Origin of the sequence: Bacillus sp. BPN334 (genome assembly GCF_008368885.1) — a bacterium.
GTDB classification, from domain to species: domain Bacteria; phylum Bacillota; class Bacilli; order Bacillales; family Bacillaceae_G; genus Bacillus_A; species Bacillus_A wiedmannii.
Window position 1 is genome coordinate 173,015 of sequence record NZ_QOZW01000020.1, and the last position, 57,671, is coordinate 230,685.

Here is a 57,671-nt window from a genome sequence, read left to right on the forward strand (position 1 = left end):
TTCATCATCATCTACGATATAATAAAACAAACCTATTCCCCTTCCCGCTTTAAACTGCACTCCGGTAAACAAACGATAAACTTACACCCTTTTTCAGTTTCATTGTCTTCTAACCTTACTTCTCCGCCGAGCTCTGTAACCATTTCGTGTATGTAAGAAAGTCCAATACCTGTTGACGGTGTTCCTGTTTGATCATACTTGGAAGTAAACCCTGGCTTAAATACTAATTTCTTATACTTTTGTGCAATACCAGGGCCATCGTCAATTACTTCAAAGATTACATGTTGATCTCGTTTATATAACTTAATACGAATGAGACCTCTATCTTCAATTGCTTCCACTGCATTTGCAACTAAGTTATTAAAGATTGATAGCACTGTATACACGTGATATGCAGCGTGTTCACCTTCTATATGTTTAGAAAAACGTATATCTTTCCCTAGCATTTCAGCATATTTCTCATTTATTCTTACGATCATTTCTGTAAGCTCATGACCTTCTACATACTCAGCCACATTTTTATCTAATAACAGTTTAGATAACCCTGCAAAAATTCTTTGATTATCCTTTTTTATTTCATGTACTTCTCCCGCTATTTTCAATGCTATTTTACTGCTAGAATCATCGCTTGTCTGTAAATTCCGATATAGTTGATATGCTTCTTGTGTAATCAACTCTGCATTTTGTAACGTTTTTTTCAAGTGAACAGATTCTACATATAAATTTGAAAGGTGCATTAACATTTTTTCATTTTCTTTTCGGACTTGTGACTCTTTTAATTTCGTTTCATATAAAATCATCATATTTAAAAAGCCAAGTGCAAAGAAACTACGGAAAATAGCAATAATAATTAATTTATTCACTTCAGAAACTGTTATTGTTGTACCGAGCACTACCATATGATAAATCGCAAGTTCTGACATACTTGCGATAATTTCAATTGTAATTCCAAGGCACCCAATAACAATTGGTTTCTGATGAAACTTATTCACCCTAAAAAGTGAAAAAAGACTTCCATAAATAAAATAATAAAAGAACACAGCATAGCGCAAATAAAATGATTCTGTCATATGAAATGAACCTTGCATGATCCAATCAAGGCATACACGGAATAAAACGACACATATACCGACAAGAATACCTGCAGCCGCTGCTGGTATTCTTCTTAAAAATAGTAATAAAAAGAAGAAAAGCGGTGTCCCAAAGCTAACGCGAAACGTATCGTTAAAAGGATGAAAATTAAGCTCTCCAGCAATCGGAACAACAACCATTAATATAATTAAAAGGGATATATCTTTCTTCCATAATTGATTCCAATTCAAAGGTGCCACTTCCTATACTTTTTTCGACAATAAAAAAGTGAAAGCCCGCTTATTATAATAAACGGGCTTTATTTCTATATTCTAACCTTTTCTACCGCTTTTATTTGGCGGTACTCCGGCTCCCATATTGCTTCTTTCACTGCAATCTTGATATCGTTATCACTTAAGTTCTCTCTAGCAACACCTTCTGCAACGGCAACTTTCGCTACTTCAATTGCAACCATTTCCGAGATATTACGTAACTCTTCAACTTCTGGTAAGATAGGTGCTCCTGGCTGACTTGTATCTACCATGCTTGCAACTGCTTCAGCAGCTGCTGCAAACATTCCATCCGTCATGACGCTTGCACGTACGACAATTGTTCCAAGACCAAGTCCCGGGAAAATAAGTGCATTATTTGATTGTCCAATCACATACGTTACACCGTTGTATGTAACTGGTTCAAATGGACTTCCTGTTGCAACTAATGCTCTTCCTTCTGTCCACTCGATTAAATCAGCTGGTTTTGCTTCAGCAAGTGGCGTCGGATTCGACATTGGTAAAATGATTGGTCTTTCTACGTGAGAAGCCATTTCTTTAATAATCTCTTCTTTAAATGCACCTGCAACAGTTGATGTACCGATTAAAATTGTCGGTTTTACATGTTTCACAACTTCAGCAAGTCCGATCATATCATTTTTCTTCCACTCACTTACTTCCGCTTCTTTTCTTGCATATGGAATTTGGAAATCAAGAAGATCTTCCATATTATCTGTAACTAACCCGTTACGATCAATGCACCAGAAACGCTTATATGATTCTTCTTCTGATACGCCAACGCGGACCATTGCATCTCTAACTTGATCTGCGATACCGATTCCAGCCGTACCAGCACCAAACACAACAACGCGGTGTTCACTTAGTGGTACACCCGAAACTTTCACTGCCGATAACACAGCAGCAAGTGAAACTGCACCTGTACCTTGAATATCATCATTAAATGTACAAATATCATGACGATATTTATCTAAAATTTTTCGTGCATTTCGAGAGCTAAAGTCTTCCCAATGTAAAAGTGCTTTCGGGAATTGTTTATTCACTGCTTGTACAAATGTATCAATAAATTCATCGTAAGCTTCACCAGTTATACGAGGGTGACGATTTCCAATATAAAATGGATTGTTTAATAGTTCCTCACGATTTGTACCCACATCTAAAATTACCGGTAATACACGGCTAGGATCGATACCAACTGCGGCCGTATAAACAGCTAATTTCCCGATTGCGATGTTTATACCACCAACACCCCAGTCACCAATTCCAAGTATGCCTTCTCCATCTGTTACAACGACTAAATCAATGTTTTCAGCTGTTGCACCGATATTGGCGAATGCTTCTTCGATACCCGACGGATCGTTAATTGATAAATACACACCACGCGGTTTACGGTATTCATGACTATACCTTTGAATTGCTACACCGACTGTTGGTGTATATACAATTGGTAACATTTCACGTAAGTGATTTGTTAATATACGATAAAATAATACTTCATTTCGATCATGTAACGCTGTTAAATATACGTTCTTTAATAAATCATCCGGCTGAGAACAAAATTGTTCATACGCTCGGCGTGCTTGTTCTTCTAATGTTAAAACTGCTGGCGGTAATAACCCTTTTAAACCTAATTCTTCTCTCTCTTCTTGCGTGAAAGCGACCCCTTTATTTAAAAGTGGTGTCGATAATACTTCTACTCCTCTTAATGTCGTTTCTAATGAACCATTAGAAGCTACTGTAAACTTACTCATAACATCCCTACCTCTATTCATATATAGCATTTCTATATTGTAAACAAAAAAGAGGGGATTGTCCCCCCTCTTCTTTTAATTTTTCTTTAAAAGAGTTGCTCCTGCAATCCCTGGGTGCGTCATTTCGAATGGATCTAGAATTAACTCTAAGTCTTCTTGTGACAGTACACCGTTTTTCACACAAAGTTCTCGAACGGATTGACCTGTTGCAATTGCTTCTTTCGCAACGCGAGCTGCTGCTTCATAACCGATATGAGGGTTCACGGCTGTAATAATTCCTACACTCTTCTCAACATACTCTTTTAAGCGATCTTCATTCGCTTCAATTCCTTTTAAGCAATTATCTGTAAAGGCACGGAAACCGTTATTCATAATGCTAATAGATTGAAGTAAGTTGAAAACAAGTACTGGTTCCATAACGTTTAATTCTAATTGTCCTGCTTCTGAAGCAAGGCAAATTGTATGGTCGTTACCAATTACTTGGAACGCAATTTGATTAATTACTTCTGGCATAACAGGGTTTACTTTCCCTGGCATAATAGATGAACCTGGTTGACGAGCAGGCAACATAATTTCCGCTAAGCCAACACGTGGACCTGATGCCATTAAGCGAAGGTCATTCGCAATTTTAGACATATTCATCATACATACTTTTAGTGCTGCTGATACTTCTGTGTATGCATCCGTATTTTGCGTTGCATCTACTAAGTCTTCTGCACCAACAAGTGGCAGTTCACTAATTGTAGCTAAATGTTTTACAACTGCTTCAATATATTCTGGATCTGCATTTAAGCCTGTACCAACTGCAGTTGCTCCCATATTTACTTCATATAGATGTTGACGTGATTGCTTGATACGTTTCATATCACGTTCAAGTACGCGAGAATACGCTTTAAATTCTTGTCCAAGACGAATTGGCACAGCGTCTTGTAAATGTGTACGACCCATTTTAATAACATGATCGAACTGCTCTGCTTTTAATTCAAATACATCGTGCATATAACCCATCGTTTGTAATAAGCCTTCTAATGCATTTAATGTTGCAATATGAATCGCCGTTGGGAATGCATCGTTTGTTGATTGCGCCATGTTTACATGACTATTTGGACTAATATAATGATAGTCTCCCTTTTCCATTCCTAATAATTCAAGAGCACGATTGGCCATGACTTCATTTGCATTCATATTCATTGAAGTACCTGCTCCGCCTTGGATTGGATCTACGATGAAATGATCATGCCATTTTCCATCAAGAATTTCTTGAGCGGCTTCTGCGATCGCGCCGCCCTTGTTCAATTCCAATCTTCCTACATCTGTATTAGCAAGCGCTGCAGCCTTTTTTACAATTGCGAATGCTTTAATTAAGCCTTCATGGATTTTGTATCCTGTAATTGGGAAGTTTTCTACTGCACGCATTGTTTGTACGCCGTAGTACGCATAGTTTGGCACTTCTTTTTCACCTAAAAAATCTTTTTCAATTCGAACACCATTTTTAACTTCAGTTAATGTTGCCATGATTATTCACTCCTTAACGATTTCTTATGCTGCTTTTGTTTCTTTGACTGTTTCTACATATTGTTTTGCTTTCTCATTATCGAATTCGCCTTCCCACTTCGACATAACAATGGCCGCTAATGCATTTCCTAATACATTGACAGATGAGCGAATCATATCTAAAATGCGGTCAATTCCCGCAATTAACGCGATACCTTCTAGTGGTAATCCCATTGAACCTAACGTTGCTAATACAACAACGAACGATGCACCTGGAACTCCCGCCATACCCTTGGATGTTAACATGAGAACGAATAATAACGTAATTTGCTCTGTCAGTGACATGTGCACACCGTACATTTGTGCAACAAACAATGCCGCTAACGCTTGATAAATAGCCGATCCAGTCAAGTTGAATGTATAACCTGTCGGAATAACGAAAGAGGCAACTGCCTTTGGACAACCGAACTCTTCCATTTTTCTCATTATATTAGGTAAAACAGCTTCTGAACTTGCTGTCGTAAATGAAAGAATAAGTTCTTCTTTTAAAATTTTCATTAATGTAAAAATGTTTACGCCAACCATTCGTGCATTAATACCTAATACAATCACAACGAATAGTATAACAGTTACGTATACAGCTAGCACTAGTTTTCCTAAAGGAAGTAGTGTTGCTACACCAAATTTTGCAACCGTAACTGCAATTAATGCGAATACACCAAATGGTGCAAATTTCATAACTTGATTTGTAACCCAAAACATCGCTTCGAGTACACCTTCAAAGAAGTTAAAGACGGGCTTTCCTTTGTCTCCAATTGCCGCAACTCCTAAACCGAATAATACTGAGAAGAAAATAATCGGTAATAAGTCACCTTGTGCAATCGATTCAAATACGTTTTTCGGTACAATATGAACAATTGTCTCAGCAAAACCTTTCTTCTCTGTAGCATCTGCTGTTTGTTTATAAGAAGAAATATCACTTTGCTGTAAGTTACTCATATCAACGCCAGTACCTGGTTGGAATATATTCGCCGCAAGTAATCCCATTAAAATAGCAATCGTCGTAATAATTTCGAAATAAAGAATTGTCTTACCGCCCAGTTTCCCAAGCTTCTTCATATCTCCTACACCAGCTACCGCAACAATTAATGCTGAAATAACAATTGGTACTACAATCATTTTAATTAAGTGAATAAATATATCCCCAATTGGTGTGATATAAGAAATCGCCGTTTTATTGCCATAAAAGATTGCCCCTACTACAATCCCTAAAACAAGCGCGACAAAAATTTGTGTTGCCAATCCGAATTTTTTCATTTATGTTCATCCCCTTCATGCGAACGCTTTCATTTCGTATTTATAAAAGCTTACTCACACATCTTATAGGCGAACCTACAAAATCATACAAAAACCTACAAGTTCGTCACAAAAAATTCGAAAATTTTTCTTTTCTTTTTCATTGACACCTTTTCATTAAAAAGAAATAAAATATACTTGATAAGTAATCAGATTGTTTCGTATAATCAAAAAGATATATACTTACAACAAATCGAAATGAAAAGGAGTGGATGATATGAAAAATTATGTACAAAAATTCGTCTTATCTTCTTCTTTTCTTTTTCATTTTCTAAAAAAGGAACAAAGGCATTTGCCTTTGTTCCTTTTTTATTGCGATCTATATAGGGGGAATTGTTATGAGGCCATATAAACGTGTCTTAATTAAATTAAGCGGCGGTGCACTTGCCGATCAAACCGGAAATAGCTTTAACTCCAAAAGATTAGAACATATCGCAAACGAGATTTTATCCATTGTTGATTTAGGTATCGAGGTATCTATTGTCATCGGAGGCGGTAACATTTTCAGAGGCCATTTAGCTGAAGAATGGGGAATTGATCGTGTAGAAGCGGATAATATCGGTACGTTAGGTACAATTATCAACAGTCTAATGCTACGCGGCGTTTTAACAAGTAAAACAAATAAAGAAGTACGCGTTATGACTTCCATCCCGTTTAATGCTGTAGCTGAACCATATATCCGCCTACGCGCAGTACATCATTTAGATAACGGTTATATCATTATCTTTGGAGGTGGTAACGGGCAACCATTTGTTACGACAGATTATCCAAGTGTCCAAAGAGCCATTGAAATGAATAGTGACGCTATATTAGTCGCAAAACAAGGAGTAGATGGCGTCTTTACTAGTGATCCAAAACATAATAAATCAGCAAAAATGTACAGAAAACTAAACTATAACGACATCGTTAGGCAAAACATACAAGTAATGGATCAAGCCGCTTTATTACTTGCCCGTGATTATAATTTGCCAGCACACGTCTTTAACTTTGATGAGCCTGGAGTTATGAAAAGAATTTGCTTAGGTGAGCATGTGGGGACATTGATTAATGATGATGCTTCATTGCTTATGCATGAAAACTAATGATTTCTCATTAAAAAGGGTGTCTATAAAAGACACCCTTTTCCATTAACCTTTATAAATAAAAATCCACCAATCCTGCTAATTTCTCCTTACACCGCTCCCAAAACGATAACGTCTCAAAAAACTCTTTCGTCATCTCTTTTGAATCACGAAAATCTTTTGTTAACGCCTCATTCACTTCTGATACGATAGTCCCACCGTGAATATACAAGTTCATCTCATCATTAATATAAAAGCTACGTGCCGTTATGTTCGTTGTACCGATAACAGTTAGTTCATTATCAATCAGCATTAACTTTCCATGAAACATTCCTTTTTTATAACCATATACTTTAATCCCATTATTAACAGCTTGACGAATATAAGGATACGCTGCCTCTTTAATGAGTGGAATATCTGGTTTATATGACCAAAGTATTTTCACTGTGACACCACGTTTTTGCGCTTCCATTAAAGCATTCATAAATTCTTTATTTTTCGCTATAAAATAAGGTGTTGTAATGACAATTGAATGCTTCGCTTGTTTTATTAATTCGATATACTTTTCAGCGACGTAATGTCCATTATAGTTAGTCATCGTATGTAATGTGTTCCCTTTACTAGCTTTATTCGTACTTCTTTTTATATGTTCTTTCGTATCTCGTTTCCAATCTAAAGCGAATTGCTCTTCTAAATCTTTCGCTCCTTCTCCTCTAAGCCGCACATGATAATCACGCCAATATCCAAATCGTTTATCTTTTCCTAAGTACTCATCTCCCATATTAAAACCACCCGTATAGCCAATCTCGCCATCAATGGTCGTAATACGGCGATGATTACGATGGTGAAGTGAATAAAATCCGAATGGCAATTCAGGTTTTCTACTATATGTAAAATGCACACCACTTTCCCGCAATTCATTTTTCATCTTTCTTTCAAATGATAAATCATTAATGCGATCAACTGATAAATAGACGTTTACTCCTTCTTTTGCCTTCTCTTTTAATAAGTTTAAAAAAGTATGGCTACTTTTATCATCCGACAAAATAAAAAAGTACGTGTAAATAGATTGCTTCGCCTCTCTTATATCAGTAAATAACTGTTTATAAAATGACTTTCCTTCTACATATAATTGAAAATCACTATAATGAGGAGCGTACTCTGTCGGCATATTTTTCCCGACTTCCATTTTTCTTCCGAGCGTAACGTCAATATGCATCCAAATTAAAACAAAAACGAAAATAGTAATTACAATAGAAGTAACTCGCAATATTTTTTTAATCATTTTGATTTCCTTCCGCTCATTTTCTTTCCACCTTTCTATTTTGTCATTCAAATTTAGATTTCATGCTTCATACAAAAAAGGATGCGACTTAACGTCACACCCTTTTCATATTAAACAAAGTTTCTCGCATCATTATTTCTTCCAAACTTATAAATAGCAATTAAGAAGAATGCTACCGCAAAGGCAAATAAGATTAAAATATTTAAATACAAATCTGAAATCGGAATTCCTTGTTGTAGTTTTGATACTGTGTCTAATAGCCATCTCTGTGGAAGAAAATCAGCTACTTTTTGCACCGCTTTCGGCATAATGTCATATGGAAAATAACATCCAGCCAGTAAACATGTCGGTACAATGATCATATTTTGCAGTGCATTTGCTGATGCTGAGTTTTTCGAAAAAGCGACAAGGACTAACGATATTCCAATCGCTATTAAAGCAAATAGCATGAGTACACCAATCATCACTATGAAAGGCATATTGATATTTATATGAAAAATATTCGTTAGGAATAAGATTGTAATCAGAATTTGTACTGTTAATAGCAGCATATTTACCCCGACATTAGATAATATGAATTTCTTCCCATCTATCGGCGTTGATAAGAGTCTAAAATACGTTCTATTTTCTTTTTCTTTTAAAATATAACCTGATAAGTTCGCTGCTGAAAATAGCATAAACATAATAAGGTAACCCATCGTTTGGTTTGTCATATCTTTATTTTTCGAAGTATCTTCTAGCGTCTCAGTTTTCATTTTAAATGAACCTTTTTGATATCCTGCGTACATAGTATCAAATGCACTTTGATCTGTTCCTGCTACTTTACTAATAGCTGCTACATTATCAATATAATTGTATAAATATGATTTTATAAATCCTGTTACTTGATCACCTTTAATCGATGAAATTTCAATATGATTTGGTTTCCCTTCTCGAACACTTTTTGAAAAACCAGAATCTAATGTAATAACTCCATCAAGTTTTTTGGAAGTGAGTTTATCTTCTACTTCAGATTCTTTAATTTTACTTACCTTTACATGATTTAATCCTTCTAAAAATTTCACCGTATCATTTGCTATAGATTGATTTTCTTTATTAATAACCCCGATATTTAACGTCCCTTGCCCCATATTCCCATACATCGAGAAGGAGATTAGTGTTCCGATTATCGGCAAACTAATAATAATGAATAACCCTTTTTTATTTTTCAAAAGGACAGATAACGTTTTTTGTATGAGCCATAAAATATCTTTCATACTATAGCCCCTCCCGTCTACGTAATGCAATAATTGCAATTAATAAAAAGAGTGCTGAAATGCCAAGGTTTAAACATATTACCGGTAGTGCTGCTCCTACATCATTTGCATAAATAATTTTCATAACAGCTGTGTTTGCCCACGTTAATGGTGATAAATTCGTAACGAAATTTTCTTCTATTACGAAATATGCACCACCAAAAATAGAGGCTAATTGCACAATAACCATAATAATTGCTCTAGATGATTCCGGTGTTTTTGTAATATATCCAATTCCTAAACCGAAGCTAATTGCTAGAAAAATTTGTGTTAATAAAATAAGAAATATGATTCCAAGATGGTCGCCCCAATTCGCTTGAAAAACAAATTTACTAAATAACATGACGAGTAATATGCACAGAGCATTTGCTACTAGGCTACCAAGTACTTTTCCAATGAATATTTCAGCCTTACTTATAGGTGCAGCAATGAGACGATCTCCTGTTTTACGTATTCGTTCTCCTCGAATTAAAGAACTCGCTCCCATCGCAGCATATAGTGCAATCATCGTTGTCATTACAACCGCGTAGTAATCCATAGAACCTGGCTTTTGTGCAGCTTGTAAAGATGTTTCTTTTATATAATCATTATGATTTCCGCTTGAAATAACCGTGCCCACCTTACTAGGATCAACTTTTGCAACTTCGGCCGCTACATTGTACTTATCAATAAATGTTGTAAGCATGCCTTCCACAATACTTCCCTCAATACTACTTTTGTCACTTCCGTAAAATTTCGCACCATCTTTATTTAATTCTACATAAGCAGCATATTTATTTTGCTTCACTTCTTCTTTCCCATCTATACTGCCGGAAGCTTTTTTAAAATGAATACCCGATTTATCGACTTCTTTCGTAAATGCTTCGAACGTTTGAGAAAATGTGCTACTCGTTTCATCTTTGTAGAGCACTTGTATATCTTTAATCGCTTGACTATCGCTATCAAATGCATTCGTTAACGCTGTTCCTAACACAAGCATTAGTACAATCGGAAATGCTAACATAAAAACTAAAGTTCTTACGTCCCTGAAATCTCTTTTAATATGCATAACTGCAATATTGAAGATGTTCAATTGATGAACCTCCCTTTACCTTTTCTTCATTTACCTTTTATTTATCTCGTAAGTTTCTTCCAGTCAACGTAAGGAATACTGTTTCTAAGTTCGGGGCCTGCTCCTCTAACGAACGAATTTCAATGTCATGATTAATGAAATGCTGAATAATTTTATTTAAATTATTTACTCCTGCATCCGAGTTTACCTTGATTACGTTCTCTTCAACTTGAACAGCTTTCACACCGTTTATCTCTTTTAACTTTTCTACATCTAAATTTTCTACTGACTTCACTTCAACCCAAATGTCTTTCGTATCAGTAATAATCGCTTTTAACTGTTCTTTCGTTCCTTCTGCAATCACTTTACCGTGATCTACAATTGCTATTTTAGAACAAATCTCTTCTACTTCTTCCATGTAGTGACTCGTATAAATAATAGTACTTCCCATTTCATTTAATTTCCGAACAGACTGAAGGATATAGTTTCTTGACTGTGGATCAATTCCAACTGTCGGCTCATCCATAATAATTAACTTCGGTCTATGAGCGATCGCACAAGCGATATTCAGTCTTCGTTTCATCCCGCCAGAAAAGTTTTTCGGGTAACTTTTATGTTTATCACTAAGCCCCACAAACTGAAGCGCTTCCTCTACTCTCGCTTTTAGCTCTGCTCCTCTTAAACCGTACAATCCAGCAAAGAATTTCACATTTTCATAGGCAGTTAACTCTTCATAAATCGCAATATCTTGCGGAACGATACCGATATTCATCTTCGCAAATCGATTATGTTTCTTTATATTTTTTCCTAATATGCTAATTTCACCTTCATTACTCCTTAACAACCCAGCAATCATATTTATCGTTGTACTCTTACCAGCACCATTTGACCCTAAAAAGCCAAATATTTCTCCTTCTTTAATAGATAAAGACATATTATCTACCGCGATGAAATCACCAAATTTTTTCGTTAAATTTTTAATTTCTAATGTATTCATCATTTCACCCCTATTTCGATTTCTCTGCTTTTAGTATAAACAAAAAAAATGAACCTGCTCAGTGCAGAAGTTCATTCTTTTCACATGAGATTATTCACTTTTTTCATATGAGATGATTCATCTCCGTCCCATTCTCTTATATCGGCAACAGCATTGTTACTGAAAAGCCACTTGTTCCATCTACAATAATTTTTCCGTTTACTGATGCTGTTCGCTCCTCCATCCCCATAATCCCTAGACCTTTCTTAACGAGAGTTGCACCTTTTCCGTTATCCTTCACTTGTACTTTCACCATCTTGTTAAGTACATGAATATCGATTGAAATGACTGTCGCATCAGCATATTTCATCGCGTTCGTTAGTGCCTCCGTAACATTTTCACCGATAATCTTCCACTGAATCGGTGAAATCATATCTAAATTCCCTTTATATACGAAAGGAATATTTATTTCATGCTTACCGGCAAATTCCTCTATGAATAATTTCATACGATGAATACCAATTTGCTCAGTTGGCGGCTTCATATTTTTTAATGTAACCCGAATACTTTCAATTCCATCTTTTGAAATATGAATTGCATTTTGTAATAGCTCGGCAGATTTTTCTTTATCTATCCCCATTAACCTCTTTGCAGCTTCCATTTGAATTAGCGCCCCTGTCATCGAATGGCCAATTTTATCATGAATTTCTTGTGACAACCGATTTCTCTCTTCTAACTTAAATGTGTACTCCGATTGCTTTATGTATTCTTTATTTTCATGTAAGCTTTTCGTCAGCCGCTGCATATCTTTTCGCATCTTATCATTTTGTGATTCAAGCTTTAATACACGCGATATATACCGTTCTGCCATAGTTAATACAATAAAAGAAAATGTAACAATTAATCCATATGTCATTCGAATACTTTCTTCTGTAAAGATAATAGGAATCATCATAATGATAAAGAGCTGCCATTTCTTCTCTATATAACGAAATATAACTTCATATAAGTTCAATGGTAAAAATAATATAAAAAACGGATGAACCTTCCATGTAAATAATATAACTATGCCAATTGACAGACTAGATAATATGTTTTTGTACGTATCTTGTTTAAATATAGAGATCAGCACATTTACAGAAAGATATAAAAGCAAAGTAAGTATAATCCATGGTAAGTTCACAACATTTAAATAAATGTAACTAAACACAATATATATAAAGACAATTAATTTACTTACAATTAACCAAAATTCCATATCTTTAATCTACTTTCCCTGTTAAATAATAAATTGCAATTTGTGTGCGATGTTCAAGTCCAGTTTTCCCTAAAACTGATGTAATATAATTTGCAATCGTTCCTTCTGATATGAAAAGTTGCTTTGAAATTTCTTTATTCGAAAAACCTTTCGCAATTAATGCGATAATACTAAGTTCTCTTTCTGTAAAAAGACTTGTATCTATTTTGCATTCGTCCTCTTTGCTCTCCATTAAATTGCTCTTAATTTTATCAAGCACTACATCTTGCATAACAGTTTGACCGTTATATACTCCTTTTATTGCATCACGAATACGCTCTGGATCATTATTTTTTAATAAATAACCTTTCGCCCCGTTCTTCACTGCGTCCAAAATATATTCATCATCATCGAACGTCGTTAAAATTAGTGGTTTCGTTTCCGTTTCTTCACAAATAAATTTCGTTGCCTCTACCCCGTTCATATTTGGCATACGGACATCTAAAAGAGCGATATCAACGTCGTTCTTTTTGCAATATTCCACCGCTTCCTTCCCATCATTCACAGTATCTACTACTTCGAACTCTTCATATGTATTTAAAATAATTTTCATGCCTTCTCTAATAAAAGAATTATCATCCGCTATTAATATTTTAATTTTCATGTTTGTTAGTATGGACCTTCCCCTACTAACATTCACATCCTTTCTTCACGTAACATTTCCCACTTGCTCATTATATACTTCTTTTTACCATTTTTTCACACCTTTTTCATATAGCTTCCTTCCTAAAAATATATTATTCTTTTTTTACAACATGTGTAGGGTGTCCAATCGTTTCTTACGTCTATATAATAGAATGCGTCAAAAAGGAGGGAGAGACCCATTGAGGAAAAACAATTAATTGAAAAAGCACAGCAAGGAAGCGAACATGCTTTTCGTATCCTTGTGCAAACATATCGTCATTATATTTTTCAAGTTATCTTTTCTATTTTAAGACATGAAGAAGATGCGAAAGATGTTACACAAGAAGTATTCTTAAAAATTCACGCCTCTCTCCCAAATTATCAATTTCGCGGATTAAAAACGTGGATGGCACGTATTGCCACCAATCACGCTATTGATTATAAAAGGAAGAAAGCTAGAGAAAACGAAGAACTCTCCTTATGTAAAGAAACTGGGGAAAATATAAAATCCTCTCATAATATTGAGGCTTTATTATTGACGAAAGAGCAAAAATTACTCATTGCTCAAAAACTGAGAGAACTTCCCGAAAATTACCGTGACGTCGTTCTCGCACATTACTTAGAAGAAAAAAGTTATCAAGAAATTTCTTTACAGGAAAACATCGAAGTGAAAACAGTCGAAATGAAACTGTACCGGGCAAGAAAATGGATTAAAAAACATTGGAAGGAGGAAGAGTTTCTATGATGCATTATTCAAAAGAGGATTGGCGCAATTATACTTTAGATTTTATAGAAAGCAATGGACGTGAATCTATGGAAGAACACCTTTATGAATGTGATCATTGTTTAGCACTTTATATGGAAAGTATCGATGAACAACATGAAAACCTTCCAATGATAAATGATGATTCATTTACGAACGAAGTTATGACGCAAATTAATTTTGAAACGCTACAACCTAATGAAAATATAAAAACAAACTCACTAAAGCGCACCATTATTCACTACATAATTGCGACTGCGGCTACAATTATTTTTATGGTAAGTGGTTTATTCCAATATATTTTCACAGCGACATCAAATTTCGAGAAATCTTCAAAACATAACGAGTCTTCTATCTCACAACAAATTGTAAACAAATCGGTAGACACATCAAAAAAGGACGGAGGTTCAAAGCATGAATAAAAATCCCTTTTTAGCACTTGTATTAGGGCTAATTCCCGGGCTTGGACATTTATATTTAAAGAAATTTGGACGGTTTATTTTATATAGCGGAGGGGCTGTATTTCTATTTATCTTTGCAGCATTTTGTACAATAGCATTAGGTGCGCGTGATATTGCTTTTCTTTCTCTATTTTTACTAGTTGTCTTATGGGCGATCAATTTATTAGATTTAGTTATCACTATTATTAACCAATCGAAAAAACAAGCTGCAGGAGAATTTACAGAGTCCTCTAAAGAAAGCGAACGATTTTATATCATTCTCCTATCCATCATCCCTGGACTTGGACATTTTCAATTAGGACTTATGCAACGTGGACTTACATTTTTAGTAGCTTGCACAGGAATCGGAAGTATGATTATTTTCGTTGCACTTTTAACATCGCAAGAAAGTTTCCTTATCTTCCTTATTACATTACCTGTTTTATGGATTTACAATTTCTTTGATGTTGTTCAGCAACTCCAGAAAAAAGAACGTGGCGAGCAACTAGATGATCGTACTATTTTCGAAGAGTTTGAAGAGCATCGTGAACAAGGAAAGAAGAATAAAACATTCGCTTCTATTTTAGCGATGTTCCCCGGAGCAGGACATATGTATTTAGGCTTACAACGCCGGGGCCTTCAGCTTATGGCAGCCTTTTTACTTTCTATATATTTACTCGACTTATTAAGACTTTCAGCGTTTTTATTTTTAGTTCCAATCATTTGGTTCTATAGCTTTTTTGACGCTTTACAACAAACTGCAAAGTATGGAAAAGAACGTGTACATGACGAACCTATCATTGATTATTTTATCAATCATCAAAGATGGATCGGTATTGGGTTAATTACACTTGGTGGTTATTATTTATTAGATCAAACAGTCCTTCCTATTTTGAATGATTACTTTGCAACTATATTTAACATTCATCTTAGCGAACTGTATTATCGCTATTTCCAAACATCTATCGTTGCACTCCTCTTAATTGGTGGCGGCTTTAAATTGTTAGTTGGAAATAAAGAAAACAAAGGTGGTACACAAGAATGAGAACATGGCGCGTTGGAACATTTTCAATGGGGCTTTCTATTATTTCATTAGGTTGCTTCTTACTATTTTCAGTTATAAAAGGTACTGAGGTATTAGATTCCTTAACAGCTTGGTGGCCTGTTTTACTTGTCATACTTGGCGTGGAAATTTTACTATACCTTCTATTTTCTAAGAAGGAACAATCCTTTATTAAATATGATATTTTTAGTATTTTCTTTATCGGCGTTTTAGGAAGCGTCGGAATTGCTTTTTACTGTTTATTATCCACTGGATTACTAGATGAAGTTCGTCATTCTATTCATACAACTCGCCAAACGAGTAATATTCCAAGTGAACAACTTGATATACCTGAATCTATCAAAAAAATCGTAGTGGATGCAGGGCATTATCCTCTAACAATAGAGGGAAATAATACAAATCAAATTCACCTTCTTGGAACATATGAAATGTCGACGAAAGCTAATGAAAAACTCAATTTAAAACAAGAAGATTTTCTTTCAGTTCAAACAGCTGGGGAAACGATGTATATCACTTTAAAATCATTACCAGTTCAACATACGTTATGGAATTCAGCACCACAGGTCAAACCGACACTCGTTCTTCCGCAAAATAAAAATGTAGAAGTTCGTGCTTCAAATAACGAGCTATCCCTTTATCCAGGTCAATTACAAAATAATTGGTTTGTACAAGAAAGTTCAAATGTATCTGTTCATTTAACGAAAGAAAGCGATGTATCTTTAATCGCCGTAACAAACAAAAAAGAAGCACATGGAAACACACCTTGGGAACAAGTTGAAGATTTAACGAAAAAAGAAAATAATTCTTCAGAAGAAAATCCAGAATTCAACGAGCAAGAACATTGGTATAAAAATTCGATTAAAACAGGAAATGGGACGTACAAATTAAATATTGAGAAAGCTTATAATATAAATATGAGTATTATTGAAAAATAAAAAACCTTCCACAATTGTGGAAGGTTTTTCTCATATAATCGCTTTAATTCCTTCTAATACTAATCCAATCATAAATCCGCAAACCGCTCCGTTTACTCGGATCCATTGCAAATCTTTACCGACGTTATTTTCAATCATTTCAATTAACATTTTATCATCTAACTTATCAAGATTTTCTTGTACAAGTTTTCCGATTTTCGAATGATTCTTTTCAACCAGTGTGACAACTTGTTTTTGTAACCACTCTTCTATTTTTTGAACAATCTGTTCATCTTCTTTTATTTTATTCATTTGTTTTTGTAAAAATGGCATAACATATTTATCCGTAAATTCTTCATTTTTCACAAAAGTAATTGCCCTTTGTTGTACTTGCTCCAGCATCTCTTTAATTTTGTCAGTAGCATCCCAATTGGCAATCCATTTTTCTTTCCAATTTTCTAATTCTTGTAGTAACGCTTCATTTTCTTTTACATTTATAATTTCTTGACGAATTTTCGCTAATATAAGTTGTCTTGTGCTATTATCTGCATCTTGTAAGCTGTTAATATTGCTAATAATAAACTTCTGCAAAATGCCACCAATTTTATCTTCATCTACAATATTCATAAATGATTTCAAAGTAAACTGTAAAAATCCATCTACTTTTATGTTTTCCATCGCCTTCATACCTAAGCTTCCGAGCTGATAACGCGCTTCATCTTGCGCTGTCCAATCTTTCACTTTTACTAAAATGTAATCAAGTGTCTTTTCATCATATTCTTGCACAACTAATTGATCAACAAGCACTTGTAATATGTTACTTGTATTAATGGTATGCAAATATGTTTTTAATTCTTTTTCAATAATAACCGCTAATTTTTCCGTATCTATCGTAACAATCGCTTTCTCCGCAATCGTTACAATTCCTTTTTTCACAGCGTCAGACTGCATTTCTCTTTCAGCAATTTGCAATACTATTTGTGCTAACTGCATTTCTTTTACTTTATTCGTAATACTTTCTTTCGTCAGCCATTCATTTTCTAACGTATGAATGAGCCCTTTCGTTACTCGTTTACGGTTTTTAGGTAATAACGCTGTATGTGGAATTGGAATTCCCATCGGATGACGGAATAATGCTGTAACTGCGAACCAATCCGCAAGTCCGCCAACCAATCCAGCTTCAAATCCCCCTTGTATAATCTCACCTGCTACCGTTCCTTGAAACGGGATAGAAGCCGCAAAACCTACTCCCATAACCCCAAGCGAAATACCCGCTATATATTTAGTCTGTAATGACATCGTATACACATCCTCTTATTATGTAAAATAATGCTTTTTGTTATATTTATTTGCTATTCGTTCTTTATATCTATACTATAATGAACTAATGCGAAAATAACAAAGAATTTATAATAATACATATGTCATATAAATAAAAAATGAGGCCACAATTAGCCTCATTTTTCTAATATTGTTAATGACTCACCTGTTTTATAATACCCATTCATCACATCTTCTGGAACCATACTACCGCCAGTTCCCCACACAATATGAGTACCTTTCTTCATCTTCTCCATTAACTGTTTCTTTTGTAAATACTCATCTTCTTTACACACTTTCACTGGCCCTATCATTCCCGCTAGCGCAGAGGGCTCTAAATAAATATTTTCCGTATCAGCTAGTTCTTTTAGCAATCTATATAACTCTTCATCACTTACTGTGTAATTTCCACTCAAAAATGGTTCCATCGTTTTACCGACAAATCCAGACGGTCTTCCTACCGCTAGTCCGTCCGCGTCTGTTACATTATCAATCCCTATATCTTGAACGGCAATTTTATCATGAAGTCCTGTCATTAAACCGAGTAACATACATGGAGAGTGCGTAGGCTCCGCAAAGAAACAGTGCACGTTGTCTTTATACAATAGCTTTAAACCAAATGCGACTCCGCCAGGTCCGCCCCCTACTCCGCACGGAAGGTAAACAAATAAAGGGTGCTCTTCATCTACTACAATCTCTAACTCTTTTAATTGCTTTTGTAAACGCGATGCTGCTACTGCGTATCCTAAAAATAAATCATGTGAGTTTTCATCATCTACAAAATAACAGCTAGGATCTGCATCTGCTTGCTGACGCCCCTCTTCTACTGCTTTACTATAATCAGCTTCATATTCAATAACTTCTACACCTTTACTTCTTAATAAATCTTTTTTCCATTCTTTTGCGTCTGCTGACATATGAACAGTTACGTTAAAACCTAGTTTTGCACTCATAATCCCAATGCTTAGTCCTAAATTACCTGTAGAACCTACCGCAATTGAGTATTTCGCAAAAAACTCTCTACATGTATCACTGTCTAAAATGGAATAATCATGTTCTTCTGTTAACATTCCATGCTGCAAAGCTAATTTCTCCGCATGCTTCAGCACTTCATAAATGCCACCTCTAGCTTTAATGGATCCTGATATCGGAAGCCCGCTATCACATTTTAATAGTAATTCACCTAATATAGGTTTCCCGTAATTTTTCTCTAAAGACTGTTTCATAGTAGGTATCTTCACTAAAGGTGATTCTATAATGCCGCCCGTTTCTTTCGTTTCCGGAAAAACTTTCGCAATGTACGGTGCAAAACGCTTTAACCTCTCTTCCGCATCTTTTACATTCTCTTCATTCAATGGGGAATCTTTTATTGCCGTTTCATACTTTTCCATGTTCGGATTTACCCAAAACACTTCTTCTGTTGCGATTAATTTATTTAATAGTGGATATTCCTCGTTTAATTTCTCTATTCCCTTCATTTCTCTTCCTCCTCATAACCTTGTAGCTTACGATTCAATAAATTATAATTAAATTAATTTAAATATAGTTTAACATAAATTATTCGCTTAAGTTAATTTTAATTTAATTTTTTTAAATATAATTTAATAATTAGTAAGGAGCTTTTATCATGGAAAATATAGATATCGGTAAAAAAATTGAAAAACAAAGAAAAGAAAAAGGTTTAACGAGTAAAGAACTAGCAACGATGGCAGGTATAACACCATCTATGTTAAGTCAAATTGAGCGTGGGTCTGCTAACCCTTCTATTCAAACATTAAAAGTACTCGCTAAAGCGTTAGATGTTCCAACATTTAGCTTTTTACTGGAAGATACAAATACAGACGATTTAATTGTACGTTCTCATAAACGAAAAAAAATGATTATCGATAATTTATCATATGAAATGCTATCACCTGATTTCACAGGAAATTTAGCAACAGCAATTATGACTGTTCCACCGAATACAGCTTCATCAGAAAATGTACTAGAACATAAAGGTGAAGAGTTAGCATACGTATTAGACGGGAAAATCACATTACATTTAAATGAAGAAAAATACATATTAGAAACGGGTGATAGCGTAAAAATACCCGCTTATTTAAAACATAAATGGATAAATCAATTCGAGAAAAATGCCATTGTTTTATTTTCTGTTACTCCTCCAATTTTTTAATATATAATAAAAAGATAGCCACGTACGGACACACTCCATACGTGGCTACCTTTTTATTTTTTCGGTATCAACAAAATTCCTAAACTAATAACAAAAAAGCTCATTATTTGCTGTGCTGATAAACCAAATAGAACCGAATTTTGTTCACTAACAAGTGAAATAATGATATGAGCAAACCCCTCAACAATTAGAAAAACACTTATATTCTTTCCATTTCCGAGCCTTTCATTTTTCATCCATAACAAGCCGATTATACAAAGGGCGAGAATGATCTCGTATACGAAAATAGGGTGATATAAAAATTTAGATTCATATATTTTCACACCCCAAGGCAATGTCGTTTGTACACCTATTTTGTGGTTGAATAGAAAATAAAAAATAATACTCATACATAGTCCGATAGGTAATGCATCAAGTAAAATACGAAGCGAAAATTGTCCTTTTTTACTTTTCCAAACAATGTATACACTCGCAATTACACATCCTGCTATAATATGCTGCATACTTCCTACAGCTAATAGTGCCTGCACTGGCGACCTAAAAGCCCATACTGGATTTAAAATTGCCGGTGCAAATTTCCATACAAATACGATGATAAGAAAAGCATTTGTTACTGCATCCATCATTTTTTCATATGGTACACTTTCGTTCTTCATCTTTCGTTTCATCAACATAAACCCAAATAGACTTCCAATTATAAGAGATACGGATTGTAACCTCACGATCCACTCCATCACTATGAAATCCCCTCTTTAACTCTCAATTAATTTCTTAAATTTCTCTTCTAATTGATCTGGAGGTAATACGCCTCGTACTTGCTCTACGATAATTCCATCTTTATTAACAAAAAATGTTGTTGGTAACGAAAATACTTTATAATCTAATCCAGCTACTCCGTCCATATCTAGTAAAACAGGAAACTTAAATCCGTGACGATCTGCAAATGCACTCGCTTCTTGTACTGGATCTCCAATTGTCGCATTTACCGCAAAAATTTCAACATCCTTTTTATATTTATCATACATACGAACTAAGTCAGGTGCCTCCATTTCACATGGGCCACACCATGATGCCCAAAAATTAATAAGATATGGCTTTCCTTTTGCATCATTTAACGAATACAACTTCCCGTCTAACCCTTTTAACGTTATGTTTGGCGCTTTAAATCCTACTTGTGGTAATACTTCTGTTTCTTGTAACTCCGCTTGTTTTGCTTTTCTTTCTTTTTCTTCTTTTTTTGTATTATAAAAATTAACTCCGGCCCAAATCAATGCCCCGGCCATTATAATCGCAATTAGCTTCTTCACTTTTCTTCCTCCTCATTTTTAAAAGCCTTTAAATCCACCGAATAGACGAATAAAGAATGCGGTAATTTTCGTCATTTGATTTGTATACAATAAAACCCCTGTTACAATCATCATTCCACCGCCAATTTTCATCATGACGTTGGCATATGTAACAATCCATTTTACCTTCCCAATAAAGAATGCCATCACGAAATACGGAACCGCAAACCCAAGAGTATACGCAGTAATATAAAGAAGTGCCCCTTCAGGATTTGTCGCACCAAGCATGAGTACAGCTGAAAATATCGGTCCAACACATGGCGTCCAACCCGCTGCATATGTCATACCGACTAAAATCGAGCGAATATATCCAGTCGATTTACTTCTGTATTGTACCTTTTTCTCTGCCATAAGCCACTTAGGTTGAAACAAACCTGTCATAAACAGTCCCATCAAAACAATAAAAATCCCACCAATTTGTTGAATCAATTTTTGGTTAGATGAAAATGTTATTCCAATCCAACTTACCGATAAACCTAACGCATAAAATATAACCGAAAATCCGATCATAAAAAATACGGTATGTATAATCGCTGATTTTTGCATAATTCCACGATTCTCTTTTAAATCTTGAATAGACACACCTGTAATATATGATAAATAAGATGGATATAGCGGTAAAGAACATGGTGATATAAATGACAATACCCCTGCCCCAGCTACAAGCCAAATTGTTAAATCTGCTGCATTCATTTTATTCCCCCTATAGCACTACAATGAGTAGTGTTAATTCTTAAAAAAAGAGGCTATATGCACTCTCCGACAATAAGTACAATCGACATACAGAATAAACCTAATGTTACATATACCGAATTCGTATGCAACGGAATATTGAGCTTAACAACTTTTTCATTTAACACTTGCTCGATTCGTAAATTTATTGCTGTTTTTGCAAATGAAGCTGTCACACATCGATTTTCCATTGTCTTTATTTTAATTAATTTTAATAATGCACTACCTAATTCGAATGAAGATTTCATCTTTTGCATTGCATATTTATCTGCTGCTAGCTCCTGATACACATGATAGCGCTGCAATAACCCTTTTAATATCGGGATGTACACCATTCCTTCTGCTAATAACGTAAAACAAAATAATTTTAATGGATCTCGATTAGTTTGATGATATTCTTCATGGAAAATAATCGCATCCATTTCTTCATCTGAAAATGTTTGAAGCATGCCTTCTGACATGACAACTTTCGGACGAAATAACCCAATTGTAAATGCCGCAACTTCCGCGGTCGGCAATATATATATTTGTTTTCCTTTTCGAATGAAAGGGATAAGTACTTTTTGTAATTTTTGACTATAGAAAAATTGTCGCCAAATTCTTTTGCATACTATGAGTACTGTAAGTAATAGTAATCCAGCAATTATAATACGAATGAGCGATAATTCCTTCATATGTTGTTCTAATTGAAACAAGCAAAAATTTGAAAGAAAGAACGCCTTATTTTGAAACAGAAATGGATATGTAACGTAATACACTAACATACTGAAAAAGAGGGTACTAACAATTACTGCTAACAATACGATTTTACGCATTTGCCATTTCATTTCATTGATCCTCTTTTTTTAACTGACTCAATTTGTCTTCTAATTTTTTTATTAAAGTCGGATTAGCCTGCTCTAACTCATCTAGCATATGATTTACAACTAAATCTCCAAATTCCCCCATCAATTCCTGTGTCATCTTCTTCGTTTGATTGGATAAGAATTCTTCTTTTGTTTGTACAGTACGATATATGCCACTTCTTTTCACAGTCTGTTTTTCTAAGTGGAATTTCTCTACTAACCTGTTCATAACTGTCATGACCGTATTAAAATTCACAGGTGATTCTTCACTTAATTTCTGCTGCACTTCTTTAATCGTAATACCCTCGGTGGACCAAACGATCTCCATAATTCTCGCTTCAAGTGGTCCAAAAAAGTGATTTAATCCTTGCTCATTTAACTTGTAGTTTTGAGTAAACATAATGTGGCTCCTTTCACACTACGAATTGTAGTATAAATTAAATGAAAGGTCAAACAAAAATGATATACACTAAAATTCACTACCTATAAATACGTAGGCCATTCCATTCATTTTAAACCTAATTTCTCTCCAAATGTCTCAAAGAGATACTGCTCTAATATTTGTACATTAAACTTCTCATTGCGCCCAAGTGCAAATAATTCCCGATCCTTTGCTACGATAGTATCTAAAGGAATAACGACATTATCCACTATTTTTGTAATTTCTATGATGTTACTTTTTACATTTACCTCTGTTTTAAATTCAATATTTTCTAATAAGATATGTGAACGTCTTCCTGATGTAAAAAAAGTAAAATTAGGATTTTTAACAACGCCAATTTCAGCCTCTAACGCATATAAATAGTGAAAAATTATATCTCGATGTCCATCTTTTATTATTTTTTCATCCTTCTCATCATCTAAGTATTCTTTCACCTTCGCTGCAAACTCAAATCGAAAATCCACCTTTTTCACGCTCCCTTTTTGTATTTTTATATTAAATAAATATATTGAAATAATTTTACCATATTGTAATACAACTTCCTATTAAAAGTAAAAAACGATTTGTGAAATCTCTATTATTTCCGACTCCTTTTTAAAGTATAAACACTAATTCAATTTGAATTAATGCTTCGTTATATCCATTTAAACATATTGTTTCCATATTTTGAAACAATAGTATGAAGTATTATATATCGATAAAGTGAAACTTTAATCAATGAGGGTTTTGTTCATCCCCACTGATTATCAGCCCTCACCAATCAGGCTTTTACGGGCAGCCCACAAATATCGGGGTAAATTGTTTCAAATTCATTTTTCTATAAAGTTCTCACTACCTTTACTATTCCGATATACTTAAACTATATTTTCTACTTATTCATTACATGAGAGAAGGAATGTTACTCTCTTCTATCGAATTTTTATATAACAAAAATGATTAGGTGGTGCTTTACTATGAAATTAGCTGTCATTGGTGGCGGTGATTTACAAGATTCAAATCACTCGCCTATTAATGAGCGACTTATAGAATTAACAAATAAACAGTATCCAAAAGTATTATTCATTCCTACAGCTAGTCATGATGATGAAAGCTATATAAAGCTATTTTTGGACACATTCGAAACACAATTACACTGTGAAGTACAAATTTTACGTACTATAGCTGATACACCTTCTAAATATGAAATAGACGAAATGATTCAGTCTGCTGATTTAATTTATCTCGGTGGCGGGAACTATATTCACATGCTTACACAATGGAAAGAACATAAACTAGATGAAAAATTATTATTTGCTTTGCAACAAGGAACGCTCATTGCAGGCAATAGCGCCGGTGCTATGTGTTGGTTCACATCTAGCATCCGCTCAGATTATGAAGGTTCTGGTTATATAGAGTGTAACGGTTGGGGGATTGTTAACAAAAGGTTTTGTCCACATTATAATCAATTAAATAGAATGAACGCCTTCCATTCCTTTTTACAAAATCATCAAGGTAATATAGAAGGAATTGCACTAGAGGATAATTGCGCTTTATATATTACAGAAGAATCTTTTGAAATTATCGGTGAACCTGAAAAAGCGTGGGAGTTTTATATGAGTGATAACAAGCTCATTAGACAACATTTTGATATCACTTTAAAAAGCTATTTGTAAACCTACACTTACAAAAAATGTCCCTAAGTATAATAGCTTAGGGACATTTGCATGATTTAACTCACTAGTCGTGTAATTCGTTTCTTCTGCCATGAAAGCTTATAATATGCATACTGTAATATTAAGCTGACAATAAATGCTGCTGGGTACCCAATCCATATCCCTTCTATGCCAAGACTTGTATGGTAAGAAAGGTAATACGCTACAGGTACTTCAACAAGCCAAATTGATACAACACCGATAACAGTTGGCCATAATACTGTACCACTCGCTCGCATTGTCGCACTAATAATTTGCGCATGCCCGAAAATTAAATAACTCCATAACGTAATCATAACGAGGCTATGAGCAATTTCAATTGTAGTTTGACTCGTTAAAAATAGTGATAGAATGTCTCTTGAGAACAAATAAATAAGAGATATTAGCACACCACCAATGACGTAGTTCATAATAATCCCGGCCTTCACAACTTTCTGCAGTCGATCGAATTGATTTGCACCAATTGATTGCGCTGCAAAAATAGAAACTGTAATACCAAGGCTAACTGCTGGCATTTGTACATAACTTGCAACCTGATTCACGACGCCATATGCCGCTGTTGCATCCGAACCATAACGATTTACAAACGCGATTACCGCAATTTCAGATAATGAAACTAATATCATGTTAATACTCGCTGGAATTCCGAGTCGTAGCAATAGCTTTAATAACTCCCCATCCATGCGAAGATATTTCCTTACCGTACTATCTAATTGTAGTGGGTGATTTTTCTTCTTTAAATACACTAACATGACAATAAACGTAATAACTGTAGATATAACAGAAGCATAGGCTGCTCCATACACATCTAATTTCGGAGCTCCTAACCATCCGAAAATAAGAATCGGTAATAAGATCATATTTAGCGCTGTACTTACAATTAAAAAGTAAAATGGCGTTTTAGAATCTCCTGTACCCCTCATAAATGTTGTGTATGCGAAGTATAAAAATAAGACTGGCATCGATATAAATAAAATACGCGCATAATGAACACTTATATCAATAATATTTTCTGGCGTTCCCATAAGGCGCATAATATCCATCGCAAAAATACTACCTATTATCGCCAACACAACTCCAATAATAAAGGTAAATGTCAGTGTCGTACCAACGATCGCTTTTAAACGATCTTCGTTTTTAGCACCAAATGCCTGACCAATTAAAATCGAACTACCTGAACCAATACCAATTACAAATGAAACGAGTAAGAAAAATAGCGGGAAGAATGCTGATATGGCTGCTAAATCATTCACTCCAAGCCATCTTCCTACTACTACCATACCGAATAATTGTCCAATCGATTGTAATACATTACTTAATAGTAACGGTACTAAAAACATGGACATCGACTTCCAAATCGGTTTACTCTCACTTTCTAACTTATGTGACTCCGCACCTTCTTTATTGTTATCTGTAGGTGGTTTCAAATTTCATTTCTCCTTTTATTAAAAATCTGTTTTTTCAACTTCTATCTCTTTGTATAGTTGTTATAATAATTTGCTTCTATTCATTTTCTTTTCCGTATGATTATAACTTCACCCAATATTGGCTTCCATCAGCTGTTCTATCTAAAAATCCATATTCAATTAAATATCTTCTTAAAGTTACAAAATCCGGGTATACACTTTCTATAACAGTATTCACTTCTTTTTCAGTGTACTTTTTATTACTATCAAACTTCGTCACTAAATGGCGTAATATAATTAATTTACGCTTTTGCTTTTTCGGAAATTTAGAAAGCGGTCCATCTAATCCTTCTGTAAAATGTGCTTTTAATACTTCATCATTTTCTTCTTCCGTAATATTGTAACGATCATCTACCATCGTTGCTGTTCTATGAATGGGTACAAATTTCGTTTGTACTTTTGATTTTTCTTCTGACAGTTCCATTAACGCTAAAAACACTTTCGCTTGCTTCATTTTCTCTCGAAGTGTAAATCGATGATTTCGAATGGTCGAAGTACTTCCGCCATCCATCTCTTTTACAATCTCTTTATCATTTAGCCCCATATGGAAAAACTGAACCATTTTCTTTTGCAAATCCGTTAAACCAGTATACTTCTTATCAAGGTTTAATAAATAATCAAACATAGACGTATGTTCATTTTGCACATGCAATTGTATAAACTTCTCTGCTTCATACAAAACCTGATTATCTTGATAAATAACCCCCTTAATAAACGCTTCTCCACAAGCTAAACAAATATACTCCTCTGCTTCCGCTTCAAATACATACCCTTTCTTCAATTCTTCTACCGAAGCATCCCAAAACTTCTCTGAAATATCATTCACACTAAACACTCCTTTAAAATGTTTATCTAAAAACAGACATTTTCCAATAACGTTTACTATCTCTTCATCATCTTAACATAAAACAAACAAACACTTCAACGCTTCGTTTACCCATTTTGTAAACTTTTATAAAAACATCTATTAAAAGGGTTTGGTACAACGAAAAGCGAATGTATTTATATAAATTCATTCAATAGGATGTGAAATAGAACATGACTATTCCTCAAGACCCTTGGTTTACTGTAATGCAGATTGCACAAAATACATATGCAATTAGTGAATATGGACATTGGGAGAAAGTACATTCCTTCTTACTTATAGGCGATACTGCTGCAATTCTTATCGATACAGGACTAGGTATCGATAATATGAAACGTATAACGGACCAACTAACAAACTTACCCATTACAGTTGTCACAACACACGTCCATTGGGATCATATCGGTAGCCACGCACAATATGAAGAAATCTATGTACATGCTTTAGAAGAAGATCGGCTCATTAACGGCATAAAAGGACTCCCTATTACTCAAATTAGGCACGACATCGCTCGTGACATTACTTTACATACACCTAAAACATTTCAACCTGAAACATTCGAGCCATTCCAAGGGACACCAACAAAATTACTACAAGATGGAGATATGATTGATATTGGAAATAGGAAAATTCAAATTATACATACCCCAGGTCACTCACCAGGACATATTTGCCTATACGATTATGAAACTGCGTTTTTATTCACAGGAGATTTACTTTATGAAGGCACAATTTTTGCGTTTTATCCAACGACTAATCCTGTAGACTTCGTCCAGTCTCTACACAAAATTACAAATTTCTCACCTATTAATCAAATTTACGGTTCACATCATACTCTTGGTCTCCCGCCTACTATACTGAAAGAAGTAAAATACGCTATTCAATATTTGAGTGATAACAACCTCATTCAACACGGAACTGGTACTCACTCATTCGAAAACTTCAGTATTCAATTTTAACTACAAAAAAGGTATTTCCATATACAGAAATACCTTTTATCCATTATATATTCTATTTACAACCTCGACTAAAGCTCTACTTACCTGTACGAATATATGCTTTCGGTTTCCATCCTCAACAAATTTATTAGCACAACTACCCATAATCATCATACAACTAATTATGACTAATGCTAACTTTCTATTTTTGCAAGTCACTTTATACCTCTCCACTATTGCAAAATTCCATTTAAATTTATCCCATCAGAAAATTTCACACGTTTTATTAAGATGTTGTGATTTAATTTAGTTAGAGTACACGTAAACTGAGGTGACTAACTTGAAATTCAAAGCGAAAAAGAATCCATTTCACGTCATTTTTATTACATTATTTATCATTATTTTTTTCGTTTCGCTATTCTTCCAAAATGAAAATTCTATTTTTTTCACTCTCATGATGCTATTAAATATCGTCAATCTTTCTTCATTCTATTTCTCTCACTACAACGTAACGGAATCCTCTCTTGTTGTAAAACATGGTTTCATATTGCGTACTGAAATTCCATTTGAAGAAATTCGTCACGTTACATACTCTGGTAAAAAACTTCATTCAAAACAATGGACTAGACAGCAATTAGAAATCCATTACAATTTATTTGACTCTGTGACAACTTTCGTACCTCAAGAAGAAGAAAACTTCCTTTCACTCTTAAAAGAAAACTGTCCACAGATGAAAGTATTGAATATGCCTGCTAACAAATAATATATTTTGGCACTTGCAGTAATACAAATGGAAGTCATAAAAATAAATATCAAAAAAACCAAGATTCTAAACTAAGAATCTTGGCTTTTTCATTACTCTTTCGGAGAAATCATTTTTTTCGGATCGACAATTTCATCAAATTGTTCTTCTGTTAGTAGTCCAGATTGCAGTGCTGCTTCTTTTAGCGTTAACCCATCTTTATGAGCATGCTTCGCAATTTTCGCTGCATTTTCATATCCGATATGCGGGTTTAATGCTGTAACAAGCATTAATGAACGATTTACATTCTCTTTAATTACTTCTTCATCTGCTTCAATACCAACTGCACAATTATCATTAAATGAAACAATTGCATCTGCTAATAAGTGAGCGGATTGTAAGAAGTTATATGCAATAACAGGTTTAAATACGTTTAACTCAAAATTACCTTGACTCGCAGCAAATCCAATTGTTGCGTCATTTCCCATCACTTGCGCTACAACCATCGTTAACGCTTCACTTTGCGTTGGATTTACTTTACCTGGCATAATAGAGCTTCCTGGCTCATTTGCCGGAATAATAATTTCTCCTAGACCACTACGTGGACCACTTGCCAACCAACGCACATCGTTAGCAATCTTCATTAAATCAGCTGCTAATGCTTTTAATGCACCATGCGTATATACAGCTTCATCATGGCTCGTTAATGCGTGGAATTTATTTGGTGCAGAAATAAATTGCTTACCTGTAAATTGGCTAATTTCCTCTGACACCATCTCACCGAATTTTGGATGAGCATTAATACCTGTTCCAACTGCAGTACCACCAATCGCAAGCTCTTTCATATATGTATTGCTCTCAGCAATCATACGCTCTGTTTTTTCAAGCATACGGTGCCATCCGCTAATTTCTTGTCCTAATGTTAACGGTGTTGCATCTTGTAAGTGTGTACGACCAATTTTTATAATATGTTCAAATGCAGTTACTTTTTCTGCTAGCGTTTCTTTTAATTTCGTAATTGCTGGTAATACGTGATTTTCTACTGCGATTACACATGCTACATGAAGTGCTGTTGGAAATGTATCATTTGAACTTTGAGACATGTTCACATCATCATTCGGATGAATATGTACGTCAGATCCCTTCTCTTTCAAAATTTGATTCCCTCGATTTGCAATTACTTCATTCACATTCATGTTTGACTGTGTACCACTACCCGTTTGCCATACGACAAGTGGAAAATGTTCATTCCATTTCCCTGCAATCACTTCGTCAGCTGCTGCCACAATTGCTTCTGCTTTTTCTTCTGATAGCTTTCCTAATTTTTGATTACTAAGTGCTGCACTCTTCTTTAATATGGCAAATGCTTTTACAATTTCAAGCGGCATTTGCTCTGTTCCAATCGGGAAGTTTTCTTTACTACGTTGCGTTTGTGCTGCCCATAATTTATCAGCTGGAACTTTTATTTCTCCTATTGTATCTCTTTCAATTCTGTACTCCATTTTTTCATCCCCTTGAAAATATAATACCTACATTTCTTATATTAACAGACTTTCAATCAAATGATAAGAATTCTCACTTATATATACAAATATTCAATGTTTTTTTAAAAATTCCTCTTGACCTAAACTTAAGTTTAGGCTGTATCCTTACCATTGTAACCTACTATAACACTACTGGAGGAATTTAAAATGAAAAAATATGCTTTCATAACAGGTGCGAATAAAGGGATCGGATATGAACTGGTTCGTCAATTAGCAGAAAAAGACTATCACGTATTTTTAGGTGCTCGTAATAAACAACTTGGACAACAAGCGGTAAAATCTTTACATGTTTCAAACGTTTCCTATATTCAAGTAGACATTTCTAGTGCTCAATCCATTCAAGAAGCAATCAAAAAAATCCATGAAACGACTGACCACTTAGATTTATTAATCAATAATGCAGGCATAGCACTCGACTTCCATACGATACCTAGTGAATTAAATATTGAAACTTTACGCCAAGGATTTGAGGTTAACTTTTTTGGAACATTCCAAATGGTGCAAGCCTTTTTACCATTATTAAAGAAATCAAGTAACAGTAAAATTATTAATGTAACAACTGACATGGCCTCACTAACAATGTTTGCTAGTGGTGAAACACACCCGATTAATACATTAGGATATAATTCTTCAAAAACAGCTATTAATGCTTTAACATTAGCTTTTAGCAAAGAATTTGGCACTAACGGTCCAGAAATTTTCGGAGTAACTCCTGGTTTTACAACTACTGACCTAAATGGAAATTCCCCAGGTGGCCATACGACTAATGAAAGTGCTAAAATTATTATTAAATATGCATTAAGTGAAACAAACTATAATGGTAAAATACTAAATAAAGATGGCATTATACCTTGGTAATAAAGGGATGAACGATATGTATTATACAATTGGACAAGTCGCCAAAATGCACCTCTTAACTATTTCTCAAATACGTTATTACGATAAACAAGGACTGTTCCCTTTTCTTAAAAGAAATGAAAAAGGAGATCGAGTTTTTGATGAAGAAGCACTGAAATATTTAGAGATGATTTTATGCTTAAAAAACACCGGTATGCCCATTCAAAAAATAAAACAATTTATCGACTGGTCTATGGAGGGAGAATCTACAATCCTTCGACGGTTGGAATTAATGCAACAACAGGAGACCAATGTCTTACAACTCATTCAAGACACTGAAAAAAACTTAAAAAAGATACAACAAAAAATTGCTAAATATGAGGTCGAGATAACTTCTTCAACTCCTATTACAAAATAAAAAAATCACCTTCTACATATTGTAGAAGGTGATTTTTTATTTTATGATGCTTGCTTTCCTTTATCGGCATCATCTACATACCAAATAAATTTGCCTGTATATCCGTAAATAACTGCTAAAATTAATGATACGAAGCTTAACCACATAAATGGAACGTATGAGAATGTTGCTACACCTAAAATACCAGCCATAAAAATACCATTATCAGACCATGGAACCATACCTGAAGTTAACGTTCCACCTACTTCTGAGTTACGTGCTAATACACGTCGGTCTATTTTTAATTTATCATAGCTATCTTCCATAATTTTCGGTGTTAAAATTAGTGATACGTACATCGCACAACCAAATATATTTGCTAAGAATGCCACGATTAATGTAGACAATGTTACATTGCCTGCAGAATTTAATTTCTTCTCAAATTTTGATACGATTACTTTTAAAACACCTAGTTTTTCAAGTAATCCACCAAATCCTAAACCGAAAATAATAACGGCTACTGATCCAAGCATACCGTTAATTCCACCACGGTTTAATAACTTGTCAACAAACTCAACACCAGATTGAATTGAAAATCCGTTATACGCTGTTCCAATTGCCTCTCCAAAGTTCATTCCTTGGAAAAGAGCTGCCCAAATTGCACCAATTAAAGCTCCCATTGCAATTGTCGGCATAGACGGTTTCTTCATCGCTAATAGAACAATAACAATGACCGCCGGAACAAGCATCCATATTTTAATATCAAATTGCTTTAATAAAGCTTCTTTTAAAAACTCTACTCGATTCAAATCTACATTATCGCCGCCATACATCCAACCAGCTACAGTAAACATAATGCTAGTAATAATATAAGCCGGAACATCTAATACGAGCATAGCTCGAACGTGAGCAATAACGTCTACTTTCGCCATAGAAGCTGCAAGAACTGTACTATCAGAAAGTGGTGATAATTTGTCGCCGAAATAAGCTCCTGAAAGAACTGCACCCGCAACAAGCGGAAGTGGTAATCCAAGTCCCTCACCAATCGCCATCATAGCAATACCCGCTGTTCCTACTGTTCCCCATGATGTTCCTGTTGCGATAGAAGTAATCGAACATATGATTAATGTTGCTAATAGGAATATGCTAGGGTGAATAAATTCTAATCCATAATAGATTAATGTTGGTACTACGCCACCAGCAATCCACGTTCCAATTAAAGCACCTACTGCAACTAAAATCAGTATTGCTTCTAATCCGTTAGAAATTCCTTTCGTAATTGCATCTTGCAATTCTTGATAACGAAATCCTAATCTTAATCCAAGCGCAATTACTAAAAACCATGAAATAAATAGCGCTAATTGAATTGGGAGATCAAAAATCGTTTGGAAGGAAAAGACAACAGCAAGAAATAGTAATAAAAGAACTATGATTTCTAGCATCGATGGTAATCTTACACTTTTCATTTTTTTCTCTCCTTACAAGTCGATAACATGACGTGTGTCGTCTTACATGTATGTAATATACAATTAGCGAAGACAAAACAAAATTTTCATATTATTTCGATTTATTTTTCCAGTATAATATAACACCTTTTCTATTGTAAAAGTAGATGTTACTTTTCGCAATGGAAAATATAAAAAATGTTACATTTTTATATAGAACAATCCATAAATAACTTTTTTAATATTTGCCATAACAAATTTTTTACTATTATCCTCACCTTTTAAGGACTACCATTTTTCCCCACAAAAAAGCACACATCATTAAAATGATGCATGCTCCACTTTTATTTATACATATTTTGTATTTCTTCTTTATTTTTAAGTATTTCCACAAACTTATCACTACAACCTTTCGGAAATAACACTCCGAGCCCATATGAATGCTCAAACTGAAAATGAGGGTACTTCGCTTTGACCTCATCCCAAAATTTATACACGCCGAAATTTCGATCTTTCACCTCAATATCGTGAAATAACACGATACCGTTATTCGCAAGTTTCGGTAACCATGTTTTATAATCATGAGAAACTGCTTCATACGTATGATAGCCATCAATATGCAACAAATTTATCGTTCCATCTTGAAACTGATCCACAGCCTCATCAAAAGTAGACCGAATTAAATTCCCTATTTGAGGATAACTCGTGCTCACGAATTTACTCACTATTTGAAAAACACCTTCTCCATATGGACCTGTGTGCTCATCTCCTGCCCAAGTATCTACAGCAAAGCATTTTGTAGATACTCCTCCATCTTTTACCCCTTGGCAAAAACTAAAAAAAGAAGCTCCTAAATGTGTACCTAACTCAACTAATATTTCTGGTTTTTCAAATCTTACTAAATCATAAGCGAAGTTTAAATGTCCCACCCACGCAGAGTTCATTCGAATATATGGACTATATTGATCAAATTCAAATGTTGGTTTATGAGTAACCCAGCTCATCACATTTCTCCTTCTACACATATTTTTAACAAACCAAATTACTCTTATCTTTATTTTTTTATCATTGTAATTATGATTTTATTTCATAAAAATATGAATTATTATTCCTTTCTTATTGCGGTAAAGCATCGTATACATACGGATCTGCAGGCGTATTAATTTTCTCTACTTTACTTACTTTTACAAGTGGAAATAGTGTTCCTTTATATGTCGTTTCGTCCAACAAACCTGTTATTTTCACCCATGTTTCCTGTGGGAGCTTTTTTACGTTTTCCCCTGCAACAATCATCCCCCAGACTGATGCATCCGCAATACAACAAGTTATGCCGTATCGCGCCACTACCGCTTTATCACCCGTCACATCCTTATCATTATATATAAACCCTGAGAATGTAATTTCTTTCCCTTTAAACCCTTTTACATCTTGGCCAATTATACTCATTGTTTGAACATAATCCTTATCCTCTACTTGTATTTTTCGTTGTCCTAACATACTTTTTTCTAATTGTTCTTCCACTTGATTAATCACTTTTAAATTCGAGGTTTCATCTTGATCAACTAATCTTTCTTTCCAAACAGAATTTGCCTGTATTCCCCCTTTTTCGTTCTTTTCCATACTTCTCGCCTGTACACTTTGATTCATACCTCTTTTTCCCGCTAAACTTCCGTCAATTGTTACACTTCCAAATAGAAAAGCACTAATAATCGGAACAACAAATAAAACATATACAAAGAAACTTTTCATCCCTGATTTTAATGCTGTATGATGCTTACAACAATTACAATCATCCCGTTTTTCTCCCCCATCTCTCCAAACTTGTAAAGAACCAAGAAGTAAAATCACTACAAAAGCTATATACGTAAATTTAATCATTTTTGGAGCGATAAAATTATAAATATTGCCTGTTACAAGTAGTTTAAATAAGAGCATCGCTAAACCAATTAAAATAATGCCACGAATATAGCGATGATAGGCCTTCTGTTCCTGTTCCTCCACTGTTTCCCACCTCCTATAACGTTGTAATTTGCACGATTGTGTACACCGATAAAATAATAATTCCAATCAAAAAGAATACAAATCTCTTTTGAAAATAAGCAAATAGCATTAATGTATTTTTCATATCAAGCATAGGTCCAAACACAAGAAATGCGAGAAGTGCTTTTACAGAGAAGACATGTCCAAAAGATGCCGCTATAAATGCATCAGCTGCTGAGCAAATGGATAAAACATAACCAAATCCCATCATAATAATTGGGGAAATTACTTCATTATGGGCCACTGCATCAAGTACATTTCGATCAAAAAACGTTTGAAATACGCTCGCAAAAAAAGCACCAATCAATAAATATTTACCCGTATCAAAAAACTCATCTACAGTGTGATTCACAACATTCCCCCAGCCCTTTTTTTCTTTTTTCTGAATCGGATCCTCTATATCTTTTAAAATATTGTTCCCGCGATAGAAATAATACACAATTAGCCCAACTAATAGCGCCGCACAAATCGTTAACCCAAAGCGTGCATATACAATTACATCATTTTTTTGAAATGCATATACGGTAGATAAAAGAACAATCGGATTCATAATAGGTGCACTCAATAAAATTACAATTCCTACATGAAGAGGGAGTCCTTTTTGAATAAGTCTTCTTACAATTGGTATAATGACACATTCACACATCGGAAAAATGATTCCGACAAATACCGCTGGAATCATTGCAACAATCTTTGATTTCGGCATTACTTTTTGAATCATATCTTCCGTCACAAACACTTGAATGAGTGAAGAAACAATTACCCCTAATAAAATAAAAGGTATTGCTTCGAATATAATACTTAAAAACACGGTATTCACATTCAACCATTCTTGTGGCATACTTTTGTGCAAATTTGCTAGACTTGTAAAATCTACAAAAAATAATAAAAAAAGAAAAATAGAAATAAGGGCTATTCCTATTAATTCTTTTGAAACTCTATTAAAGACCAACATTATCCCCCACTTTATTCATATTAAATTGTATACTTGTCCAAATGCCCTACACTACTACAGCACAAATTTTATAGTCTATTCCTATTCTTAAATTGTAATCATTATGATTTATTATTGATTTTTTCTTTTCTATCACTTAATATAAAACGTAATCATTACGATTTAAAGGAGAGATCATTTTATGAAAAAAGTACCTATCACTGTATTAAGTGGGTTTCTAGGAGCTGGAAAAACTACTCTACTACATCATATTTTGGCTAATAAGAGCAACTTAAAAGTGGCTGTTATCGTTAACGATATGAGTGAAATAAACATTGATGCATCGCTTATAAAAAAAGGTGGGTTTTCACGTACGGAAGAGAAATTAGTAGAAATTCAAAATGGTTGTATCTGCTGTACACTACGAGAAGATTTAATGATAGAAGTGAGTCGGCTTGTTGAAAACGGTGATATTGACTATATAGTTATTGAAGCTTCAGGTATAAGTGAGCCGATTCCAGTTGCCCAAACATTTACTTATACTGACGAAGTACTTAATATCGATTTAACGAGAAATTGTCGCCTCGATACGATGGTTACAGTTGTAGATGCAAATAAATTTTGGGATGATTTTGCAGATGGTGAAAGTTTATTAGACCGTAAACAGGCTATCGATGAAAATGATACTCGAGAAGTTATTGATTTACTAATAGACCAAATTGAATTTGCGAATGTCATTATTCTTAATAAAATTGATTTACTAGAAAAAGAAGATAGGGTAGAACTTCATCATTTACTACAAAAATTAAATCCCGGTGCAAAAATTATTGAAGCTTCATTTAGCAATGTACCATTGCAAGAAATTTTAAATACAAATTTATTTAATTATGAGGAAGCGAGTCAATCGGCGGGCTGGATGCAAGAACTAAATAGTGAACATCATACACCCGAAACTGAAGAATATGGTATCAATTCCTTTGTATACCGTCGTAAATCCCCTTTTCATCCTGAACGCCTTATGAATTGGCTAGAAAAATGGCCTGTAGATGTTGTAAGAGCGAAAGGCTTTTTCTGGCTCGCATCTCGTAATAATATGATAGGGCTTCTATCTCAAGCAGGTTCCTCTATTACAATTCAAGGAGCAGGTGAATGGATAGCCGCATTACCTGAAACTGAAAGAAATCAAATTATTAAAGAAGAACCCGAAGTATTGAAAAACTGGGACGAGCGATATGGAGATCGAATAACTGAGCTCGTATTTATCGGTATTGATATGAATCATTCTGTGATTGAACAATCATTAGATGATTGTCTATTAACAGACAAGGAAATGGAACAAAAGTGGAATACATTTGTTGATCCTATTCCGGCTTTTACTTACACTTCATAATCTAAAATAAAAAGGCTTCCGTAAACAGAAGCCTTTTTATTTTATCGTTCTCTTATTTAACAAATTTTCTTTAATTTGAATAACACTTTACATTAAGAAAGAAATTTCAATTTATTAATGTTTCTTTCTGTGATATATTGCATATTGTATCCGATATATATTTTTAAAAGGAGGACTATATACAGTATGGATCCAAATCGTTTAAAAGGAATCATTATGGTTGTAATTGGTGCTTGTTTATGGGGCTTGTCCGGGACAGCTGCACAACAACTTTTTCAATATGAAAATGTTTCTACTGAATGGTTAGTTACAATTCGTTTGCTTATATCAGGCTTTATCTTGCTCCTTATTTCATCATTCGGAACGAGAAAAAAAGAAATATTCGGCATATGGAAACAAAGATCTGATGCTACTAAAATGATATTGTTTGGCCTATTCGGTATGCTTGCTGTACAGTACACGTACTTCGCTTCTATTAAAGAGGGAAATGCCGCTGTCGCAACATTATTGCAATATTTAGCTCCCATATTCATCACTGTATACTTACTTTTCAAATGGAACGTTCGACCATCAAAAATTGATTTCATTTCCATTACCCTTTCATTAGTAGGCACTTTTCTCTTACTAACAAACGGGTCTGTTCATAACTTGGCTGTTTCTACACCAGCTATTATTTGGGGTATTTTATCTGGATTATCTCTTGCTTTTTATAGTTTATATTCAAAGGGATTACTAGAAAGGTGGTCTTCCTCTGTTATCGTTGGATGGGGCATGATTATTGGGGGTATTGGCGTTACGATTCTACACTTTATTTCTACAAACGAATTCATTTTATTATCGACTATGAAATATGTAAAACTAAGTACCCTACCGCTCATAACATTTGTCGTCATTTTCGGGACACTGATTGCATTTTATTTATACTTAGACAGCATACGATACCTGACTCCGAAAGAAACAACATTATTCGGTTGTACTGAACCACTCGCGGCTATTATTTCTTCTGTACTTATATTGCACGTACCCTTTCAATCTTTTCAGTTATTAGGGGCTTTTTGTGTCATTGTAATGGTGCTCATCTTAAGTCAAAAACCGGATGAAGGGAAACAGGAATTAAAGTTTGTTCATGAGAAAAAAGAAAATATACAATGAAAGGATTGAATTCACTATGCCCATCCCTCAAAATTATAAAAAACAAGGAAGAGTTTCGGCAAAATCACTCGTTTTAAATCAATTACAAGATTGGATTATTGAAGGTGTTTTACAGCCTGATGAAAAAATTAATGATGGGGAATTGGCTGAAGCACTAGGAGTAAGCAGAACACCTGTAAGAGAAGCACTTCAAATATTAGAGCTTTCTGGATTAGTGGAAATGGTACCTGGGCAAAAAACAAAAATTGCTCCTATTAAGTTAGACGACATTCCTATCATTTATGAAACGATGGCTGGTCTTCACTCTATTATAGGAAAGCAAGCACTTCAAAAAATTACAGACGCTGATCTGAAACTACTTTCTGAAATAAATGCTGATTTTCAGCGCTCTATAGAGAAGAAAAACGCAAAACAAGCTTTAAAACTAGATATACAATTTCACAATACAATTTCTTCTATTGCTAAAAACCAATATATTGAACCCTTTCTAGAAAATATGCAACTTCATGTTCTACGCCTTGAATATTTATTTTTCCAAAACTTTGTTCCAGCAAGTCAATCTATTGAAGAACATCACTCTATCATTCAAGCATTGCAAAAGCAGGACGAAAAACAAATGGAACAAATGATGTCTCAAAACTGGCTCCGTCCAATGAAAGAAATATCAAAAATAATTTCTACGAAATAATAATAAAGCTGGTTACACAAAATCGTAACCAGCTCACCTTTTACTAATCTATATAGCTATGCCTGAATATCTGCATAATCTTCCATATCTTCGTACTCTTTTTCCAATTCTTCTAAAGACAGCTCGTATAATTGTCGGTCGCGAATTTTAAACACACCTGCTCCAATTAACTCATCAATTAAATGCCTCTTACGATTTTCAACAGCAAAACGGAGTTGACTACTCATCTTTTAAAAAACTCCTTTCCACGATCATTGAAAATGATAATCTTTATCAATTACCACTTTTGATTATAAAAGATGACTCTTTATAAGTAAAGTAATTTCATGAAATATTTACCTTACAAAGTATTTGTGGCCACATTATATATATGTATGCCGTGCGAAAAATGTTATGACACATTTTCTTATCCTTTTTCTTTCATACTTTGCAAGTTGTCTCACTATGATTAAATTCACCATCTATTTCTACTTGAATGGTGACATGTTCTACATGAAACTTCTCCTTTAATACATCCGTAGCCTCTTTTAATACATTTTGCGTTTCATCACCTTTAATAATCAAATGGCAAGTTAATACTTGAAAATCAGATGTGACAGACCATATGTGCAAATCATGAACTTCTTTTACAACCGTAATATTTAATAATGTAATTTTTACCTCTTCAACATTTATGTGTTGGGGTGCACCTTCCATTAATATATGAACGGTATCACGTGTTACACGCCATCCGCTAATAATGACTAAAATAGACACAAGAATACTAGCAATCGCATCAGCAACAGTCCATCCGAAAAATTTAATAAATAGCGCAGCAATAATCGCTCCGACTGATCCTAATAGATCGCCTAATACGTGTAGGAACGCGCTTCTTAAATTCAAATTCCCCTTCACATCTCCGCCTCTCATTAATATCCAAGCTGATAAAATATTAATAAGCAGACCAAGTACAGCAATAATGAGCATCCCATTACTAGCAATCTCAACTGGCTCTTTAAAACGGCGAATTGCTTCAATAAAAATGTATACTGAAATGACAATAAGAACGACACCGTTACATAATGCCGCTAACATTTCGACTCGCTTATACCCATATGTTTTCGCAGTTGTTGCTGTTTTTTCTCCAAGCTTGAATGCAAGTAAACTTAGCGCTAAGGATACTGCATCACTTAGCATATGCCCCGCGTCAGATAATAGTGCTAAGCTATTCGTTACAAATCCCCCAATAACTTCAGCAATCATAAAGCTTGTCGTTAATAAGAAAGCAATTAATAACGCTTTTTTATTTTTTGAATGACCGTGATCATGTGAATGTCCCATACGAATACTCCTTTAAGTGCAATATCTGTATGTTAGTATGAAACACATTCCCTATCTTTATCCCCCATTAACTGCCCATAAACGCCCGCTTCCTCTATCTACACATTTCGCTATTTTTCAAACAAGTCCTTTTTCTCAACAAAAAATAAGACTACTTCCTTTTCAGCTTCATATTGTTTACTAATGAAAAAATTTCTAAGGAGGTTACTAAAATGAAACGTTTATTTCTCTGTATGGAGCGTGAACTTGTTGTAGTGAAAGAACAATATGGTCACTTTGAAACAGCGTATCACTTACAAAATATGCAACCTACCTGTATTGCTGTTGATCCATTTCAAAAGAACCGTGTATATTGCGGCACATTTGGACGAGGTTTATGGTTAAGTGACGATGGTGGGGATTCATGGAGACCGATTGGAGATTCATATCGTTACTTTGATTTCCCTAAAGAAGATGGTATTTTACATTCTTCGATTACTTCTATAACGATAAGCTCAAATGAGCAAGTTAACGGCTATGGCGTCGTTTATGTCGGCACAGAACCGAGCGCTTTATTCCGTTCTGAAAATGGTGGTGAAACGTGGACTGAACTTAAAAATATGAAATCATTATTATCTTCTTATACGTGGGCTTTTCCGCCTAGACCTTTCACCCATCACGTACGCTGGATTACAGTTGATCCAAACACCCCAAATACAATCCATGTTTCAATTGAAGCTGGTGCTGTTATTCAAAGTAATGATAGAGGGCATACTTGGATTGATAAAAAATTTGGTGCTCCTATCGATGCTCATCAATTGCTTATGCACCCTGACGCTCCAAATCGCCTTTATGCATCATGTGGTGACGGATTTATGGGCGGACCTGATCGTGCATATCTTGAAAGTTATAACAGTGGAAACAGCTGGATTTCATGCAGTGAAGGACTTGAACATCATTATCTATATAGCATGGCTATCGATCCGGCTGATTGTGATACAATCCTCGTTTCTGCCGCACCGAGTGCTGACCTCGCTCATCATCGTATTCCTTATGAATCTTATATTTATCGTAAAACGAAAGATTCTCCTTTCCAGCAAGTGCAGCAAGGTCTACCATCTGCAATTGGTACAGTCATTTCAATGTTTGCAACAAATCCAGCAGAACCACATACGTTTTACACTTTAAATAACAATGGCATCTTTCAATCCAATGATAGCGGCGAATCGTGGGAACAACTAAACATTCCTTGGAAAGATGAGTATAAAACGCAGCATCCGCATGCGTTACTTGTAGCTAGTTCTTAACGAAAAAAGACTGCCTAACGGTTTTAGGCAGTCTCTCTTCTATTTCTTTAAATCAATTACGATATCATCTAGAACAATATCTTTACTCTTCGCTTCTTTTTTCGGCACTTCAATTTTCTTCTCTTTTCCATTCACATACTCCACTCCACCATGATTTTCAGGTGTATGAACTCGCAAGTGCACACGAGGTGTAACGATAAGCTTTGTGGCATTTTCGTTTAACTTTTGGAATGTAGCACTCCAACTACTTTTATGGGGTTCTGCTACTGTACTACTTCCGCCATTTCCTTCACCAGCATAATGATTTCCTAAATCATCTTTTATTTCTAACTCAACATCCGCACTATCCCATATACTTAGTAATGCCTTAGTTTCTTCTTGATTATAAAAAACGATAAAGGACATCGGGGTTACTTCCATTTTGTCTATATTTACTTTTATTAATTCATTTTCAGAAACCCTATTAACCTTTACTTCTTTACTATCCATTGCTTTTAAACTAAGCGCGAAATTCCAGTTCCCCTTTATTGCATTACCTTCATAATCCAACTCAATTGCCTCTATATCCCACCAAACATTTGCAACATCTAACCTTTCACTACCATGACCACTCATCGTAGTCATACCTACATACTTTCCCTCTCCAACTTTTGTAACGTCCGAACTACCTCCTCCGCCATCAAAGCCCATCACTTGCGGACTTCCAAATGGGAACGGTTTCTCTCCTAAATCTTTTTCGCTTTCAATAGAATATGTGATTGTAATTGTTCTACCATCGAACACAGCATCATTAATTGTAACCTTAACCCCATTACTCTCTCTCATCATATTCAATTCAGTCGAAAATTCTTTATAATTTTCATATAACCCTGTTCTACCATTATCTAAAAATCGGAATATGTCACCTACAATTGGCAATCCCCCGGCATATGTAGGAAACCCGATACCAAGCGTTGCAACTGATAACCCTACTAAAATAGATGCAGCAGCGACACTTTTTTTCCAACTTTTCATCTTTTTCTTCGTACGTATCGATTGTTTTACATTGCGCTTCGCTTTTTCTTTTTCAATTTCAGAAGCCTCAATTTCCTCAAGTTCTTTTTCATCTATATCAATGTCATTTAATAGTTCATAAATGTCTTTCATATTGCACTACCTCCAAAACTAATATTCGTAGCATTTTGTTGTAGTTTCTTTTTTCCACGGTACACACGATTATCGATCGCTGCCCGAGTTAACCCTAACTTATCTCCTATTTCTTCTGTCTTCATACCGAGAAGATATTTCATAATGAACACCTTTTGATCTAACGGTTCTAATTGATTAATAAGCTTCAATAACTCTTCCCTATCTTCCATAACGATTAATTCATCTTCCGCTGACTTTTCCGTACTAATATGAAACTCATCTGAAATAATTTCTACTTTCCTAGTCGCTTTCCGATAATAATCAATCGCCTTAAATTTCGCAATCGCCGCAATCCATTTTTTAAAGTCACTCGGCTCTCCATGAAATTTATTTGCGTTATTCCAAATGGAAAGAAATATATCGTTTACACATTCCTCTATGAGTCCATCATTTTGAACTGGAATAAGAACTTTGTGCGTTATTCCTTTTATGAGTGGTAAGTATGTATCGACAACGAATTCTAGTGCATCTTCTTTTTGCCGTTGTAATCTTTTTATAAAATTTTTCTCATTTGATTTCATGTAGCGATTCCCCTTATTTTTTTGTAAAAGCTTTTACACCCTATATAACGTCTTACAAAATATTTTCTCTCATCTTTTTTTATTTTTTGTATGTTATGGAATACTTTCCCTAAGCCATTGTCTCACATAACTATGTATTACAAGAAAATTTTCTCAAGTCTGCCCTTTAATTCATGTAGTACACTATTTATGTAGTGACTTTTTAACTTGATGTACATTTTATTTCATTAATCTACTATTTTAAATTAGGAGATGAGATGTGTATGTGTGGAATTACAGGTTGGGTCGATTGGAAGGAAGATCTTTCAAAACAACATGTTATTTTAGAAGAGATGGCAAATAGTATTCAGCATCGTGGTCCTGATGCTGAAGGATTTTGGTTTTCACCACGTGCGGCTTTTGCACACCGGCGTTTAATTGTTATTGATCCAGAAGGCGGGACACAGCCGAAGACATTTCGTGCTGGTGATTATACGTATGCTCTTACTTATAATGGAGAAATTTATAATTTCCGTGAACTGAGAGAGCAACTTCGAAAATGTGGTCATGCATTTGAAACGCATTCAGATACAGAAGTGTTACTACATGCTTATTTAGAATGGAAAGAAGATTGCGTACAACATTTAAACGGAATTTTCGCTTTCGCCTTATGGGATGATCAGAAGCAACAGTTGTTTTTAGCACGTGATCATTTAGGCGTAAAGCCACTCTTTTACACTGAAAGAAATGACAGCATTATTTTCGGATCTGAAATTAAAGCATTATTAGCTCATCCATCTGTTCCTGCTGAAATTGATGCAAATGGCATAAGCGAAATATTTGGATTAGGCTTATTTCGAACTCCAGGATGTGGCGTCTTTAAACATATTCAAGAAGTGCGTGCTGGACATTCTATAACGTTTACACGTGATAAAAAAGTAGTTAAGAAGTATTGGAATTTAGAAAGTAAAGTTCATACAGACTGTACTGAAGATACATCATCACATATTTTATCTATTTTACAAGATACAGTAAAAAGACAATTAATTGCCGATGTTCCTCTTGTCTGCATGTTATCGGGCGGGTTAGATTCTAGCGGTATTACTGCACTAGCGGGGAAAGAATTTGCCGCTGAAAATAAAACACTTCATACGTATTCCGTTGACTTTGTAAATAGCGCCAAAGATTTCGAGCTGACATTTGCTCGCACTGGTTTAGACGCCCCTTGGGTAAAACGCGTTTCTGAACATGTAGGGACATCGCATCATGACATTATTGTGAATGCTGAAGAATTAGCAAATCACTTATTCGTTCCTCTCCGTGCAAAAGATTTACCGAGTGCTGGCGAAATGGAAACTTCACTATATTTACTATTTTGCGAAATGAAAAAAGATGCAACTGTAGCTTTATCCGGAGAATCTGCTGATGAAGTATTTGGTGGGTACCCTTGGTTTCATCAAGAGGATTTACTATTTGTCGATAAATTTCCTTGGCTAACAAATTGGAAAAACACTTCCCCTCTTCTACTAAATGAAGTAAGTAACCAATGCAAATTAGAAAACTATATTGATACACGATTCCAAGAAGCGATACTTGAAGTACCTACTCTTGAAGGCGAAAATAAAAAATCCGCGAAACAACGTCAAATGTTTTATTTATTTTTAACGAGATTTCTCCCGTTTTTACTTGACCGTAAAGACCGTATGAGTATGGCTGTAGGATTTGAAGTTCGTGTACCGTTTTGCGACTATAGATTAGTTGAATATTTATGGAACGTTCCTTTCAACATAAAAAGCATTGATAATATTGAAAAAGGTATTTTACGTAGAGCACTGCAACCTGCTTTACCTGACGATGTACGCAATAGAAGAAAAAGTGCTTATCCAACTTCACAAGATCCACATTATTTACAAACAATCCGTCATTTATCACTCGACTTGTGCAGTAATAAAAACAATCCTATTTTCTCACTTATTAATCATTCCACATTACTTGCCATTGCCGATGAAAGTAATAAAGAAATTAACAATTTTGAAGCAAGAAGTGCTATGGAATATATGCTACAAGTAAATGAATGGTTGAAAACGTATCATATTCATATTGCTTAACAAAAAGGAGTTCAAGGATAAAAACCTTGAACTCCTTTTATATTAATTAGCACATTGTTTATTTTCAGTATCAATAGACCACCCAATAATTGTGGCACAATCTCTACCTTTCCACTGCAGTACATTTGTTAATACTGGCTCAATCTGTAAGCAACTTCCGTCGTGCAATATTTCTACTAAAGATTGATCATCATCAAATTTTCGTTTATCACACTCTAAAATACCGTCCGTTGCCATGACGATGTGATTCATTCCTTTTTCTAATCCCCTTACACCTGACGTAAAACAAGGTGTATTTGCTGCGAAAATATTTTTCCTACCGATATATTCGTAATTCTTCCGTTTATTTAACCGCCCTTTACTATTCTTCGTTTTCTCAGAATGGAATAAATATGCGAAGCAATCACCAACTGATAGCCAATATAAAAATTCACCTTTTCGTAAACAAATTAAGCATGCAAGTTCCTCATCATCTTGATCACATTTTTCAATAAACAGCTCATCTGTAAATAACGCTAATAAGTACATATGTGTATGATGAAAAGCTAAATGTATTGGGTATGAGAATAGCTCTTTTAGTTTCTCTTTTCTTTCTGAAATCGCTTCTATTATATAATTTATATTTTTTGTTTTGTGGTGTGTATCAAAAATCATAACAAATTCAAATTGTAATTCAGGATCCCACCAAGCAAGCACCGCATCTCCTCTTTCATATGCATCACTTTCTTGATTTCCCCCATATACGCCGACTGAAAGAGGACCACATTTTTCAACATGTATTTCATCTACATACATCTGTTCATGACTCATCCATTTGAATGTATTCACAGCTATCATCCTCTCTCCTGCTAAATGTATACCTTTACACATAGATTACCTTATATTTCAATAAAAATAAACTTTTTCAACATTTTCCATCCAAATAAAAGGATTTTATTTCTATTCTCACGAATATATCTTACTATGCGATATAAAAATAGGGGGATTTATCATTATGAAAGACATCAATCAACATTGGGAAAGTATTTATTATCACTTACGATATGAATATGAAGACAACCTTTCCCACCAAGCCATTCGTATTTTACAAATCGTTTCTCGTGAGAAAGATATAACAATTGGAAAAGTGGCTACTGAGCTTAGTCTCTCTCATAACACAGCGTCTGAACACGTAAAGCGCCTTATTCAAAAAGGATTTATCATGAAAGAAAGAAATAAACAAGATGAAAGGGTCGTAAACCTTACTTTAACGAAAGACGGCATTGAAGTATTAGAAAAGCATACTTTACTAGATAAAGAAAAGATAAAAATATTAGAATCACAGTTATCAAAAGAAGAACAACAATTAATTGAAAAAGCCTTTTCGTTATTAGCGAAGGAGGCACAATATGCATTTCCTCGTTAAAGTAATCGTTTCGGCACTTATTATCGGTGTGATTACTGAAGTCGCCAAACATTATAGTACGGTAGGCGGCTTTATTGCTGCCCTTCCACTCGTTAGTTTACTAAGCCTATTTTGGATTTCTTTCGAAGGTGGGAACAAACAAGAATTAAGTCAATTTGCTATAGGCGTATTATACGGATTTCCTGCATCCGCACTACTATTATTTATCGTCTATATTGGGTTGAAAAATTCGTTTTCACTTAGTGCATCTGTCCTACTCGGAATTGGGGTTTGGTGTATCGTTTTTGCTTGTCAAAAATTATTTCAAGCTTAGTTAGGAGGGTTTACTATTTATAAATTTGTAGAGGTACTGGGGCAAACTATAGAAGTATATATAAAAGGAAGTAGTAAACAAACGGTAGTTATTCAGACCGGAATGTGTTGCTCATTTTATGATTGGCTCCCTATTATAGAAAAACTTTCACAACATTTTACAGTCATTTCATACCATCGCCCAGGTTACGGAAAAAGTGAACTAGGAGATTATTCGCGTACTACAAGACAAGCGACAAACGAACTTCATATGTTACTACATAAACTTGCTATTCAGGAACCTATCATTCTAATCGGTCATTCCTATGGAGGCTTATGTGCACAACATTTTGCGATGTTACATGAAGATAAGCTGCAAGCACTTATTTTAGTTGATTCTACTTCTATGAACTTACACCGATTAGATGAACTTCATTTACCAATTTCTGACCAAACGGATTCGGATAATATGTGGTTTCAAAAATATATTACATACTCCAAAATGGATATAGATATGCTTTATAATGAACTAAAACCTATACTCGTTGATCAACCAAGACAGTACATTGAATTTTCTACCTCTCCTCTATTATATAAAGCGACAGCTTCTGAACTATGTGCGTGGAAAAATTGTGCTCGCTTAATAAAAGAGTTATATAAAACATTAGAAACACCTTTAATCGTTATCGGTAGAGACCCTCAATATTCTATTACTCAGTTGACTGAGGATGGCATGCCAAAAGAGGAAGCCACACAACTAGAAGCAATGTGGCAAGAACTGATTCATGAACAACTACAACTCTCAATAAATAGTCAATATATACTTGCCGAACATGCTGGTCACGGAATAGAAAATGATCGACCAGATATTATTATTGAAGCAATTCACCCCTTGCAAATAAAAAAAGGAAGCAACTAACGCTGCTTCCTTACTTATCTATTCATAATCTTCTTCATCATCGATTTCTTCATAATACGAATTCCCATTACTTACATATATAGGGCCATTCGCAACGTCAATACGTAATACCCATGCCCACGGCACAGCTAAACGCTTATGTATCGCTCGCCAAAAGCTCATTGATTTTCTTTCGTACTCCTGGAACTCCTGAAGTAACTCTTTGTAGGAGGAACCGTCTAACTGAATATTTGCTTCTAACAAACGAGAATGGGCATAGTACTGCAGCTCTAGTTCAGCAGCAATTTCCATTTCTTCTTCCGTTGCCATACCAATAATTGCTCCATCTGCTGGTACAATTTCAAATACGTTCTGAACTTCAATAAGCCCTTCTTTCTCTTTCTCAAACATGTAAACAGCCTCCTTTAACACAAATTTTTTATGTTACAAAGTCATACTTCTACAATAACTTCTCCCTTTCCTCTTTTTTTGATAAACTTTTACAAATTATTTATCTGATAATCTGTAGACTGTATTCTTTCAGCAGAACTGAAACAATTATTATCAAAAGTTAATTTATACACGTCAGGCATATGAAGGATTTTCCAAAACTGAAAATCATATTTCGAATCAAAATAATTCATTAGTAATACCATAATATTCCCATGAGTACCTATTACAATATTCTTACCTTTATATTTTTTTAATATACTTTGCATACATATTATAGCGCGTCTTTGTGCTACATCATTTGATTCTCCGCCTTCGTATGCATAATTCCAATCTCCCCACACTTTCTCCATAGCATCATCAAAATCCTGTACCGGCTCTGTACTTAATAACCTTTCACGTAAATCTTCTTCTATTTGTATCGATATATTATATGTATTCGCGATTCCTTGCACAGTTTGAATTGCTCTTTTGTACGGGCTAGAGATCACAACATCGATATGTTTACCTTTTAACAAGCGTGTTACATTCTCTGCATCACAATGCCCTTTTTCAGATAACGGCCGTTCCCGTTCTTGTTTTGTATATGTAGAGTGGGCATGGCGAACGAAATATATTGTCGTCATTTTTCAACTTCCTTTCTTATTTTCAATCTATATTCAATGAAACAAATAAGAAATCCTGTATTATAAAAAGAAAAGGACACTTTCTAAAAAGCGTCCTTGTTTACATAATAAAATTATTCCATTATAATTTCCTTCTAAACTCTTCATCTGTTATAGCATCTTGAATAAAATAATCTATATTATTTCTTAGCTTTTGATATGCAACTTGATCTTCTATACCATTAAACATAATTACAACTTCTACCTTATTCCCCTTCTTATCTGTACTATACAAACTTTTTGTCAATACGAATGCGGTAGATCCACCTTTTTGACCAGCAAATTCTAACTTACTATTATCAACTGTTCCTTTGAAAATATTCTCGATTTCTTCTTGCATTGATTTTGGAAAATACTTTCTACTATTTATCTTTTCCATTATACTCATATAATCTTTAGCGTTTGCACCCACTAATCGATCTGACCAAATTCGCTGAAATTCCATATCTACTTTTAATGGGATATCCCGTTTTTTCCATTCTTCTTCATCTTTCATCCATTCATGAATTTGTAACACATGTTTATTATACTCATCACTTGACATGTTACGTATCATTTCTAACGATTGATTTTCTGGCTTATGAAGCTCTTTTTCTACATACCCTCTCATATATAGTGCGGCAGTATACGAAGAGAACTTGTCATGACTAGTAAGCTCTAACTCTTTTATACTTTCATTTACTCTCTCTATTCCAAGCTTATCTAACAAATATGTTGTATTCGCATTAGAACTATAATGAATCATCCCTTTAGCGACTTCTTCTAAAGTAATCTGTCCATTTTTCACTAATTCTCTCGCTTTCGCATCTTCTAACCAGTCAGGATGCGCTCCACCATCAGTGTTTTTAACGTAATATTTTTCTAACTCCTGCAATGAAATTTGTTCATCACGGCTTATCTTTCCTTCTGACACTTGCTTAGCAAATTCAACTGCTATTACGATTTTTGCCGTACTCGCTAATGGCAATTTTACATTTTCATTTATAGATGTTAATATTTCCCCATTTTTTCTAATTAGTAATGAACATGTTTTATCATCTTTATGTTCTTTTATGTACTTTAATACGTAATCAGGATCTTCTTTTGACAAATAGTACTTCATAATAACAAAGAAAGCTATAACCGCTACTATAATGACTCCTGCAACAATTCCTATAATCTTTAATATGTTCACAATATGCCCCCTCTATAAATCCCCTTCTATATAATATATTATAGCGAATCAAAATACAAAATTATACAAAATAGAGTAACTCTTCCTAAAAAATGAAAGAGTTACTCTATTTCACATGATGTTATTTGTCCATTTAACGTAACAACTATATTTGAGTCGTCACTTTCTTTAACGCTATTTAGTCGATTTGAGTTAGGAGGACCAATTACAACTGACTCCTTAATTGGCGAAAGATCCTTTCCTAATTTTTCTGCACTTACACCATATGCAGCTTGAAATACTTCTGGCGGTGTTAATCTAAGTATGTCTGATCCTTCTGCTGTTTCAAACTGATCGTTATTGAAAAACAAATGTAATTGTACTTCTTCTGTTATCGCTGTAATCCAATGCCACCATCCCATTGGAATAAAGACAGTTTGCCCCGCCTTTATATGATAATTTTGCAATTGATTCGTTTCGGGATTTAAAATGGATGTAACTGCTTCTCCTGATACAACAACATCTAATTCCCACGCATTCGGATGCCAATGCGGTTCCCGCATATGCCCTTTTGTCATAAATAAATCAACAAACGCTCCTCCTATCATCGCTGGTAACTGTGTTGACGTAACTTCATATGCAACGTTTTTATCATCCCTTTTAAAAAAGACATTTTTTCTCGAATCAAAGAAAAGGTTTGGAGTTCCTGAACTTTTCTTTAAATTTTTATTATCTGGAACATAACCTGAACTACTCATTTTATCCCTCTTTTCCACTCCGAACATTTCTACTTTCACACTGTATCCTATGGAAAAAATGTATGAATGTGCCTATCATTCACATAACAAAAAAACATGCCTTCATGATGAGAGCATGTTTTGTGATATTCTTCACATTGTTTAGTTAAAAAATAAACTTTTTACTTGCCATGATGTAACATTAAATCACTAAGTTCTTCTTCAATGTGATTTAATTTCGCAACGCCTTCTTTCCATTTATGAATATAACGTGAAACCCCGACAATAAATAAACCAATAATTGTAGAAAGAATAATACCATATACGATTGTTACAGTACTCATAGTTACACTTCCTTATAATTAGTAATGTTGTTAGTAGTTATATTTTTATTATAAACCTTTTTCTTTTAAAATACTTCGATTTCAACTTTTTGTAACAAAATTGATTTTTCTAATATTTCGTTCGTAAAAATGGCATATTTTTCACAAATTATACAAAACTTCACCATATGTACTATTACCATATGAGTTATATTGTTAAATAGGATAAAGTGAAATTTTAGTCAGTATGGGGGATCTATCCCACACTGATTATTAGCCCGCACCAACCGGGCTTTTACGGACCGTTACTGTGGGATAAAGGGGATGATATACTATGACGACTTGGTTTATTGTAATGTTAATTGTATTTGGGGCATTTAAAATTATCGTTTCTAGCCTTCCCAACTCTGTTATTGAATCCATTATTAGCAAGTACGAGACACATCCACAACTTGAAGAAGAGAATGTGACTGTTACAATTAATGGAAATAACTTAGAAGGCGAACAAAAATCCAAAATTATTCATGATTTTAACGAAGGTTTATTTTTAGATCGCTATTACGCACCACCACACAATGAGGGCACGCCTTTAATTATCAATGAAAAACGTGGTAAAAAAGATTTTATCTTTTACATTTATAGTCATGAAGAGCATGTTGATGTTGTAAAGCAACATAAAAAGAAGGTAGTTGCTTATAGTTTACGCTCTAAAAACCTTCAAAATAATGATATGTTCGTGTCAGCTGATTTAGCTTAATACTCATATATTAGAAAAAGGAATCCATATATACGGATTCCTTTTTACTATTCACTGAAAAATAAGCTCTGTCTTCAAACTATCTTTCGGTAACAACCATCCTTTTTGTTCTAATCTCTTCATTAATAATTCTCTTTGTTTTGTTGCAATACTTTCCTCATTTGTTTTAAACGACACTTCTATTACGAAATCATCTTCTATTTTCCCTGTATTACTTAGTGGCCAAACTTCAATATTCGTTTTTATATTTTCAAACTCCCCTGTATACCTTTTCATTAATACAGGACCGTAAATACGAGAGTTCTTGAGCATTTCTTCTCCCCAATTCGTATACGACCATTTGTTCATTTTCCCTGGCAACTTTTCTATTAACATGTTTTGAGCGGCTCGTTCGTTCGGTAAATCAAGTACTCCATACCCTTTAGCACTGTAGGTTTTCTTATTTGAAATACTTAACGTTTTCTTCTCAAATCCCCAATCTATTTCCGCCTCATAGTTATCGGTTTTACTATCAAATCCATCCTTTTTAGCCACTTCTAGTGCATCTTGAATTACACCATTTTGAATAGGATATCTTTTTTTATATGTTAGCTCAAAATCTTTACTAAATTCTTTCTTTCGAATTCTCGCAAACCACCCTTCATTATTTAAATTTTTATTTGCTGTATCTAAAAATTGCACTTGTATTCTTTCATAATTTGTACCAGCCTGAAAATGTTCTAATATCTCTTGGTTCATTTCTTTGTTGTAACCTAATACTTGTTCTGGCTTTAATAATAACTTCACTTCAAAACTAGGTGTCATTGGACTGGCAGCAAACCCTTCCTTAACGTTATAAAGGAAACAACAAAATAAAATGCTTACGAATACAAATACTTTTTTCATATACCTATCTCCTTTGCATTTTAAATGACTTCTATACGTTCCATAGTAAGTGAATACACATTTTCATACCCTGCCGTGCTAAGCTTTTTCTGTAATCGATCCGTATCCCCTTTTAAAGCATGTACTAACACCGTATGTTCTGGTAATAATGTATTTAACATCTCTTTCACATCTCTTATACTTTGGTGAACTTTATATGGAACTCGCTTCACCCTACATTCTTTACCTACACGTTCTTTCAAAACTTTGTCTGCAAAACTCCCTTTAGCAATATGTCCAGTAAATATAATGGAATGTCGTTCTTCATATCGCAGTTGTTCATAATATAACTGCGCTCGTTTCGTTTGCATATTCGCATCACTCATTATAACTATTCCATAACTATTTTGCGTACCGATGTCATGATCCATAACGATTATGTTTCTTTTTAAACTCTCCAGGATCCGTTCAAGTTCTTCATTATTTTTGAGCCAATCTTTATATACGAACATTTCTTGGAATCCATCCAAAATTTCTTGATCTACTATAATGGGAAGTTCTTTATACTTTTCATATAAATACAATACGATATCTTGCGCTCTACCAAGCGGTGGCAATGGCAATAATGCTATTCCTTTCTTTTGCGCAACTCGTTCAATTTCTGTACACAGTTCATTTATTCGTTCATGTTGCGAAACATCATCAGTATGATAAGCGGCATCTACGATTGCGACTTTTATATCGCCGCGCAACTTCTCAGGTAAATTAGCTCGTAGTATGTTAGACTCTGCTGAATAATCGCCAGAATAAAATACATATGTATGACTCATGTCCACTAAAAACCAAACAGCCCCCAATACATGCCCACTATACCCCCATTGAAAACGCAATGTAGGTGTAATCTGTATCCATTCATTCGGATTACTAATCTCATCAATATATACATAATTTAAATCTTTAACATTTTGGTCGTTATAAGGTACATTCCATCCTTGCGTCAAATTATAGTTTCTCCATTTTTCATAATAAGCGGGAAGTTGCTCCTTCGTATAACGAGTCGTCCAAATTTTTTTCTTATATCCATACTTCGCTAATAAAGGTAAGCCCATCGTATGATCTTCATGAATATGTGATAAAAATACTGCATCTAAAAACGGTACAACTTCCCTATCTATTTTTGGATAACTATCCTCATATGATCGATTAATACCACAATCAAATACTATTTTCGTCTCTTTATTTTTTACGAAGTAGCAGGAACGACCGTATTCTCCCGCTCCTCCCCATACTTCTATCCTCATCATGCTACCCCTTTTCGTTTTTGCTCCATATGTTGCAGAAGTAATAAACATATTGTTGTAAGTCCAACGGAAACGACAGCCATTGCCATGCCAATAGATACTTCTCCTTGTTCAAACTGAGCAAAAATAAATGTTGCTGACGTTTCTACTGATGGAGGTAATACGAGAAGCGATGCTACTAATTCTCTTATCGAGATTGTAAATGTCATCGCCCATCCAGCAAGAATTCCCGGGATAATAAGAGGTAATATTATTTTTCTAAAAATATAAATATAATTTCCAGAAAAAATACTTCCTGCCTGTACAAGAGAATCATCAATTTTCCCAAGCGATGCTTTTACATACTGCACCGTATAAGGTAAAAAAAGAACGACGTACGTTACGATAACCATGACTGGTGTATTGTAAATTGACAGGGGCATATAGGGTGAATTCCAGAATAAAATAAGCCCTACAACCATCACGATTCCTGGTACCATATTCGGTAACATACCGCACATATCAAGCCATTTTTCAGAAGACTTTTCGCCCTTTCGGATCATAAGTGCCAAAAATACTCCAATCATAGCAGCAATAATCGCTGTTATAAGTGAAAAAAGAAAACTGTTCCATAAAGCTTCTAATCCTGGAGAGCCAATTGTAAATAATGCTTCATAATGGCTCGTTGTAAAGTTATTTACCTGTAAGCCGTCGCCTCTTAATTTCGATAATGAAGCAATCAGTATAGAAAAATACGGGATTCCAATTGATACGATTAATAAACTAATTACATAAACCCATGCTACAATGCGCGTAAATATAGACAATGTATACCTTTTAGATTTCACACCTTTTCCACTAACCATTGCATATGAGTACTTTCGATTCAATACATTTTGCATATACCAAATGAGCATACATGCACTAAGTAATAAAGAAGATAATGCTGTTGCACTACTAAAATCAATCGGCCAACTCGAGATAAATTTATGAATCTCTGATGTTAACACATGAAATCCTATTCTTCGTCCGAATGTAGCCGGTGTTCCAAATTCAGCAATCGTCTTTACGAAAATGAGTAAAGCACCCATTACATAACTTGAAACTAATAATGGCAATATTATTTTTCTTAAACGGTAGAAAAAGCCTCCACCATGAACTGCTGCAGCTTCTTCTTTACTACTCCCAATTTGAAGTAACGTATTTTTCAACATGAAGTAAAGGAATGGGAATAAATGCAGACTCATAATTAAAACCATGCCGCCTAAACTAAAAAACGAAGATGAAATCGTCTTTAGCATCGGAAAAAACTGTTCGAAATAGCCGTTCGGTTGCATGAACAAAATCCAGCCCATCGATCCAATATACGGCGGTGTCATAAATGGAATCATAAAAATAATATCCAACTTACTATACTTTCCAACATCTGTTTTACTCATAATGAACGCTAATGGAAATGCAAATATAGTTGCTCCTATTACTACGAGTACACCTAAAAGCATCGAGTTTAGAAAAATCCCCGCTAATCCACCACTCTGCATCACTTCAAAAGGCTTTAAAAAATTCCAACTACTATTTTCGTATACACTAGAAAATAAAATGAGGAAAAGCGGAATGACGATTAACATCGCCACAAGCAACAACGCTACCGTCATTCCAACTTGTCTTACTGATACGAATCGATTTACCATGTAATCACCATCTTATTGAAATACTTTCTTAAATTGTTTTCCGATTTCATCTTGTTCTTTCTCAACTGTTTTCCAATCAATATGTAATACCGGAATCTCTTCTACATTCGGTCTATTTTCAGCTTTTATATCTGTTCTGCCTGGTAATAAGTACGCTTTAGCAACTTGTTTTTGCACATCATCTGATAATAAATAATCAATAAACTCTTTTGCACCTTCTACATTTTTACTATCCTTCATAATCCCTGCTGCACGTGGGCTAATAACTGTTCCGCTTTTTGGATAAACAATATCAACCCGTTCACCCTTTGCTTTTGCACTGTACGTCATATAATCAACACCAGCAATGACCATGTCTTTCGCACCTGTTACTACTGGATCTAACGCTTCTTGATTTGCCCCCGATACTGTAACTTCATTTTTCTTAAGCTGTTCAAATAAATTCCATCCATCTTTTCCATTCTTTTTCACATAACCTGTTACAAAGTCTAAAGCTGAACCTGATAGTGCTGGATCCGGAAGATTCACTTTTCCTTTCCATTCCCCTTTTGTTATATCGCTCCAATCTTCAGGCGCTGTCTTCACATTTTTTGTGTTATACACAATTCCTAATGCTGAAGCACTATATCCAAAATAATGTCCTTTATCATCCGACCATTCAGAACGAAGCTTATCAGCTTGTTTCGCTTCTTTATAAGCTAACGTTTGTCCATCCTTTTTTAATCCTTCCATCGATGGTAATGATGCAAGTACGACTACATCAACGACTGGATTTTTCTTTTCAGCTTCCATTCTCGCTAAAATCTTACCTGTTGTTCCTTGAAACATTTCTACTTTTATACCTGTTTTCTTTTCAAAATCCTTTTGAATCTTTTCTGCTAATCCTTTTGGTCCTGCACTATATACAACAATTTTCTTTTCATTCGTAGTTTTACTTTTTGCATCTACATTGCCTGTCTTTGAACTACACCCTGTTACTACAGCCGAAAATAATAAAGTACATACAAATAAAGACTTAAGCGAACTGAATTTCTTCATAC

62 protein-coding genes (2 of these 62 running past the window's edge) are annotated in these 57,671 nt (G+C 34.5%); 20 read left to right on the forward strand and 42 right to left on the reverse strand.

Annotated features, from left to right (window positions below):
- The 5 genes from DN393_RS27420 to DN393_RS27440 all read right to left on the reverse strand — a co-directional run.
- Positions 1–30: the 5' end (the start) of a response regulator gene (locus DN393_RS27420; RefSeq protein WP_064476470.1), read on the reverse strand. Its footprint begins 903 nt before the window's first position; only the first 30 of its 933 coding nucleotides appear in the window; its start codon is at positions 28–30; the stop codon falls past the left edge of the window.
- 2 nt (positions 31–32) lie between these two features.
- Positions 33–1,331, reverse strand: coding sequence for a sensor histidine kinase (locus tag DN393_RS27425; protein ID WP_081257374.1), 1,299 nt, complete (start codon positions 1,329–1,331; stop codon positions 33–35).
- A 65-nt stretch (positions 1,332–1,396) separates the two neighbouring features.
- Positions 1,397–3,109: an oxaloacetate-decarboxylating malate dehydrogenase gene (gene malS, locus DN393_RS27430; protein WP_142289438.1), complete on the reverse strand. Its 1,713-nt coding sequence runs from the start codon at positions 3,107–3,109 to the stop codon at positions 1,397–1,399.
- Positions 3,110–3,184: 75 nt separating this feature from the next.
- Entirely contained in the window at positions 3,185–4,624 is a 1,440-nt protein-coding gene (aspA, locus tag DN393_RS27435; RefSeq protein WP_000224183.1) for an aspartate ammonia-lyase, read from the reverse strand.
- A gap of 24 nt (positions 4,625–4,648) precedes the next feature.
- The gene (locus DN393_RS27440; protein ID WP_000713278.1) at positions 4,649–5,920 is read right to left on the reverse strand and encodes a cation:dicarboxylate symporter family transporter; all 1,272 of its coding nucleotides are present in this window, start codon (positions 5,918–5,920) and stop codon (positions 4,649–4,651) included.
- A gap of 377 nt (positions 5,921–6,297) precedes the next feature.
- Here DN393_RS27440 and pyrH point away from each other — a divergent pair, with 377 nt between their 5' ends.
- Positions 6,298–7,041 (forward strand): UMP kinase, encoded by a 744-nt coding sequence (gene pyrH / locus DN393_RS27445; protein WP_064476472.1) that lies wholly within the window; start codon positions 6,298–6,300, stop codon positions 7,039–7,041.
- A gap of 52 nt (positions 7,042–7,093) precedes the next feature.
- Here pyrH and cls read toward each other — a convergent pair whose 3' ends face one another.
- The 6 genes from cls to DN393_RS27475 all read right to left on the reverse strand — a co-directional run bounded on the left by cls (position 7,094) and on the right by DN393_RS27475 (position 13,528).
- Positions 7,094–8,305 (reverse strand): cardiolipin synthase, encoded by a 1,212-nt coding sequence (gene cls / locus DN393_RS27450; protein WP_064476473.1) that lies wholly within the window; start codon positions 8,303–8,305, stop codon positions 7,094–7,096.
- A 110-nt stretch (positions 8,306–8,415) separates the two neighbouring features.
- On the reverse strand, positions 8,416–9,561 hold the full coding sequence (locus DN393_RS27455; RefSeq protein ID WP_000651861.1) for an ABC transporter permease: 1,146 nt from the start codon (positions 9,559–9,561) through the stop codon (positions 8,416–8,418).
- A gap of 1 nt (position 9,562) precedes the next feature.
- Complete coding sequence (locus DN393_RS27460; RefSeq protein WP_064476474.1) at positions 9,563–10,672, reverse strand: ABC transporter permease; 1,110 nt, start codon at positions 10,670–10,672, stop codon at positions 9,563–9,565.
- Between the two features lie 37 nt (positions 10,673–10,709).
- Positions 10,710–11,648 (reverse strand): ABC transporter ATP-binding protein, encoded by a 939-nt coding sequence (locus DN393_RS27465; protein WP_001093809.1) that lies wholly within the window; start codon positions 11,646–11,648, stop codon positions 10,710–10,712.
- A 136-nt stretch (positions 11,649–11,784) separates the two neighbouring features.
- Positions 11,785–12,885: a sensor histidine kinase gene (locus DN393_RS27470; RefSeq protein WP_098537374.1), complete on the reverse strand. Its 1,101-nt coding sequence runs from the start codon at positions 12,883–12,885 to the stop codon at positions 11,785–11,787.
- 4 nt (positions 12,886–12,889) lie between these two features.
- Positions 12,890–13,528 carry a response regulator transcription factor gene (locus DN393_RS27475; protein ID WP_000694104.1) on the reverse strand — a complete coding sequence of 213 codons (639 nt, stop codon included), beginning with the start codon at positions 13,526–13,528 and terminating at the stop codon, positions 12,890–12,892.
- Between the two features lie 282 nt (positions 13,529–13,810).
- On the opposite strand from DN393_RS27475, the gene DN393_RS27485 reads away from it, so the two are divergent.
- Genes DN393_RS27485 through exsE form a run of 4 tightly spaced genes read left to right on the forward strand, consistent with a single transcriptional unit; the run spans position 13,811 to position 16,749 of the window.
- The gene (locus DN393_RS27485) at positions 13,811–14,293 is read left to right on the forward strand and encodes an RNA polymerase sigma factor (RefSeq protein ID WP_154131357.1); all 483 of its coding nucleotides are present in this window, start codon (positions 13,811–13,813) and stop codon (positions 14,291–14,293) included.
- A complete protein-coding gene (locus tag DN393_RS27490) occupies positions 14,290–14,733 on the forward strand; it encodes a hypothetical protein (RefSeq protein WP_048543328.1) in 444 nt (147 codons plus the stop codon). The genes DN393_RS27485 and DN393_RS27490 overlap by 4 nt, the downstream gene beginning before the upstream one ends.
- Positions 14,726–15,796 (forward strand): hypothetical protein, encoded by a 1,071-nt coding sequence (locus DN393_RS27495; protein WP_064476476.1) that lies wholly within the window; start codon positions 14,726–14,728, stop codon positions 15,794–15,796. The genes DN393_RS27490 and DN393_RS27495 overlap by 8 nt, the downstream gene beginning before the upstream one ends.
- Positions 15,793–16,749 (forward strand): exosporium protein ExsE, encoded by a 957-nt coding sequence (gene exsE, locus DN393_RS27500; RefSeq protein ID WP_064476477.1) that lies wholly within the window; start codon positions 15,793–15,795, stop codon positions 16,747–16,749. Before DN393_RS27495 ends, exsE begins: the two co-directional genes overlap by 4 nt.
- A 30-nt stretch (positions 16,750–16,779) precedes the next feature.
- On the opposite strand, the gene DN393_RS27505 is transcribed toward exsE, so the two are convergent.
- Positions 16,780–18,027 (reverse strand): DUF445 domain-containing protein, encoded by a 1,248-nt coding sequence (locus DN393_RS27505; protein WP_064476478.1) that lies wholly within the window; start codon positions 18,025–18,027, stop codon positions 16,780–16,782.
- A gap of 158 nt (positions 18,028–18,185) precedes the next feature.
- On the reverse strand, positions 18,186–19,526 hold the full coding sequence (gene dsdA, locus DN393_RS27510) for a D-serine ammonia-lyase (RefSeq protein WP_064476479.1): 1,341 nt from the start codon (positions 19,524–19,526) through the stop codon (positions 18,186–18,188).
- A 149-nt stretch (positions 19,527–19,675) separates the two neighbouring features.
- Here dsdA and DN393_RS27515 point away from each other — a divergent pair, with 149 nt between their 5' ends.
- A complete protein-coding gene (locus DN393_RS27515; protein ID WP_064476480.1) occupies positions 19,676–20,221 on the forward strand; it encodes a helix-turn-helix domain-containing protein in 546 nt (181 codons plus the stop codon).
- Positions 20,222–20,274: 53 nt separating this feature from the next.
- Here the strand turns inward: DN393_RS27515 and DN393_RS27520 are convergent, their stop codons facing one another.
- From DN393_RS27520 to DN393_RS27545, 6 genes are all read right to left on the reverse strand, one after another.
- Positions 20,275–20,955: a prolipoprotein diacylglyceryl transferase family protein gene (locus tag DN393_RS27520; protein WP_064476481.1), complete on the reverse strand. Its 681-nt coding sequence runs from the start codon at positions 20,953–20,955 to the stop codon at positions 20,275–20,277.
- Between the two features lie 18 nt (positions 20,956–20,973).
- Positions 20,974–21,528, reverse strand: a complete 555-nt coding sequence (locus DN393_RS27525) for a TlpA family protein disulfide reductase (RefSeq protein ID WP_064476482.1) — start codon at positions 21,526–21,528, stop codon at positions 20,974–20,976.
- Between the two features lie 18 nt (positions 21,529–21,546).
- A complete protein-coding gene (gene ccdA, locus DN393_RS27530; protein ID WP_149174127.1) occupies positions 21,547–22,260 on the reverse strand; it encodes a cytochrome c-type biogenesis protein CcdA in 714 nt (237 codons plus the stop codon).
- Positions 22,261–22,313: 53 nt separating this feature from the next.
- The gene (locus tag DN393_RS27535; RefSeq protein WP_064476484.1) at positions 22,314–23,126 is read right to left on the reverse strand and encodes a M56 family metallopeptidase; all 813 of its coding nucleotides are present in this window, start codon (positions 23,124–23,126) and stop codon (positions 22,314–22,316) included.
- A 1-nt stretch (position 23,127) separates the two neighbouring features.
- On the reverse strand, positions 23,128–23,544 hold the full coding sequence (locus tag DN393_RS27540) for a BlaI/MecI/CopY family transcriptional regulator (RefSeq protein ID WP_064476485.1): 417 nt from the start codon (positions 23,542–23,544) through the stop codon (positions 23,128–23,130).
- A gap of 107 nt (positions 23,545–23,651) precedes the next feature.
- The gene (locus tag DN393_RS27545; RefSeq protein ID WP_064476486.1) at positions 23,652–24,050 is read right to left on the reverse strand and encodes a DUF3942 family protein; all 399 of its coding nucleotides are present in this window, start codon (positions 24,048–24,050) and stop codon (positions 23,652–23,654) included.
- A gap of 489 nt (positions 24,051–24,539) precedes the next feature.
- Between DN393_RS27545 and DN393_RS27550 the strand changes: the two genes are divergently transcribed.
- Positions 24,540–25,238, forward strand: coding sequence for a peptidase E (locus DN393_RS27550; RefSeq protein WP_098103562.1), 699 nt, complete (start codon positions 24,540–24,542; stop codon positions 25,236–25,238).
- Positions 25,239–25,294: 56 nt separating this feature from the next.
- Here DN393_RS27550 and DN393_RS27555 read toward each other — a convergent pair whose 3' ends face one another.
- Both DN393_RS27555 and DN393_RS27560 read right to left on the reverse strand, forming a co-directional pair.
- On the reverse strand, positions 25,295–26,704 hold the full coding sequence (locus DN393_RS27555; RefSeq protein ID WP_000804150.1) for an MATE family efflux transporter: 1,410 nt from the start codon (positions 26,702–26,704) through the stop codon (positions 25,295–25,297).
- A gap of 100 nt (positions 26,705–26,804) precedes the next feature.
- Positions 26,805–27,569, reverse strand: coding sequence for a DUF2087 domain-containing protein (locus tag DN393_RS27560; protein ID WP_149174128.1), 765 nt, complete (start codon positions 27,567–27,569; stop codon positions 26,805–26,807).
- 212 nt (positions 27,570–27,781) lie between these two features.
- Between DN393_RS27560 and DN393_RS27565 the strand changes: the two genes are divergently transcribed.
- The gene (locus tag DN393_RS27565) at positions 27,782–28,567 is read left to right on the forward strand and encodes an MBL fold metallo-hydrolase (protein ID WP_064476489.1); all 786 of its coding nucleotides are present in this window, start codon (positions 27,782–27,784) and stop codon (positions 28,565–28,567) included.
- A 319-nt stretch (positions 28,568–28,886) separates the two neighbouring features.
- A complete protein-coding gene (locus DN393_RS27570; RefSeq protein WP_064476490.1) occupies positions 28,887–29,309 on the forward strand; it encodes a PH domain-containing protein in 423 nt (140 codons plus the stop codon).
- Positions 29,310–29,401: 92 nt separating this feature from the next.
- Here DN393_RS27570 and fumC read toward each other — a convergent pair whose 3' ends face one another.
- Positions 29,402–30,790, reverse strand: a complete 1,389-nt coding sequence (gene fumC / locus DN393_RS27575; RefSeq protein ID WP_088048490.1) for a class II fumarate hydratase — start codon at positions 30,788–30,790, stop codon at positions 29,402–29,404.
- 189 nt (positions 30,791–30,979) lie between these two features.
- Between fumC and DN393_RS27580 the strand changes: the two genes are divergently transcribed.
- Positions 30,980–31,690 carry an SDR family NAD(P)-dependent oxidoreductase gene (locus DN393_RS27580; protein ID WP_064476492.1) on the forward strand — a complete coding sequence of 237 codons (711 nt, stop codon included), beginning with the start codon at positions 30,980–30,982 and terminating at the stop codon, positions 31,688–31,690.
- 16 nt (positions 31,691–31,706) lie between these two features.
- On the forward strand, positions 31,707–32,087 hold the full coding sequence (locus DN393_RS27585; RefSeq protein ID WP_088048489.1) for a MerR family transcriptional regulator: 381 nt from the start codon (positions 31,707–31,709) through the stop codon (positions 32,085–32,087).
- A 41-nt stretch (positions 32,088–32,128) separates the two neighbouring features.
- Here the strand turns inward: DN393_RS27585 and nhaC are convergent, their stop codons facing one another.
- The 4 genes from nhaC to DN393_RS27605 form a co-directional block, all read right to left on the reverse strand.
- Positions 32,129–33,532 (reverse strand): Na+/H+ antiporter NhaC, encoded by a 1,404-nt coding sequence (nhaC, locus tag DN393_RS27590; protein ID WP_064476494.1) that lies wholly within the window; start codon positions 33,530–33,532, stop codon positions 32,129–32,131.
- 323 nt (positions 33,533–33,855) lie between these two features.
- The gene (locus DN393_RS27595) at positions 33,856–34,515 is read right to left on the reverse strand and encodes a class I SAM-dependent methyltransferase (protein WP_064476495.1); all 660 of its coding nucleotides are present in this window, start codon (positions 34,513–34,515) and stop codon (positions 33,856–33,858) included.
- A gap of 112 nt (positions 34,516–34,627) precedes the next feature.
- On the reverse strand, positions 34,628–35,512 hold the full coding sequence (locus DN393_RS27600) for a TIGR03943 family putative permease subunit (protein ID WP_098103322.1): 885 nt from the start codon (positions 35,510–35,512) through the stop codon (positions 34,628–34,630).
- A 13-nt stretch (positions 35,513–35,525) separates the two neighbouring features.
- Complete coding sequence (locus DN393_RS27605; protein ID WP_149174129.1) at positions 35,526–36,503, reverse strand: permease; 978 nt, start codon at positions 36,501–36,503, stop codon at positions 35,526–35,528.
- Positions 36,504–36,687: 184 nt separating this feature from the next.
- Between DN393_RS27605 and DN393_RS27615 the strand changes: the two genes are divergently transcribed.
- The 3 genes from DN393_RS27615 to DN393_RS27625 all read left to right on the forward strand — a co-directional run bounded on the left by DN393_RS27615 (position 36,688) and on the right by DN393_RS27625 (position 39,715).
- Positions 36,688–37,875 (forward strand): GTP-binding protein, encoded by a 1,188-nt coding sequence (locus DN393_RS27615; protein WP_064476498.1) that lies wholly within the window; start codon positions 36,688–36,690, stop codon positions 37,873–37,875.
- A 186-nt stretch (positions 37,876–38,061) separates the two neighbouring features.
- A complete protein-coding gene (locus tag DN393_RS27620) occupies positions 38,062–39,027 on the forward strand; it encodes a DMT family transporter (RefSeq protein WP_098111807.1) in 966 nt (321 codons plus the stop codon).
- A gap of 16 nt (positions 39,028–39,043) precedes the next feature.
- Entirely contained in the window at positions 39,044–39,715 is a 672-nt protein-coding gene (locus DN393_RS27625; protein ID WP_064476500.1) for a GntR family transcriptional regulator, read from the forward strand.
- Positions 39,716–39,771: 56 nt separating this feature from the next.
- On the opposite strand, the gene fbpA is transcribed toward DN393_RS27625, so the two are convergent.
- Together fbpA and DN393_RS27635 are read right to left on the reverse strand one after the other, a co-directional pair.
- On the reverse strand, positions 39,772–39,942 hold the full coding sequence (gene fbpA, locus DN393_RS27630; protein ID WP_000098301.1) for a Fur-regulated basic protein FbpA: 171 nt from the start codon (positions 39,940–39,942) through the stop codon (positions 39,772–39,774).
- A 193-nt stretch (positions 39,943–40,135) separates the two neighbouring features.
- Entirely contained in the window at positions 40,136–41,035 is a 900-nt protein-coding gene (locus DN393_RS27635; RefSeq protein ID WP_149174130.1) for a cation diffusion facilitator family transporter, read from the reverse strand.
- A gap of 212 nt (positions 41,036–41,247) precedes the next feature.
- Here DN393_RS27635 and DN393_RS27640 point away from each other — a divergent pair, with 212 nt between their 5' ends.
- Positions 41,248–42,321: a WD40/YVTN/BNR-like repeat-containing protein gene (locus DN393_RS27640; protein ID WP_064476502.1), complete on the forward strand. Its 1,074-nt coding sequence runs from the start codon at positions 41,248–41,250 to the stop codon at positions 42,319–42,321.
- Between the two features lie 39 nt (positions 42,322–42,360).
- On the opposite strand, the gene DN393_RS27645 is transcribed toward DN393_RS27640, so the two are convergent.
- Positions 42,361–43,467: a DUF4179 domain-containing protein gene (locus DN393_RS27645; protein WP_149174131.1), complete on the reverse strand. Its 1,107-nt coding sequence runs from the start codon at positions 43,465–43,467 to the stop codon at positions 42,361–42,363.
- The gene (locus DN393_RS27650) at positions 43,464–44,030 is read right to left on the reverse strand and encodes a sigma-70 family RNA polymerase sigma factor (RefSeq protein ID WP_098103325.1); all 567 of its coding nucleotides are present in this window, start codon (positions 44,028–44,030) and stop codon (positions 43,464–43,466) included. The genes DN393_RS27645 and DN393_RS27650 overlap by 4 nt, the downstream gene beginning before the upstream one ends.
- Before the next feature lie 263 nt (positions 44,031–44,293).
- Here DN393_RS27650 and asnB point away from each other — a divergent pair, with 263 nt between their 5' ends.
- Positions 44,294–46,117, forward strand: a complete 1,824-nt coding sequence (asnB, locus tag DN393_RS27655) for an asparagine synthase (glutamine-hydrolyzing) (protein WP_064476505.1) — start codon at positions 44,294–44,296, stop codon at positions 46,115–46,117.
- Between the two features lie 42 nt (positions 46,118–46,159).
- Here asnB and DN393_RS27660 read toward each other — a convergent pair whose 3' ends face one another.
- Positions 46,160–46,987 carry a PP2C family serine/threonine-protein phosphatase gene (locus DN393_RS27660; RefSeq protein WP_064476506.1) on the reverse strand — a complete coding sequence of 276 codons (828 nt, stop codon included), beginning with the start codon at positions 46,985–46,987 and terminating at the stop codon, positions 46,160–46,162.
- Between the two features lie 124 nt (positions 46,988–47,111).
- On the opposite strand from DN393_RS27660, the gene DN393_RS27665 reads away from it, so the two are divergent.
- The 3 genes from DN393_RS27665 to DN393_RS27675 are packed head-to-tail and all read left to right on the forward strand — an operon-like array spanning position 47,112 to position 48,732.
- Complete coding sequence (locus DN393_RS27665; protein WP_064476507.1) at positions 47,112–47,522, forward strand: MarR family winged helix-turn-helix transcriptional regulator; 411 nt, start codon at positions 47,112–47,114, stop codon at positions 47,520–47,522.
- Positions 47,506–47,835 (forward strand): DUF3147 family protein, encoded by a 330-nt coding sequence (locus DN393_RS27670; protein WP_103655426.1) that lies wholly within the window; start codon positions 47,506–47,508, stop codon positions 47,833–47,835. Before DN393_RS27665 ends, DN393_RS27670 begins: the two co-directional genes overlap by 17 nt.
- 36 nt (positions 47,836–47,871) lie before the next feature.
- A complete protein-coding gene (locus DN393_RS27675) occupies positions 47,872–48,732 on the forward strand; it encodes an alpha/beta fold hydrolase (protein WP_149174132.1) in 861 nt (286 codons plus the stop codon).
- Between the two features lie 18 nt (positions 48,733–48,750).
- Here the strand turns inward: DN393_RS27675 and DN393_RS27680 are convergent, their stop codons facing one another.
- From DN393_RS27680 to DN393_RS27705, 6 genes are all read right to left on the reverse strand, one after another.
- On the reverse strand, positions 48,751–49,122 hold the full coding sequence (locus DN393_RS27680; RefSeq protein WP_046959012.1) for a hypothetical protein: 372 nt from the start codon (positions 49,120–49,122) through the stop codon (positions 48,751–48,753).
- An 89-nt stretch (positions 49,123–49,211) separates the two neighbouring features.
- Positions 49,212–49,787, reverse strand: a complete 576-nt coding sequence (locus DN393_RS27685; RefSeq protein WP_064476510.1) for a histidine phosphatase family protein — start codon at positions 49,785–49,787, stop codon at positions 49,212–49,214.
- A gap of 121 nt (positions 49,788–49,908) precedes the next feature.
- Positions 49,909–51,000, reverse strand: a complete 1,092-nt coding sequence (locus DN393_RS27690; RefSeq protein WP_149174133.1) for a serine hydrolase — start codon at positions 50,998–51,000, stop codon at positions 49,909–49,911.
- Between the two features lie 101 nt (positions 51,001–51,101).
- Positions 51,102–51,737, reverse strand: a complete 636-nt coding sequence (locus DN393_RS27695; protein WP_064476512.1) for a cupin domain-containing protein — start codon at positions 51,735–51,737, stop codon at positions 51,102–51,104.
- 161 nt (positions 51,738–51,898) lie between these two features.
- A complete protein-coding gene (locus DN393_RS27700; RefSeq protein WP_061680580.1) occupies positions 51,899–52,060 on the reverse strand; it encodes a hypothetical protein in 162 nt (53 codons plus the stop codon).
- Positions 52,061–52,125: 65 nt separating this feature from the next.
- Complete coding sequence (locus DN393_RS27705; protein WP_002011946.1) at positions 52,126–52,242, reverse strand: hypothetical protein; 117 nt, start codon at positions 52,240–52,242, stop codon at positions 52,126–52,128.
- A 131-nt stretch (positions 52,243–52,373) separates the two neighbouring features.
- Between DN393_RS27705 and DN393_RS27710 the strand changes: the two genes are divergently transcribed.
- The gene (locus DN393_RS27710) at positions 52,374–52,796 is read left to right on the forward strand and encodes a YfmQ family protein (RefSeq protein ID WP_064476513.1); all 423 of its coding nucleotides are present in this window, start codon (positions 52,374–52,376) and stop codon (positions 52,794–52,796) included.
- Positions 52,797–52,847: 51 nt separating this feature from the next.
- Here DN393_RS27710 and DN393_RS27715 read toward each other — a convergent pair whose 3' ends face one another.
- The 5 genes in view from DN393_RS27715 to DN393_RS27735 are tightly spaced (at most 20 nt apart) and all read right to left on the reverse strand, a layout consistent with a single transcriptional unit that may run on beyond the window.
- Positions 52,848–53,681, reverse strand: coding sequence for a hypothetical protein (locus DN393_RS27715; RefSeq protein WP_064476514.1), 834 nt, complete (start codon positions 53,679–53,681; stop codon positions 52,848–52,850).
- A 20-nt stretch (positions 53,682–53,701) separates the two neighbouring features.
- A complete protein-coding gene (locus DN393_RS27720; RefSeq protein WP_142315092.1) occupies positions 53,702–54,964 on the reverse strand; it encodes an MBL fold metallo-hydrolase in 1,263 nt (420 codons plus the stop codon).
- Complete coding sequence (locus DN393_RS27725; RefSeq protein WP_149174134.1) at positions 54,961–56,631, reverse strand: ABC transporter permease; 1,671 nt, start codon at positions 56,629–56,631, stop codon at positions 54,961–54,963. The genes DN393_RS27720 and DN393_RS27725 overlap by 4 nt, the downstream gene beginning before the upstream one ends.
- Before the next feature lie 12 nt (positions 56,632–56,643).
- Positions 56,644–57,669: an ABC transporter substrate-binding protein gene (locus tag DN393_RS27730; RefSeq protein ID WP_149174135.1), complete on the reverse strand. Its 1,026-nt coding sequence runs from the start codon at positions 57,667–57,669 to the stop codon at positions 56,644–56,646.
- Positions 57,647–57,671, reverse strand: partial view of an ABC transporter ATP-binding protein gene (locus DN393_RS27735; RefSeq protein ID WP_149174136.1) — the end only. 968 nt of this gene lie beyond the right edge of the window; only the last 25 of its 993 coding nucleotides appear in the window; its start codon lies off the right edge, out of view; the stop codon is at positions 57,647–57,649. The genes DN393_RS27730 and DN393_RS27735 overlap by 23 nt, the downstream gene beginning before the upstream one ends.

Bases quoted from the DNA above. Each gene is read 5' to 3' on its own strand.
- DN393_RS27585 (WP_088048489.1), top strand. From the start codon at position 31,707: ATGTATTATACAATTGGACAAGTCGCCAAAATGCACCTCTTAACTATT.
- DN393_RS27550 (WP_098103562.1), top strand. From the start codon at position 24,540: ATGAAATTAGCTGTCATTGGTGGCGGTGATTTACAAGATTCAAATCAC.
- DN393_RS27700 (WP_061680580.1), bottom strand. From the start codon at position 52,060: ATGAGTACTGTAACAATCGTATATGGTATTATTCTTTCTACAATTATT.
- DN393_RS27465 (WP_001093809.1), bottom strand. From the start codon at position 11,648: ATGAATACATTAGAAATTAAAAATTTAACGAAAAAATTTGGTGATTTC.
- DN393_RS27710 (WP_064476513.1), top strand. From the start codon at position 52,374: ATGACGACTTGGTTTATTGTAATGTTAATTGTATTTGGGGCATTTAAA.
- DN393_RS27695 (WP_064476512.1), bottom strand. From the start codon at position 51,737: ATGAGTAGTTCAGGTTATGTTCCAGATAATAAAAATTTAAAGAAAAGT.
- DN393_RS27640 (WP_064476502.1), top strand. From the start codon at position 41,248: ATGAAACGTTTATTTCTCTGTATGGAGCGTGAACTTGTTGTAGTGAAA.
- DN393_RS27725 (WP_149174134.1), bottom strand. From the start codon at position 56,631: ATGGTAAATCGATTCGTATCAGTAAGACAAGTTGGAATGACGGTAGCG.
- DN393_RS27660 (WP_064476506.1), bottom strand. From the start codon at position 46,987: ATGTGTAAAGGTATACATTTAGCAGGAGAGAGGATGATAGCTGTGAAT.
- cls (WP_064476473.1), bottom strand. From the start codon at position 8,305: ATGATTAAAAAAATATTGCGAGTTACTTCTATTGTAATTACTATTTTC.
- DN393_RS27680 (WP_046959012.1), bottom strand. From the start codon at position 49,122: ATGTTTGAGAAAGAGAAAGAAGGGCTTATTGAAGTTCAGAACGTATTT.
- DN393_RS27620 (WP_098111807.1), top strand. From the start codon at position 38,062: ATGGATCCAAATCGTTTAAAAGGAATCATTATGGTTGTAATTGGTGCT.
- DN393_RS27475 (WP_000694104.1), bottom strand. From the start codon at position 13,528: ATGAAAATTAAAATATTAATAGCGGATGATAATTCTTTTATTAGAGAA.
- exsE (WP_064476477.1), top strand. From the start codon at position 15,793: ATGAGAACATGGCGCGTTGGAACATTTTCAATGGGGCTTTCTATTATT.
- aspA (WP_000224183.1), bottom strand. From the start codon at position 4,624: ATGGCAACATTAACTGAAGTTAAAAATGGTGTTCGAATTGAAAAAGAT.
- DN393_RS27685 (WP_064476510.1), bottom strand. From the start codon at position 49,787: ATGACGACAATATATTTCGTTCGCCATGCCCACTCTACATATACAAAA.
- nhaC (WP_064476494.1), bottom strand. From the start codon at position 33,532: ATGAAAAGTGTAAGATTACCATCGATGCTAGAAATCATAGTTCTTTTA.
- asnB (WP_064476505.1), top strand. From the start codon at position 44,294: ATGTGTGGAATTACAGGTTGGGTCGATTGGAAGGAAGATCTTTCAAAA.
- DN393_RS27595 (WP_064476495.1), bottom strand. From the start codon at position 34,515: ATGAGCTGGGTTACTCATAAACCAACATTTGAATTTGATCAATATAGT.
- DN393_RS27705 (WP_002011946.1), bottom strand. From the start codon at position 52,242: ATGGTAATAGTACATATGGTGAAGTTTTGTATAATTTGTGAAAAATAT.
- DN393_RS27670 (WP_103655426.1), top strand. From the start codon at position 47,506: ATGCATTTCCTCGTTAAAGTAATCGTTTCGGCACTTATTATCGGTGTG.
- DN393_RS27720 (WP_142315092.1), bottom strand. From the start codon at position 54,964: ATGATGAGGATAGAAGTATGGGGAGGAGCGGGAGAATACGGTCGTTCC.
- ccdA (WP_149174127.1), bottom strand. From the start codon at position 22,260: ATGAATGCAGCAGATTTAACAATTTGGCTTGTAGCTGGGGCAGGGGTA.
- DN393_RS27535 (WP_064476484.1), bottom strand. From the start codon at position 23,126: ATGAAATGGCAAATGCGTAAAATCGTATTGTTAGCAGTAATTGTTAGT.
- DN393_RS27470 (WP_098537374.1), bottom strand. From the start codon at position 12,885: ATGGAATTTTGGTTAATTGTAAGTAAATTAATTGTCTTTATATATATT.
- DN393_RS27615 (WP_064476498.1), top strand. From the start codon at position 36,688: ATGAAAAAAGTACCTATCACTGTATTAAGTGGGTTTCTAGGAGCTGGA.
- DN393_RS27650 (WP_098103325.1), bottom strand. From the start codon at position 44,030: ATGAAATCAAATGAGAAAAATTTTATAAAAAGATTACAACGGCAAAAA.
- DN393_RS27625 (WP_064476500.1), top strand. From the start codon at position 39,044: ATGCCCATCCCTCAAAATTATAAAAAACAAGGAAGAGTTTCGGCAAAA.
- DN393_RS27565 (WP_064476489.1), top strand. From the start codon at position 27,782: ATGACTATTCCTCAAGACCCTTGGTTTACTGTAATGCAGATTGCACAA.
- pyrH (WP_064476472.1), top strand. From the start codon at position 6,298: ATGAGGCCATATAAACGTGTCTTAATTAAATTAAGCGGCGGTGCACTT.
- DN393_RS27495 (WP_064476476.1), top strand. From the start codon at position 14,726: ATGAATAAAAATCCCTTTTTAGCACTTGTATTAGGGCTAATTCCCGGG.
- dsdA (WP_064476479.1), bottom strand. From the start codon at position 19,526: ATGAAGGGAATAGAGAAATTAAACGAGGAATATCCACTATTAAATAAA.
- fumC (WP_088048490.1), bottom strand. From the start codon at position 30,790: ATGGAGTACAGAATTGAAAGAGATACAATAGGAGAAATAAAAGTTCCA.
- DN393_RS27645 (WP_149174131.1), bottom strand. From the start codon at position 43,467: ATGAAAGACATTTATGAACTATTAAATGACATTGATATAGATGAAAAA.
- DN393_RS27505 (WP_064476478.1), bottom strand. From the start codon at position 18,027: ATGTCATTACAGACTAAATATATAGCGGGTATTTCGCTTGGGGTTATG.
- DN393_RS27730 (WP_149174135.1), bottom strand. From the start codon at position 57,669: ATGAAGAAATTCAGTTCGCTTAAGTCTTTATTTGTATGTACTTTATTA.
- DN393_RS27580 (WP_064476492.1), top strand. From the start codon at position 30,980: ATGAAAAAATATGCTTTCATAACAGGTGCGAATAAAGGGATCGGATAT.
- DN393_RS27540 (WP_064476485.1), bottom strand. From the start codon at position 23,544: ATGTTTACTCAAAACTACAAGTTAAATGAGCAAGGATTAAATCACTTT.
- DN393_RS27520 (WP_064476481.1), bottom strand. From the start codon at position 20,955: ATGGAGTGGATCGTGAGGTTACAATCCGTATCTCTTATAATTGGAAGT.
- DN393_RS27455 (WP_000651861.1), bottom strand. From the start codon at position 9,561: ATGAAAGATATTTTATGGCTCATACAAAAAACGTTATCTGTCCTTTTG.
- DN393_RS27440 (WP_000713278.1), bottom strand. From the start codon at position 5,920: ATGAAAAAATTCGGATTGGCAACACAAATTTTTGTCGCGCTTGTTTTA.
- DN393_RS27665 (WP_064476507.1), top strand. From the start codon at position 47,112: ATGAAAGACATCAATCAACATTGGGAAAGTATTTATTATCACTTACGA.
- DN393_RS27715 (WP_064476514.1), bottom strand. From the start codon at position 53,681: ATGAAAAAAGTATTTGTATTCGTAAGCATTTTATTTTGTTGTTTCCTT.
- fbpA (WP_000098301.1), bottom strand. From the start codon at position 39,942: ATGAGTAGTCAACTCCGTTTTGCTGTTGAAAATCGTAAGAGGCATTTA.
- DN393_RS27490 (WP_048543328.1), top strand. From the start codon at position 14,290: ATGATGCATTATTCAAAAGAGGATTGGCGCAATTATACTTTAGATTTT.
- DN393_RS27515 (WP_064476480.1), top strand. From the start codon at position 19,676: ATGGAAAATATAGATATCGGTAAAAAAATTGAAAAACAAAGAAAAGAA.
- malS (WP_142289438.1), bottom strand. From the start codon at position 3,109: ATGAGTAAGTTTACAGTAGCTTCTAATGGTTCATTAGAAACGACATTA.
- DN393_RS27635 (WP_149174130.1), bottom strand. From the start codon at position 41,035: ATGGGACATTCACATGATCACGGTCATTCAAAAAATAAAAAAGCGTTA.